At 59.1% G+C, this 57,003-nt stretch carries 55 protein-coding genes (1 of these 55 only partly in view); 21 read left to right on the forward strand and 34 right to left on the reverse strand.

Annotated features, from left to right (window positions below; translation table 11 throughout):
• From AC2FMY_RS01595 to purC, 6 genes are all read right to left on the reverse strand, one after another.
• Positions 1–176 (reverse strand): response regulator (locus AC2FMY_RS01595; protein WP_496806976.1); only part of this gene is annotated, 176 nt, incomplete at its 3' end.
• Between the two features lie 12 nt (positions 177–188).
• The gene (locus AC2FMY_RS01600) at positions 189–1,967 is read right to left on the reverse strand and encodes a sensor histidine kinase (RefSeq protein WP_496743820.1); all 1,779 of its coding nucleotides are present in this window, start codon (positions 1,965–1,967) and stop codon (positions 189–191) included.
• A gap of 36 nt (positions 1,968–2,003) precedes the next feature.
• Positions 2,004–2,672, reverse strand: coding sequence for a phosphoribosylformylglycinamidine synthase subunit PurQ (gene purQ, locus AC2FMY_RS01605; RefSeq protein WP_496743818.1), 669 nt, complete (start codon positions 2,670–2,672; stop codon positions 2,004–2,006).
• 11 nt (positions 2,673–2,683) lie between these two features.
• Positions 2,684–3,727, reverse strand: coding sequence for a zinc-dependent alcohol dehydrogenase family protein (locus tag AC2FMY_RS01610; RefSeq protein WP_496743817.1), 1,044 nt, complete (start codon positions 3,725–3,727; stop codon positions 2,684–2,686).
• A 3-nt stretch (positions 3,728–3,730) separates the two neighbouring features.
• Positions 3,731–3,961, reverse strand: coding sequence for a phosphoribosylformylglycinamidine synthase subunit PurS (gene purS, locus AC2FMY_RS01615; protein ID WP_480748391.1), 231 nt, complete (start codon positions 3,959–3,961; stop codon positions 3,731–3,733).
• A gap of 89 nt (positions 3,962–4,050) precedes the next feature.
• Entirely contained in the window at positions 4,051–4,806 is a 756-nt protein-coding gene (gene purC, locus AC2FMY_RS01620) for a phosphoribosylaminoimidazolesuccinocarboxamide synthase (RefSeq protein ID WP_480748390.1), read from the reverse strand.
• A gap of 161 nt (positions 4,807–4,967) precedes the next feature.
• Here purC and AC2FMY_RS01625 point away from each other — a divergent pair, with 161 nt between their 5' ends.
• Positions 4,968–5,288 carry a DUF1476 domain-containing protein gene (locus tag AC2FMY_RS01625; RefSeq protein ID WP_480748389.1) on the forward strand — a complete coding sequence of 107 codons (321 nt, stop codon included), beginning with the start codon at positions 4,968–4,970 and terminating at the stop codon, positions 5,286–5,288.
• Positions 5,289–5,431: 143 nt separating this feature from the next.
• Entirely contained in the window at positions 5,432–6,448 is a 1,017-nt protein-coding gene (gene bmt, locus AC2FMY_RS01630; protein WP_496743815.1) for a betaine--homocysteine S-methyltransferase, read from the forward strand.
• On the opposite strand, the gene AC2FMY_RS01635 is transcribed toward bmt, so the two are convergent.
• The 11 genes from AC2FMY_RS01635 to AC2FMY_RS01685 form a co-directional block, all read right to left on the reverse strand.
• Complete coding sequence (locus AC2FMY_RS01635) at positions 6,449–8,008, reverse strand: trypsin-like peptidase domain-containing protein (RefSeq protein ID WP_496743813.1); 1,560 nt, start codon at positions 8,006–8,008, stop codon at positions 6,449–6,451.
• 41 nt (positions 8,009–8,049) lie between these two features.
• Entirely contained in the window at positions 8,050–8,826 is a 777-nt protein-coding gene (locus AC2FMY_RS01640; protein ID WP_496743811.1) for an enoyl-CoA hydratase-related protein, read from the reverse strand.
• 75 nt (positions 8,827–8,901) lie between these two features.
• Entirely contained in the window at positions 8,902–9,357 is a 456-nt protein-coding gene (locus tag AC2FMY_RS01645) for a cytochrome c-type biogenesis protein (RefSeq protein ID WP_496743810.1), read from the reverse strand.
• On the reverse strand, positions 9,354–11,318 hold the full coding sequence (locus AC2FMY_RS01650) for a heme lyase CcmF/NrfE family subunit (RefSeq protein ID WP_480748384.1): 1,965 nt from the start codon (positions 11,316–11,318) through the stop codon (positions 9,354–9,356). The genes AC2FMY_RS01645 and AC2FMY_RS01650 overlap by 4 nt, the downstream gene beginning before the upstream one ends.
• Before the next feature lie 75 nt (positions 11,319–11,393).
• Positions 11,394–11,972 carry a holin family protein gene (locus AC2FMY_RS01655; RefSeq protein ID WP_496743809.1) on the reverse strand — a complete coding sequence of 193 codons (579 nt, stop codon included), beginning with the start codon at positions 11,970–11,972 and terminating at the stop codon, positions 11,394–11,396.
• Positions 11,963–12,574, reverse strand: coding sequence for a holin-associated N-acetylmuramidase (locus AC2FMY_RS01660; RefSeq protein ID WP_496743807.1), 612 nt, complete (start codon positions 12,572–12,574; stop codon positions 11,963–11,965). The genes AC2FMY_RS01655 and AC2FMY_RS01660 overlap by 10 nt, the downstream gene beginning before the upstream one ends.
• 120 nt (positions 12,575–12,694) lie before the next feature.
• The gene (gene ccmE / locus AC2FMY_RS01665; RefSeq protein WP_480748381.1) at positions 12,695–13,141 is read right to left on the reverse strand and encodes a cytochrome c maturation protein CcmE; all 447 of its coding nucleotides are present in this window, start codon (positions 13,139–13,141) and stop codon (positions 12,695–12,697) included.
• A gap of 7 nt (positions 13,142–13,148) precedes the next feature.
• Positions 13,149–14,177, reverse strand: coding sequence for an N-acetyl-gamma-glutamyl-phosphate reductase (argC, locus tag AC2FMY_RS01670; RefSeq protein ID WP_496743805.1), 1,029 nt, complete (start codon positions 14,175–14,177; stop codon positions 13,149–13,151).
• A 93-nt stretch (positions 14,178–14,270) separates the two neighbouring features.
• Positions 14,271–15,080: a glutamate racemase gene (locus AC2FMY_RS01675; RefSeq protein ID WP_496806890.1), complete on the reverse strand. Its 810-nt coding sequence runs from the start codon at positions 15,078–15,080 to the stop codon at positions 14,271–14,273.
• Between the two features lie 7 nt (positions 15,081–15,087).
• Complete coding sequence (locus AC2FMY_RS01680) at positions 15,088–15,966, reverse strand: lysophospholipid acyltransferase family protein (protein WP_496743801.1); 879 nt, start codon at positions 15,964–15,966, stop codon at positions 15,088–15,090.
• Between the two features lie 78 nt (positions 15,967–16,044).
• Positions 16,045–19,464: an indolepyruvate ferredoxin oxidoreductase family protein gene (locus AC2FMY_RS01685; RefSeq protein ID WP_496806891.1), complete on the reverse strand. Its 3,420-nt coding sequence runs from the start codon at positions 19,462–19,464 to the stop codon at positions 16,045–16,047.
• A 169-nt stretch (positions 19,465–19,633) separates the two neighbouring features.
• Between AC2FMY_RS01685 and AC2FMY_RS01690 the strand changes: the two genes are divergently transcribed.
• The 7 genes from AC2FMY_RS01690 (at position 19,634) to grxD (ending at position 27,693) form a co-directional block, all read left to right on the forward strand.
• The gene (locus tag AC2FMY_RS01690) at positions 19,634–20,542 is read left to right on the forward strand and encodes a LysR family transcriptional regulator (RefSeq protein WP_480748376.1); all 909 of its coding nucleotides are present in this window, start codon (positions 19,634–19,636) and stop codon (positions 20,540–20,542) included.
• A 272-nt stretch (positions 20,543–20,814) separates the two neighbouring features.
• Positions 20,815–23,091: a mechanosensitive ion channel family protein gene (locus tag AC2FMY_RS01695; protein WP_496806892.1), complete on the forward strand. Its 2,277-nt coding sequence runs from the start codon at positions 20,815–20,817 to the stop codon at positions 23,089–23,091.
• Positions 23,092–23,209: 118 nt separating this feature from the next.
• Positions 23,210–24,247 carry a BamA/TamA family outer membrane protein gene (locus AC2FMY_RS01700; protein WP_496806893.1) on the forward strand — a complete coding sequence of 346 codons (1,038 nt, stop codon included), beginning with the start codon at positions 23,210–23,212 and terminating at the stop codon, positions 24,245–24,247.
• 88 nt (positions 24,248–24,335) lie between these two features.
• Positions 24,336–26,495: a phosphoribosylformylglycinamidine synthase subunit PurL gene (gene purL, locus AC2FMY_RS01705; RefSeq protein WP_496806894.1), complete on the forward strand. Its 2,160-nt coding sequence runs from the start codon at positions 24,336–24,338 to the stop codon at positions 26,493–26,495.
• A 148-nt stretch (positions 26,496–26,643) separates the two neighbouring features.
• Positions 26,644–26,880 carry a BolA/IbaG family iron-sulfur metabolism protein gene (locus AC2FMY_RS01710; RefSeq protein WP_480748372.1) on the forward strand — a complete coding sequence of 79 codons (237 nt, stop codon included), beginning with the start codon at positions 26,644–26,646 and terminating at the stop codon, positions 26,878–26,880.
• A gap of 183 nt (positions 26,881–27,063) precedes the next feature.
• Positions 27,064–27,297 (forward strand): hypothetical protein, encoded by a 234-nt coding sequence (locus tag AC2FMY_RS01715; RefSeq protein ID WP_496744146.1) that lies wholly within the window; start codon positions 27,064–27,066, stop codon positions 27,295–27,297.
• 33 nt (positions 27,298–27,330) lie between these two features.
• Positions 27,331–27,693, forward strand: coding sequence for a Grx4 family monothiol glutaredoxin (grxD, locus tag AC2FMY_RS01720; RefSeq protein WP_480748370.1), 363 nt, complete (start codon positions 27,331–27,333; stop codon positions 27,691–27,693).
• 81 nt (positions 27,694–27,774) lie between these two features.
• On the opposite strand, the gene AC2FMY_RS01725 is transcribed toward grxD, so the two are convergent.
• Genes AC2FMY_RS01725 through AC2FMY_RS01735 form a run of 3 tightly spaced genes read right to left on the reverse strand, consistent with a single transcriptional unit; the run spans position 27,775 to position 29,191 of the window.
• Positions 27,775–28,095: an MliC family protein gene (locus AC2FMY_RS01725; protein WP_496806895.1), complete on the reverse strand. Its 321-nt coding sequence runs from the start codon at positions 28,093–28,095 to the stop codon at positions 27,775–27,777.
• A gap of 26 nt (positions 28,096–28,121) precedes the next feature.
• Positions 28,122–28,517: a cell division protein ZapA gene (locus AC2FMY_RS01730; RefSeq protein ID WP_480748368.1), complete on the reverse strand. Its 396-nt coding sequence runs from the start codon at positions 28,515–28,517 to the stop codon at positions 28,122–28,124.
• Positions 28,517–29,191, reverse strand: coding sequence for a hypothetical protein (locus AC2FMY_RS01735; protein ID WP_480748367.1), 675 nt, complete (start codon positions 29,189–29,191; stop codon positions 28,517–28,519). Before AC2FMY_RS01735 ends, AC2FMY_RS01730 begins: the two co-directional genes overlap by 1 nt.
• 235 nt (positions 29,192–29,426) lie before the next feature.
• On the opposite strand from AC2FMY_RS01735, the gene tkt reads away from it, so the two are divergent.
• The gene (gene tkt, locus AC2FMY_RS01740; protein WP_496744140.1) at positions 29,427–31,448 is read left to right on the forward strand and encodes a transketolase; all 2,022 of its coding nucleotides are present in this window, start codon (positions 29,427–29,429) and stop codon (positions 31,446–31,448) included.
• A gap of 99 nt (positions 31,449–31,547) precedes the next feature.
• On the opposite strand, the gene AC2FMY_RS01745 is transcribed toward tkt, so the two are convergent.
• Positions 31,548–32,135 carry a hypothetical protein gene (locus AC2FMY_RS01745; RefSeq protein ID WP_496744138.1) on the reverse strand — a complete coding sequence of 196 codons (588 nt, stop codon included), beginning with the start codon at positions 32,133–32,135 and terminating at the stop codon, positions 31,548–31,550.
• A 631-nt stretch (positions 32,136–32,766) separates the two neighbouring features.
• Entirely contained in the window at positions 32,767–33,717 is a 951-nt protein-coding gene (locus AC2FMY_RS01750; RefSeq protein WP_496806896.1) for a DUF808 domain-containing protein, read from the reverse strand.
• 183 nt (positions 33,718–33,900) lie between these two features.
• Here AC2FMY_RS01750 and gap (AC2FMY_RS01755) point away from each other — a divergent pair, with 183 nt between their 5' ends.
• From gap (AC2FMY_RS01755) to gap (AC2FMY_RS01765), 3 genes are all read left to right on the forward strand, one after another.
• On the forward strand, positions 33,901–34,902 hold the full coding sequence (gene gap / locus AC2FMY_RS01755) for a type I glyceraldehyde-3-phosphate dehydrogenase (protein WP_496744135.1): 1,002 nt from the start codon (positions 33,901–33,903) through the stop codon (positions 34,900–34,902).
• Between the two features lie 76 nt (positions 34,903–34,978).
• Positions 34,979–35,122, forward strand: coding sequence for a hypothetical protein (locus AC2FMY_RS01760; protein WP_496744133.1), 144 nt, complete (start codon positions 34,979–34,981; stop codon positions 35,120–35,122).
• 82 nt (positions 35,123–35,204) lie between these two features.
• Entirely contained in the window at positions 35,205–36,284 is a 1,080-nt protein-coding gene (gene gap, locus AC2FMY_RS01765; RefSeq protein ID WP_480748361.1) for a type I glyceraldehyde-3-phosphate dehydrogenase, read from the forward strand.
• Here gap (AC2FMY_RS01765) and coaD read toward each other — a convergent pair.
• The 3 genes from coaD to AC2FMY_RS01780 all read right to left on the reverse strand — a co-directional run bounded on the left by coaD (position 36,216) and on the right by AC2FMY_RS01780 (position 38,215).
• Entirely contained in the window at positions 36,216–36,707 is a 492-nt protein-coding gene (coaD, locus tag AC2FMY_RS01770) for a pantetheine-phosphate adenylyltransferase (protein WP_496744131.1), read from the reverse strand. The genes gap (AC2FMY_RS01765) and coaD overlap by 69 nt on opposite strands.
• Before the next feature lie 106 nt (positions 36,708–36,813).
• Positions 36,814–37,251 carry a CBS domain-containing protein gene (locus AC2FMY_RS01775; RefSeq protein WP_496744129.1) on the reverse strand — a complete coding sequence of 146 codons (438 nt, stop codon included), beginning with the start codon at positions 37,249–37,251 and terminating at the stop codon, positions 36,814–36,816.
• 61 nt (positions 37,252–37,312) lie between these two features.
• Positions 37,313–38,215: a LysR family transcriptional regulator gene (locus tag AC2FMY_RS01780; RefSeq protein ID WP_480748358.1), complete on the reverse strand. Its 903-nt coding sequence runs from the start codon at positions 38,213–38,215 to the stop codon at positions 37,313–37,315.
• A 100-nt stretch (positions 38,216–38,315) separates the two neighbouring features.
• Here AC2FMY_RS01780 and AC2FMY_RS01785 point away from each other — a divergent pair, with 100 nt between their 5' ends.
• Both AC2FMY_RS01785 and AC2FMY_RS01790 read left to right on the forward strand, forming a co-directional pair.
• On the forward strand, positions 38,316–39,815 hold the full coding sequence (locus AC2FMY_RS01785) for a CoA-acylating methylmalonate-semialdehyde dehydrogenase (protein ID WP_480748357.1): 1,500 nt from the start codon (positions 38,316–38,318) through the stop codon (positions 39,813–39,815).
• 194 nt (positions 39,816–40,009) lie between these two features.
• Positions 40,010–40,606 carry a L,D-transpeptidase gene (locus AC2FMY_RS01790; protein WP_480748356.1) on the forward strand — a complete coding sequence of 199 codons (597 nt, stop codon included), beginning with the start codon at positions 40,010–40,012 and terminating at the stop codon, positions 40,604–40,606.
• Between the two features lie 56 nt (positions 40,607–40,662).
• Here the strand turns inward: AC2FMY_RS01790 and AC2FMY_RS01795 are convergent, their stop codons facing one another.
• Positions 40,663–41,154 (reverse strand): fasciclin domain-containing protein, encoded by a 492-nt coding sequence (locus tag AC2FMY_RS01795; RefSeq protein WP_480748355.1) that lies wholly within the window; start codon positions 41,152–41,154, stop codon positions 40,663–40,665.
• 71 nt (positions 41,155–41,225) lie between these two features.
• Positions 41,226–42,041 carry a class I SAM-dependent methyltransferase gene (locus AC2FMY_RS01800; RefSeq protein ID WP_496806897.1) on the reverse strand — a complete coding sequence of 272 codons (816 nt, stop codon included), beginning with the start codon at positions 42,039–42,041 and terminating at the stop codon, positions 41,226–41,228.
• A gap of 171 nt (positions 42,042–42,212) precedes the next feature.
• Between AC2FMY_RS01800 and AC2FMY_RS01805 the strand changes: the two genes are divergently transcribed.
• The 5 genes from AC2FMY_RS01805 (at position 42,213) to AC2FMY_RS01825 (ending at position 47,047) form a co-directional block, all read left to right on the forward strand.
• Positions 42,213–43,328, forward strand: coding sequence for a carboxylate-amine ligase (locus AC2FMY_RS01805; protein ID WP_496744123.1), 1,116 nt, complete (start codon positions 42,213–42,215; stop codon positions 43,326–43,328).
• A 122-nt stretch (positions 43,329–43,450) separates the two neighbouring features.
• Positions 43,451–44,593: an acyl-CoA dehydrogenase family protein gene (locus AC2FMY_RS01810; RefSeq protein WP_496806898.1), complete on the forward strand. Its 1,143-nt coding sequence runs from the start codon at positions 43,451–43,453 to the stop codon at positions 44,591–44,593.
• Positions 44,594–44,601: 8 nt separating this feature from the next.
• Positions 44,602–45,642: an enoyl-CoA hydratase/isomerase family protein gene (locus tag AC2FMY_RS01815; RefSeq protein WP_496806899.1), complete on the forward strand. Its 1,041-nt coding sequence runs from the start codon at positions 44,602–44,604 to the stop codon at positions 45,640–45,642.
• 3 nt (positions 45,643–45,645) lie between these two features.
• Positions 45,646–46,518, forward strand: a complete 873-nt coding sequence (gene mmsB / locus AC2FMY_RS01820) for a 3-hydroxyisobutyrate dehydrogenase (RefSeq protein ID WP_496744117.1) — start codon at positions 45,646–45,648, stop codon at positions 46,516–46,518.
• A gap of 103 nt (positions 46,519–46,621) precedes the next feature.
• Entirely contained in the window at positions 46,622–47,047 is a 426-nt protein-coding gene (locus tag AC2FMY_RS01825) for a hypothetical protein (RefSeq protein ID WP_480748349.1), read from the forward strand.
• 2 nt (positions 47,048–47,049) lie between these two features.
• Here AC2FMY_RS01825 and AC2FMY_RS01830 read toward each other — a convergent pair whose 3' ends face one another.
• From AC2FMY_RS01830 to lpdA, 3 genes are all read right to left on the reverse strand, one after another.
• Positions 47,050–47,634, reverse strand: a complete 585-nt coding sequence (locus AC2FMY_RS01830; RefSeq protein WP_480748348.1) for a VOC family protein — start codon at positions 47,632–47,634, stop codon at positions 47,050–47,052.
• Positions 47,635–47,711: 77 nt separating this feature from the next.
• Positions 47,712–50,570, reverse strand: a complete 2,859-nt coding sequence (gene uvrA, locus AC2FMY_RS01835) for an excinuclease ABC subunit UvrA (protein WP_496806900.1) — start codon at positions 50,568–50,570, stop codon at positions 47,712–47,714.
• Between the two features lie 372 nt (positions 50,571–50,942).
• Positions 50,943–52,337: a dihydrolipoyl dehydrogenase gene (gene lpdA / locus AC2FMY_RS01840; protein WP_480748346.1), complete on the reverse strand. Its 1,395-nt coding sequence runs from the start codon at positions 52,335–52,337 to the stop codon at positions 50,943–50,945.
• A gap of 216 nt (positions 52,338–52,553) precedes the next feature.
• Here lpdA and AC2FMY_RS01845 point away from each other — a divergent pair, with 216 nt between their 5' ends.
• Complete coding sequence (locus AC2FMY_RS01845) at positions 52,554–52,988, forward strand: hypothetical protein (protein WP_496744114.1); 435 nt, start codon at positions 52,554–52,556, stop codon at positions 52,986–52,988.
• Here AC2FMY_RS01845 and AC2FMY_RS01850 read toward each other — a convergent pair.
• The 4 genes from AC2FMY_RS01850 to AC2FMY_RS01865 all read right to left on the reverse strand — a co-directional run.
• On the reverse strand, positions 52,985–53,563 hold the full coding sequence (locus AC2FMY_RS01850; RefSeq protein WP_480748344.1) for a DUF924 family protein: 579 nt from the start codon (positions 53,561–53,563) through the stop codon (positions 52,985–52,987). The two genes, AC2FMY_RS01845 and AC2FMY_RS01850, sit on opposite strands and share 4 nt — an antisense overlap.
• Positions 53,564–53,672: 109 nt before the next feature.
• Entirely contained in the window at positions 53,673–54,944 is a 1,272-nt protein-coding gene (locus AC2FMY_RS01855; RefSeq protein WP_496806901.1) for an MFS transporter, read from the reverse strand.
• A gap of 108 nt (positions 54,945–55,052) precedes the next feature.
• Positions 55,053–56,099, reverse strand: coding sequence for a tRNA preQ1(34) S-adenosylmethionine ribosyltransferase-isomerase QueA (gene queA / locus AC2FMY_RS01860; RefSeq protein WP_496806902.1), 1,047 nt, complete (start codon positions 56,097–56,099; stop codon positions 55,053–55,055).
• Positions 56,100–56,143: 44 nt separating this feature from the next.
• A protein-coding gene (locus AC2FMY_RS01865; protein ID WP_496806903.1) for a YhdP family protein crosses the window boundary here: on the reverse strand, positions 56,144–57,003 show its 3' end. It continues 2,440 nt past the right edge of the window; 860 of the gene's 3,300 nt are visible here — the last part of the coding sequence; its start codon lies off the right edge, out of view; it ends in the stop codon at positions 56,144–56,146.

Consider the following 57,003-nt stretch of genomic DNA (forward strand, 5'->3'; position numbering starts at 1 on the left):
GGCATCTTGATATCGGAAATCACGATCCCCGGATAATCCGGCCCCAGCACCTTGAGCGCCTCTTCGGCACTTGCGAATGTTTCCGTGTCGTACCCGGACAACGCCAGCCACTGGCTGATCGATTGGCGCATATCCTGTTCGTCGTCCACGATGGCGATTTTCATGGCCTGTGCCATAGTCATTCCTCGTTATTCAGCGGCCTCCAGGCCGTCCTTGTCCAAAATTGGCAACTGCATCTCGAACACCGCGCCGCCATTCTGCGCATTTCGCGCCGTAAGCCTTCCGCCATGGTCGTTCACGATCCCGGAGGAGATGGCAAGCCCCAGACCGACACCATCCCCCGGTTGCTTGGTCGTATAGAACGGCTCGAACAGGTTTTCGATATTCTCGATTCCATGCCCGTTGTCGCGCACCGTCAGGACGGCCATGTCACCTGCGGCCAGGATGATTTCGACATCCGGCTCGGATACGGATTTGGTGGCGTCCAACGCGTTTCGCAAGAGGTTCACCATGACCTGTTCGATCCGCATCCGATCCCCCATCACAAGAACCGGGTCTTCCGGCAGGATCTGGGTGATCTTGACGTGCCGCTGCCTGAGCTGCGGTTCCATCATCGAGAGGGACGAGGCCAGCGCATCGCCAAGATTTACGGGGGAAAACGCATCCGCGCCCTTGCGCGCATAGGATTTGAGCTGGCGCGTGATCGCGCCCATACGTTCGATCAGGCCGTCGATCCGGCCAAAGCTGGCCAGCGCCTCTTCGGGGCGGTTGCGGCGCAGCAAAAGGCGCGCACCGGCAAGATAGGTCTTCATGGCTGCCAGCGGTTGATTCAACTCGTGACTGACCGCGGCCGACATCTCGCCCAGGGCGGCGAGTTTCGAGCTTTGCGCAAGGGTCTGTTCAGCCACTTCCAGCGTCTTTTCAACCCGTTCACGTTCAGCAATTTCCCGCTGCAGCCTGGCGTTCAGTGCGCGAAGCTCCGCCGACTCGCGCTGGAACAGCGCCATGCGCAACGCGGTTCGCCGGCTGAGGGCATAGAAGGCCAGCGCCAACAGAATCGCGAAGCCCATGATTTCCAGCGCCAAAACGCTGTTCACCCGCTCGCGGATCGAAGCGTAAGTGGTAAAGGACGTCATCTGCCAGCCCCGGAACGGGATGCGGGATTCCATCCGCATCACCGCCTCACCCTGCAGATAGGCATCCGCGGGCAGGCCGCTCCAATCCGTCGTTGCCCGTATCGCGCGCTGAATGGCGGTTTGCGGCGTCTGGCGTTGCAACGCTTCGTTTTCGTTCAGCCCGCGCCAGCGGGGTTCGGTGGACAGGATGATTGTTCCGGTGCTGTCGGTAACCATGACCGCGTCGGAAATTCCCGCCCACGCGCGTTCGAACTTCTGCAAGTCGACCTCGACAGCGATAACGCCAAGAACCTCGGAGCCGCTTTCGATACGCCGGGAATAGAAGAACCTGTAGCCGCCCGCTTCCGTCTGGATGACCGAAAATATCGTTGCATTGGAGCGCAGGGCATCCACGAAATAGGTCATGCCCCGATGAGTTTCCCCCAGACGGTTCCGATCCGTGGCGGCAACCGACCGGCCATCCCGGTCCAGCAACATCAGGGAGGCGGCGCCGATCTCTTCCACGAACGAGATCAGGCGCTGCGTGGACAACGAAAAATCGTTCGACTGCAACGCCGCAATCAAGGTCGGGTCTCGGGCCAGAAGCTGCGGAACGATGGCGTTCCGGCGCAATTCGCTGAGCAGGTTGCCCGAATACAGCGCCAGCCGCAGTTCGGCCCGGTTGCGCGTGCTTTCCGTGAATCGTTGCGTCAGAAGCGTATTGGTGACCCAGACGGTGATGACCGCGAGAAACAGCAAGGACAGAACGACCGTGCGCAAACGCCAGCCCAGCGAACTGGTCTGGACCCACGAAGTGCGGTCCTTGTCGGAAATCTTAGCGTCGGAACTCATTCCCCAAGGCTACGCCGCCTCGCGCGCCATCACAAGTCAAGCTGGCGTCAGGACCCCGGCCAATGCGCGAAAGAGCGCCGTTCCGTCGGTGCCGCCGTGGCCCTGATCAACCGCGCGTTCGGGATGCGGCATCATTCCCAGAACTCTCCGGTTTTCCGAAAGAATTCCGGCAATGTCATCGCGCGAGCCGTTCGGATTCTCGGTATAGGTGAATGCGACCCGGTCCTGATCGCGCAGTGCGGCAAGGGTTTCGTCATCGGCAAAATAATTGCCGTCGTGGTGGGCGATCGGAATGCCGATCACGTCACCGGCGTTGTAGCCTTGCGTGAAGGCGCTGGCGCTGGTCTGGACCTTGAGACCGACGGTGCGGCAGATGTATTTCAGGCCGGCATTGCGCAGCAGCGCACCCGGCAGGACGCCGGTTTCGGTCAGGATCTGAAAGCCATTGCAGACGCCCAGGGCATAGCCGCCGCGATTGGTATGCTCGACCACTGCCTTGCAGATCGGCGACTGCGCGGCAATGGCGCCGCAGCGCAGATAGTCGCCATAGGAAAACCCGCCGGGAACGCCAACGATATCGACGCCAGACGGCAGGGTTGCATCCTTGTGCCAGACCATGTCGACCTGAAAGCCCGCCTGCTCGAAGGCCACGGCGAGATCACGGTCACAGTTCGATCCGGGGAATACGACTACGGCTGCGCGCATGGCAGGTCCTCCTAGGTCACAAATTCGGTGATGACGGCCACACCGGGGGGCGCAGGCCGGTCGAACGCGGCAAGCTCGTCGCTTGCCTGGCTCAGGGCGATGGTTCGGGTCACAAGCGGAGCAAGGTCGACCTGTCCGCCTGCGATCAGGTTCAACAGGGACGGATAGCGCCAGCTGGGCATGCCACGCGTGCCATAGACGGCAAGCTGCCCGGAATAGAGCACATCCATCGGCAGCGACATCTGCGTATGTGCGCCTGCGGGCATGCCGATCTGGACCATCCGGCCCAATTTTCGCAGCGACCGCATGGTGGCCACGGTCGTCGCCTCGATGCCGAGCGCCTCGACCCCGACATGGGCGCCGCCGCCGGTCAGTTCGCGCACCATCTGGGGTGCATCACAGGTCGCGGCGTTCACGACGGCGTCCGCGCCCAGCTTGCGGGCATAATCAAGCTTGTCGTCGCTGATATCGACGACAGCGACACGGGCCCCCAGCGCACGGCCCAGCAGGAGGGCCGAGATGCCGACCCCACCGCCACCAAAAACGGCCAGCCATTCGCCGGGCTGAATCGCGGCGCGACCCACCAGCGCCTGCCAGGCGGTCGTCACGCGGCATCCAAGGGCCGCAGCAATCTCGGGCGCAAGAGTGTCTGGCAGCGCCGTCAGGTTTGCGTCTGCATGGGCCACGGCGACATATTCGGCAAAGGCGCCGTCGCAGGTAAAGCCCGGCACCACCTGATCGGCGCAGATGGTCTGGTTTCCGGCCGAGCAATCGCCGCATTTTCCGCAGGCCAGAATGAACGGGGCAATCACACGGTCGCCGACGCGCAACCGTGTCACGTCTGCGCCGACAGCGACAACCTCGCCGCAGAATTCGTGGCCGGGCGTCATCGGCAACACCACATCCGGGTCAGAACCGGACCAGGCGTGCCAGTCCGACCGGCAGACGCCGCAGGCCAGAACGCGCACGACCACGCCATCGGCATCCGGGGTCGGATCCGGCACGGTCGTCAGCTCCAGCGGCTGTCGGTAGGCAGTCAGACGCGCGGCCCGCATGCGTCAGGCCAGTTCGATCTCGTAACGTTCGATCACGGTGTTGGCGAGAAGCTTTTCGCACATCTCGGCGACATCGGCCTCGGTGGCGCCTTCGGCCAGTTCCAGGTCGATCACCTTACCCTGGCGCACGCCCTCGACCTTGTCGAAGCCCATCGCGCCCAATGCATGACGCACCGCTTCGCCCTGCGGGTCCAGAACCCCGTTCTTAAGCATCACATGCACCCGTGCCTTCATCTTGTCCGTCCCTCGGCTTGCTTGAGAAACCCCTGAGGCTTCATCTTTCCACAAATACTCGAATGCGCCGCCCATCACGGGCGGTGCGGTCAGTTGATCAGGGTTGGCTTGGCCACCTGGCTTTTCGGCAGAACGCCCAGACGGCGCGCCACTTCGGAATAGGCATCGGTCAGGCTGCCCAGATCGCGCCGGAACACGTCCTTGTCCAGTTTCTGGCCGGTCTCGATATCCCACAGGCGGCAGCTGTCGGGGCTGATTTCGTCGGCCACGACAAGCCGCTGGAAATCGCCATCATAGACACGGCCGATTTCGATCTTGAAATCGATCAGGCGGATACCGACGGCCAGCATCAGGCCGCTCATGAAATCGTTGACCCGCAACGCCAGGCTGAGGATATCGTCCATGTCCTGCTGGCTGGCCCAGCCGAAGGCGGCGATATGCTCTTCGGTCACCATCGGATCGCCCAGGGCGTCGTCCTTGTAGCAGTATTCGACGATCGGGCGCGGCAGCTGCGTGCCTTCGGCGATGCCCAGGCGTTTGCTCATGGAACCGGCGGCATAGTTGCGCACGATCACTTCGAGCGGGATGATCTCGCACGAGCGTACCAGCTGTTCGCGCATGTTCAGGCGGCGGATGAAATGCGTCGGCACGCCGATCTGGTTCAATCCGGTCATGAAGAACTCGCTCAGGCGGTTGTTCAACACGCCCTTGCCTTCGATGACGTCCTTCTTTTCGGCATTGAACGCGGTCGCGTCATCCTTGAAATACTGCACGATGGTTCCCGGTTCGGGGCCTTCATACAGGATCTTGGCCTTGCCTTCGTAAATCTTCTTGCGACGCGCCATGTGCGACCCTTCCGGATTGGGGCGAGGACGTGAGTCCCTCTGCGTTTGCGCCCTCTTAAGCCAAGCGCTCTTGTGTCGCAAGCTGGCCGCACCCTCTTGCGGATGCGGCATAGCGGCGTCATACGTAATTTGAGGAAGAAATATTCAAGGGGACGCATCCCATGACCACATTCGACGAACGCGAAGCCGCGTTTGAAGCCAAATTCGCCCATGACGAGCAGATGCAGTTTCTGGCCCGGATGCGCCGCAACCGGTTCATGGCCGTGTGGGCATCGGCCCTGAAGGGCGAAACCGTTGAACATGCCAAGCAATACGGTCAAGAACTGGTTCACACCGACATTCAGCACGTCAGCGAGGACGATGTGGTCAACGCGGTTCTGAGCTATCTCGGCGATCTGACGGACGAGCAGACCGTGCGCCTGAAAATGTCCGAACTGCTGGTCGAAGCCAAGGAACAGGTTCTCACGGAATCGGAAATCTGACCTTTCCGGTCGATAGTTCCGGATATCTGGTACACGCCTCATGATCTTCATGAGATTTATGAGTTTGATTTGACGCCCCGTTCATGAGACACGGGGCGTCTCACATTTTGGTGACTGCAAAATACCACATATGGATCGCGACCATGACCAACGCATTTGCTGACCTTCTAGCAAGTTCGGATGCCCTCCTTGCGGATGGGGCCACCGGCACCAACCTGTTCAATATGGGCCTGCAATCGGGCGATGCGCCGGAGTTGTGGAATGTCGAGGCGCCCGACAAGATCCGGGCGCTTTATCGGGGGTCGGTCGAGGCCGGGAGCGATCTGTTTCTGACAAACACATTCGGCGGCACCGCTGCCCGGCTGAAGCTGCACGATGCGCAGGACCGGGTGCGCGAGTTGAACCGGATCGGGGCCGAACTGGGCCGCGAGGTGGCCGACAAGGCCGGTCGCACGGTGATCGTGGCGGGATCGGTTGGCCCGACGGGCGAGATCATGGAGCCGGTGGGCAGCCTGTCGCATGCCGCAGCGGTCGAGATGTTTCACGAACAGGCCGAGGGCTTGAAGGAAGGCGGCGTTGACGTGCTGTGGCTGGAAACCATCAGCGCGCCCGAGGAGTTTCGCGCCGCGGCCGAGGCCTTTGCCCTGGCCGATATGCCCTGGTGCGGCACCATGAGTTTCGACACTGCCGGGCGCACCATGATGGGCGTGACATCGTCGGATCTGGCGCAGCTGGTGGAAACCCTGCCCAATCCGCCGCTGGCCTTCGGCGCAAACTGCGGCACCGGCGCGTCGGATATCCTGCGCACGGTTCTGGGGTTCGCCGCACAAGGCACCGAGCGCCCGCTGATCTCGAAGGGCAATGCCGGAATTCCCAAATACGTGGATGGTCACATTCACTATGACGGAACGCCCGATTTGATGGGTGACTATGCGGCGATGGCGCGGGATGCCGGGGCGAAGATCATCGGTGGCTGCTGCGGCACCATGCCCGAACACCTGCGCAAGATGCGCGAGGCACTGGATACGCGTCCCCGCGGTGAGCGTCCGACGCTGGATCAGATAACTACGGCCCTTGGGTCGTTCACCTCGGCCTCGGACGGCACCGGCGATGACGCCGCAGGTCCGGAGCGCCGGGCGCGCCGCCGTCGCCGCGCCTGATCACTGGCTTGCACCGGGCGCCTGCAGCAGCGCCCGGACCTGAGCGGCCGGGACACCGAAATTCGATCCACCGAACTCGGGGATGATGGCGGCGTTGACCGCCACCACTTCGCCGTGCAGGTTCAGGACCGGCCCGCCACTGCCGCCATGCGTGGTTTCCGCGTCATAGACGATTGCAGCGGTCGTTGCCTGCCCCACGATGCCGCGGCTGGATAGCGGTGACATCAGGCCTGCTTCGGACAGCCGCGCGGCGACGTCCCAGAACCCGGTTTCGCCACGTTCCCGCAGCGCCTGCACGAATTCTTCGCCCGATTGCGTCAGCAGCGACATCAAGCCGGTCGGATAACCCATGACCAGCACCTCTTGCCCTGGAACCGGCGCGGCATCGGCCAGCGGAATGCCCGGCGGCAGATCGGTTTGCGATACTGGCGCAAGCAACGCCAGGTCCGCCGTTTCGCTGACGGTGCCCGGTGCCAGATCAATCGGCCCGATCCCACCCGGGAAGTACCCCACAAAGCGTGTCATCACCGGTTCCATCACTTCGCCGCCCAAGCGGACACCGGGTTCGTCATCCCAGGGTACGGCCACATGCCGGTTGGTCACGATCACCGGGCGATCCGACAGAACGAAACCGGTTCCGTTGAACTGAACCTCGGCCACCGGACCATTGCCGTCGAGCGACAGCATCGGCTGCCCGTTGGGCAAGCGGATCGGTACGCCGCCTGCATCCACGACCTGCCGCAGCATTTGCCCGCTTTCCCGGTGCCGCAGCCCATAGCCGCCCTGAAGGAACGCCACCGATGCCGCCGCCTGTCCGACAACGCGCATCGCGGCCTGGGACTGTGCCTCGAGCGACTGAAGGCGTTCGGTATTCACGGATAGCCGGTTGCGGAAATCTTCCTCGAGCGCCGCGAGATCACCGGGGTGCAGCGCATCGCGCTGTGCCTCGGACAAGGCTGCGGCGAGGGAATCGACCTGAAACTGGCCGCTTTCCATTTGTGCCCTAAGGGTCCGGTCTTCGCGATATTGCAGCACCACGGCGAGCGTCAGCACGGCCAAGGCAAGCAGGACGCCGGCGCGAAACAGCAAGCTGGTGTCGGTGGCGGTTCTTCGGAGCGTTCCAAGAACCGCGCGGCTCAAGCGTCGGAAGAACGGTTTGCGGCTGCTGCGCAGATAGCACATCGCGTCGTCCAGGATTTCGGCGAATGTCGGCTTGGGGCGGGTCAGGTCGTCGTATATCCGGAGCCGGGACAAGGGGCCGGTTTCCCCAAACTCGATCATGTCGCCCTGTTTCAACTCGGCCTTTTGCACCGCACGCCGGTTGACCCAGATGTCGACACCACCCGATGCCTCGACCGAAAAGGTTTCGCAATCCCTCAGGACGCGGGCGGCGAACGTCCCATCAGGCAGCTGCGCGCCGGGCGGCAAAACACGAAGACCGCCGGACTGATCCAGCCAGATGTCCATCGCATCGGCGGTGATCCAGGAGTAATGGCCGCGGTTCTTGCCGGTCAGATGTTCAAGGACCGCCGCGCAGGGGCTGGGGGTCGGTGCAGTCATATACCGATCATGACGCCCTGCCGCCCCTGTCTGTCAATGGCTTAGCGGCCCTCGAACCTTGGCGGACGCTTTTCCAGAAACGCCACGACGCCTTCGGCGAAATCGCGGGTGCGGCCGCATTCGCCCTGCAGATGCGCCTCGACCGCCAGCTGTTCGGGCAACGTCCGGTCATAGCTGCCACGGATTGCCTTTTTGATCGCGGCGAACCCCGCAGTCGGACCACTGGCCAGATAGGCCGCGCGCTTGCGCCAATGCGCCTCGAAGTCATCGTCGGCGACCGCTTCCCAGATCAGTCCCCAGTCTTCGGCCTGACGCGCGCTGATCTTGTCGGCGAAAAGGGCCGCACCCATCGCCTTGGCGAACCCCATCTGGCGCGGCATGAACCATGTGCCGCCCGCATCCGGCATCAGGCCGATCCGCGCAAAAGCCTGCAGAAAATAGGCGCTCTTGGCAGCGATGACGACGTCCGCACACAAGGCCAGGTTTGCGCCCGCCCCGGCGGCAGGGCCGTTCACGGCGGCAATGGTGGGCACCGGGCAGTCATAGACCGATTGCAGCATCGGTTCGTATTCGTCGCGCAAGGCGCGTTCCAGATCGATCTTGCCGGTGCTGGAGGCATCGCCCAGGTCCTGCCCGGTGCAGAACGCCCCGCCCGCCCCGGTCAGGACAATGGCACGCGCGTGCTTTGCGCCTTCGTGCATTGCATAGGTGATCTCGGCCCGCATCTGGCTTGTCAGCGCGTTCATCTTCTCGGGCCGGTTCAGCGTCAGGACCGCCAGGTTATCGGCAATCTCGAACGTGATGGTGTCATACTGCATGGGATGCCCCTCGCCTGCGTTCCGTTTGAACGCAAACTGGCGCAACCTGACGTTATGGGAAAGCGGAACCGCGCGTCACTCTTCGAGAATTTGGCGCAGCCGTTCCTTTTCCTGATCGCTGAGGGCGGCCTCGGTCGGCACCGTTTTCCTGCTGGATCTGTTGCGAACGAAATTCCAGCCCATGATTGCCGCGACCAGCAACATGATTGGCCCGGCCAGCCACAAAAGCCAGTTCGCGCCACTGGCCGTTGGTTTGAGCAGGACGTATTCGCCATACCGGTCGACGATGAAGTCGATCGCCTCTTCATCCGTGTCGCCCGCCACCAGACGTTCGCGCACCAGAATGCGCAGGTCACGGGCCAGTTCCGCGTTGCTTTCGTCGATGCTTTCATTGCGGCAGACGAGGCAGCGCAAGCCCTGGCTGAGTTCGCGCGCGCGCCCTTCCAGCACCGGGTCATCCAGCACTTCGTCGGGTTGCACGGCCAGAACGGGGCTGGCCAACAGCATCAGGATCAGGATCAGCCGTTTCATTCTGCGGGCACTCCGGCCTGGGGGGATCTGCGCGCGCCGGCGGCGACGCGGAAACGCCGGTCCGTCAGGGACAGCAACCCGCCAAGCGCCATCAGGATCGAGCCGCCCCAGATCCAGTTGGCAAATGGTTTGATATAGGTCCGCATGGTCCAGCTGCCGTCCAGTTGACGATCGCCGATGACCACATAGAGATCGCGCAGGAAGCGGTAGTCGATGGCGGCCTCGGTCGTCGGCATCCGGGACACAGGGTAGTCCCGTTTCTCAGGGTTGAGCATGGTGATGACGCGGCCGTTTTTCTCGATCTTCACTGTGCCCATGGTCGAGACATAGTTCGGCCCGTCAACGCGCCGTACGTCCTGCAGTGTTAGGGTGAAACCGCCGACCTCGAAAGGCTCTCCCATTTGCGCCACGCGAATATCCTCGACCTCCCAGGCCATGAGTCCCGCGATGGCGAACATGGTGATGCCCAGCCCGGAATGTGCGACCGCCTTGCCCCAATCGGCGCGCGGCAGGCGCATCATGCGGCTTAAGCTGCCCTTGCGGCCGGTCCGGCCCCAAAGATCGACGGCGGCCCCAAAGGTGATCCAGGCGCCCAGGAACAGGCCGACCGGCCCAAGGGCGCTGCGCCCCGTCTGCATGACCCAGACCAGCAACGCCAGCGCGACGGCAAGGCCAAACGCGTAGCGCAGCGACCAGGCCGCCTTGCCCAGCTTGCCGCGTTTCCAGGGCAGCATGGAGCCAAGCGGCAGGATGATGCCCAGGGCGACCATGAACGGGGTGAAGGCTGCGTTGAAGAAAGGCGCGCCGACCGACAGTTTGCGGTCAAAGGCCATCTCGGCCACGATCGGCCAGAGAGTGCCAAAGAAGACCACGAAACACGCAACGGCAAGCAGGATGTTGTTCAGCACCAGTGCGCTTTCGCGGCTGACCATGCCGAACACGCCCTTGGCCTCCATCGCCTGCGCGCGCGCCGCGAACAAGGTCAGCGCGCCGCCGATGAAGAATGCCATGATGAACAGGATGAACACGCCACGTTCCGGGTCATTGGCAAAGGCGTGCACCGAGGTCAGCAGACCCGAACGCACGATGAACGTGCCGATCAGCGAGAACCCGAAGGCGATGATCGCCAGCAGGATCGTCCAGCTTTTCAGCGCTTCGCGTTTCTCGACAACGATGGCCGAGTGCAGCAACGCCGCCGCCAGAAGCCACGGCATGAAAGACGCGTTTTCGACCGGGTCCCAGAACCAGAAACCGCCCCAGCCCAGTTCGTAATAAGCCCACCACGACCCCAGCGCGATGCCGATGGTCAGGAAAATCCACGCAGCCAGCGTCCACGGCCTTACCCAGCGGCCCCACGCGGCGTCCACGCGGCCTTCGATCAGGGCGGCCACGGCGAAGCTGAAGGCCATGCTGAGGCCAACATATCCAAGGTAGAGGAACGGCGGGTGGAAGGCCAAACCCGGGTCTTGCAGCAAAGGGTTCAGGTCCTGCCCGTCAAAGGGCGCCACGATCAGGCGTTCGAACGGGTTCGAGGTGAACAGGATGAAGCCGAAGAATGCAACCGCGATGGCCGATTGCACCGCCAGCACGCGCGCTTTCAGAGTGGGCGGCAGGCCGCCGCCGAACCAGGCCGCCATGGCCCCGAACAGGGTCACGATCAGCACCCACAACAGCATCGAGCCTTCGTGGTTCCCCCAGGTGCCGCTGATCTTGTAGATCATCGGCTTGGCCGAGTGACTGTTCTGCACGACGACCCTGAGCGAGAAGTCCGAGGTAACGAAGGCCCAGACCAGTGCGCCAAACGCAAAGGAGGTCAGCAAAAACTGCACCATCGCGGCGGGTTCGGCCATCGCCATCCACCCGGACCAGCGTTTGTGTGCTCCGACGAGCGGGACAACCGATTGCACGATGGCAACCAGAAAGGCGAGGATCAGGGCGAAATGGCCAAGCTCTGTAATCATGGCCCGGTATATACTGCGAGGCCCGGGGAGGTTCCAATCACTTTCGCCCCGCGGACCCGCACAAAGTGTCGCGGCTCAGCCCCTGCGCTGCTTGCGCCAGTCCTCAAGGGCGGGGTTTTCCTGTGCCTCCACCGTGGAAACCGTCAGCGCCGCGTCGCCGTCCGGATCAGCCGCGCCGGGGCTGTCAGCCCGCATCTCGCGAAGTGCGGCGATATTCCGGGTGACCTGCGGGACCCGTTCGACGACCCCGGCGATTTCACGCTGAAAATCCTGTGACTTGGCCTGATGCCGCGCGCCGAAATAGAAAGACACGATCACCCCGAGCAACCACCAAAGGGGTTCGGGCACCAATGCAATGCCCTGCATCCGTTCGGCGAACCACAGCGGATCAACCATTGCGGCAACAAACAGGCCCAGTGTACCGAAGGCCAGCGCGGGGCGTGGCAAGCGGTTCAGCCCATCCACGAACCGGTCGAACCCGCCTTTTCGCGGCACCGAGAATTCGGCGCCGAACTGTCCCATGGCCTGGGTTTGCAGGGTCAGCTGACGCCCGGCCCCTTCCTCGGCATTCTCGCGGAACACTTCGGCAGTTTCGGCGACCAGGTTGCGGCCGTTACCGAACAGGAAACCCAGGATGCCCGAAATCAACCCCATGACGCGATCCTTTCCCGAAAATCCTTTTCATTCAGATGGTAGCGGGGCGAGATGAAAGCCTCGGCCCGTTTGATCCAACCTCCCTTGCCTGCGCTTCTGGTGCGCACGTATTTGCGTGACGCCGGTCGTTGATCGGCAAGGCGGAAGTAGTAGTTGCGGCGCGCGATGCCGTAGGCGTCCCGCAAAATCAGGGCATTCGGGCGCGAAGCCTCGAATGCTGAGCGAACGGATTGTGGCCCGATCAGGCCATCCACGGCCAGATCGAATCCCATGTCGCGCAGCAAGGTTTGCAAGATGCGCACCGCCTGTGATCCTGCATTGACGTACATGTCGAACAAGGGCGCCTGCAATGACTCCGGCATCTCGCCGATCCGGGGTTTTCGGAAGTAGTGCACAAGAAAGACCTCGACGGCCTGTCCGCGCGTCAGTTGCCGGACATCCGAAACACCGATTGCGCCGTCCTTGTCCAGATCCAGCCCCAAGCGGCGCATCGTGTGGATTGTGACCCCATATTTCGTTGCCCCACCCGGATCGTCCGGGTCGTTTACAAAACCACCCTCGCGCGCAACGATTTCTTCGGCGATCTGTCTTACCGTCTGCATGCCAACCCTCCGCAAGTCCGGCCAGACGCTGCGCCACAAAGGGTTTACCCTGCGCAAGCAAACAGGGCGTTGCATGTGCAACGCCCTGATGGGACAGTTCGGAATGAAGCGGTGGCAAGATCAGCTTTCGCCGGGCTCCTTGTAGACGCCTTGATCCTTGAGTGCGTCCATCACCTCTTTCGGCATGTAGGTTTCGTCGTGTTTTGCAAGAATTTCAGTTGCTTCAAAGACACCATTCACGTAACGGCCCGTGCCGATCATGCCCTGATTCTCGGCAAACAAGTCAGGTAGAACGCCGGTAAAGACCACTGGCACGCTTTCGCCGCCATCAGTCACCGAGAACTGCACCGTCTCGCCCTGCCCACGCACCAATGTGCCTTCTTCGACCAGCCCGCCCATCCGGAACACTTCGGTCGGTTCCGGCGGTTCGGCTATGATCTGGCTGGGCGCGCGGAAAAAGTTGATGCCGTCGCGCATCGCGTACCCAATCAAACCGGTCGCCAACGCGAGGGCCACCACGGCCAGCAGAATAACTTGTACGCGGCGTCGTTTCTTGAGCGATTTCATGTCGTCCTCACGGGAATAGCGGGGCCATCATCAGGCCCGTCGTTTCAGGCTCACCTAACATCAGGTTGGCGTTCTGCAAGGCTTGGCCACTGCTACCTTTTGTCAGGTTATCCAGCGCACCGATCACGATGGCGCGCCGTTCGATCCGGTCGGCGGTCACCCCGATATGGCAGAAGTTCGAACCCCTTACGTGATGGGTCGAAGGTGCCTCGCCAAAAGGCAGCATCTGGATAAAGGGTTCGTTTTCATAGGCATCGCACAGGGTTTCATAGACGCTGTGGGGATCACCATGCACGTAAGTGGTGGCCAGAATGCCCCGATTGGCCGGGATCAGATGCGGCGTGAACTGCACATGCACGGTACGACCGGCGATCCTGGAGAATTCCTGATCGAATTCGCCTAAATGCCGGTGGGTGCCGCCGATGGCATAGGCGTTGTAGCCTTCGCTCAGCTCGGCGTGCAGGAGGTTTTCCTTCAACGCCCGCCCTGCCCCGGAAACCGCGCATTTCAGATCGAGAATGATGTCATCCAGATCAATCACCCCTGCTGAAATCAGGGGCCGCAAAACATATTGACCTGTTGCGGCGTTACATCCGGTGCCCGCCACCAGCCGCGCGTCTTTGATTTCGTCGCGGTAGAACTCGGTCAGGCCATAGACGGCCTCGGCCTGGCACTCCAACGCGGCATGCGGATTGCCGTACCACTTCTGGTATTCGGCCGGGTCGCGCAGCCTGAAATCGGCGGAAAGGTCCACGATTTTCAGCGTCTTGGGCAGATCGCGAATGATCTCCTGGCTGGTCTTGTGGGGAAGCGCGCAGAAACACAGGTCGATCTGGTCGAAATCGATCTCGTCGATCCTGCACAACACCGGCAGGTCGAGATGCCGCAGATGCGGAAAGACTTCGGCCATGCTCTGGCCTGCCTTGCGCTCGGCGGCGAGTGCCACGATGTCCATGTTCGGGTGCTCGGCGATCAGCCGCACCAGTTCGGCGCCGGTGTAACCGGATGCGCCCAGAATTGCGATCTTGTGGGTCATGTCAGACCTCTTCTCTTGGGTGTCACATGTGTTGACCGCCGATGTGACGGTCACGGAAATAGGAAATTGGATCAATACCGTCCTTGACCGAAGTCAGGCGGCCTCGAAGGTGATCCGTCGTCGGAGGAACTGCGTCGCCCGGTCGCTGACAAAACCCGGTTTGCCGGTGGTCAGATACCCGCCCGCCCCCTCGCCAAGCATGTTGGGGTGCCGTTCAAGGTAATCGGCCAGACTGTCGGCCACCAGCGTGCCCTGACTGAACACCTTGACGTCCGGCCCCAGCGCTTCCTGGAACGTGGATTCCATCAACGGATAGTGCGTACAACCCAGAATGGCGGCCTGCGGATGCGGCATCTTGCGTCTGAGCGCATCAACGTGGCTGCGCACGAGCGCTTCGGCCAGGATCAGGTCGCCCTCTTCTATGGCGTCGACGACTCCGCCACAGCTTTGCGCCTCGACATCCACGCCGATGGCGCGGAAAGCAAGTTCACGCTGGAAGGCGCGGCTGGCCACAGTCGCAGGGGTTGCGAACAGTGCGACATGCTTGGTTTCCACCTCGCGCGGCGGTGAGTTGTCGCCCCATTGCCGCTCGGTCAGGGCCTCGATCAAGGGAACGAAGACGCCCAGCACACGCTTGCCTTTGGGCACCCCCGCCTCCTGCATCCGCCGCAGAGCGGCGGCGCTGGCGGTGTTGCAGGCCAGAATCACAAGGTTGCAGCCCCGACCCCAGAGGTCATGCACCGCGCTGCGGGTCAGTTGATAGATATCCTCGGCGTCCCGAACGCCATAGGGCGCATGGGCGCTGTCGGCATAGTACAGGAAATCGACGTCCGGCAGACGTTTCTGCGCGGCGTTTAGAACGGTCAGACCGCCCAATCCGGAATCAAAGATACCTACTGCCATTTGACCTTCAGGCGCGATGCCGTTCCTCGAATTCATAGCCGTAGTCATACGATTTCAACGGCTCCGGAGACAGCTCATACGTGGCTTTGCGAAGAAAATCCATCATCTTGCGCGTGTCGCGCGACAACGGGTCCAGAATGTCGCGTCCGATGGGGTTACCGACCGCCACACGCACGGGTGTATCGACCCGTTTCCTGAACTCCTTGATCAGCAGCCCCATGCGCAAAGTGCTGTGCAGGTGGCTGGCGATCTGGAACAGGCGCGAGGTATGGCCGTCGAAGAACAGGGGCACAACGACCGCGTTGGATTTTCCGATCATACGCGCGGTGAACCCGCGCCAACCCGGGTCCATGGGGTGCGAGAACAGCCGGGCAGAGGTGCTGACGGTGCCGCCGGGAAAGATGCCAATCGCCCCACCCTCGCTGAGGTAATCAAGCGACACGCGCCGGGTATCAAGGTTCGTCTTGACCGCCTCCTTGGTGTCATCGAATGACACGGGCAGAACAACCCGATCCAGATCCTCTGCCTTGCGGAATACCCGATTGGCCAAGATCCGGAAATCGCCCCGAGTCTGCGACAGGATGTGCCCCATCATCAGACCGTCGAGAATTCCGTAGGGATGGTTCGCAATCAGAATCAGCGGGCCTTGATTGGGAATATTCGACAGCGAACCGCCCACGACATCCAGCGTCAGCCCGTAACGCTCGACCATGACAGCCCAGAAATCGCGCCCGGCGGCGACCTCGTTTTCGTACCCGTTCGCCCGCTTGATCAGGCGCAGCCGCCCGGTTGTGTTTTCCATCAGCCGGATCACCGCTCGCCCGCCCCGCGTGGCGGCGGAATGCGCGTAGGTGATGTCGCGTGCGATATGACGGTGCGAAGGCATGGCACACTCCGATTCGATGCCCGCTAGATAAGGGCGGACACCGTTTTTGCATAGCCTCTGTAACCGGAGTGTGACGGTTTATTCGGCGGCGTTCCTGACCTCTGGCCCGCCTTGACGGATCACTGCCAGCAGCTCTTCGCGCCGTTTTGCGGCCTTGGCTTCGTATGCCACTTTCACTGGCCCGAAACCCCGGATATCCAAAGGCAGACGCGCCAGCGCAATGATCGCTTCGCGGGATTGCGGCGTCAGCTTGGGCAGGACCTCTTTCATGTCCTTTTCGTATTGCCGGATCAGCGCGCGCTCCATCCTTCGTTCGGCACTGAAGCCGAAGGGGTCAAGCGGCGTCCCACGCAGCGCCTTCATCCGCGACAGGAGCTTGAGCGGCCCCAGCATCCATTCGCCATATTCGCGTTTTTTCGGGCGTCCGTCCGGCCCCATTCCGCCAAAGATCGGCGGAGCAAGGTGGAGCGTCATCTTCAGGTCGCCGTCGAACTCTTCCGCCGCTTTTTCGCGACTGCTCAGCAACATCCGGGCAACTTCGTATTCGTCCTTGTAGGCCAAAAGCTTGTGGTACCCTTCGGCCAGCGCTTCTTTGAGACCGGTGTCGTCAATACCATCCAGCATCTTGCGATAGCGCTTGGCCAACCGTTTGCCCTGATAGTCGACCAGAAGATCGGCGCGGTAGTCGATCTTTTCATCAAGTGTCTTTGGCAGATCGACAACGTTGGGTTGAACTATGTTCGCCACTTCATCGGGATGCAGAACCGCCCAGCGCCCGATTTCGAACGCTCGCTTGTTGCGTTCCACGGCAGCACCGTTCAGGTCGATCGCTTCCAGGATCGCATCATGGCTGATCGGCAACAGGCCCCGCTGCCAGGCAGCGCCAAAGATCATCATGTTGGAATAGATCGAATCCCCCATAACGGCGCGTGCCAGTTCCGAAGCGTCGAACAAGTCGAGCTTGTCCTTCAGCCGCGCCTGCAATGCCAGCGTCAGGCGATCCGCCGGAATCTGGAATTCGGTATTGCGGGTGAAATCACCGGTGATGATCTCGTGGCTGTTGACCACGGCGCCGGTTTTTCCGGTCTGCGTCAGGCCAAGCGTCTTGGCCCCGGCAGATACCACCAGATCGCCACCGATCAGAGTGTGTGCCTCGCCCGTGGCGACACGGATCGCGCTGATATCTTCGGGCTTGTTCGCCAGCCGGCAGTTGATCTGAACCGCACCACCTTTTTGGGCGAGGCCGGCCATCTCCATCATTCCAGCGCCCTTGCCGTCGATCTGCGCGGCTTGCGCCAGTACCGCGCCGATGGTCACGACGCCGGTGCCACCGACACCGGTGATCACGACGTTATGGGTGCCGTCAATTTCCGGCAGCGTCGGCATCGGCAGGTGCGGAATGTCGATTTCGGTCGTTGCCTCTTTGCGGATCCTGGCCCCTTCCACGGTCACGAAGGACGGGCAGAAGCCGTTGAGGCAGGAGAAATCCTTGTTGCAGCTTGACTGATCGATGGCCCGCTTTCGGCCCAGTTCGGTTTCCTTGGGCACGATCGAGACGCAGTTCGATTGCACGCCGCAATCGCCGCAGCCTTCGCAGATGTCGGTATTGATGAACACCCGCTTGTCCGGGTCAGGAAAGCTGCCGCGTTTGCGGCGACGGCGCTTCTCGGCTGCGCAGGTCTGGATATAGACGATAACGGAAACGCCTTCGATGTCGCGGAACGTTTTCTGGACATTCGGCAAATCCGCGCGCTCGAATGTTTTCACGCCAGACGGCAGGGTCTTGAAGTCCACATCCTCTTTTTCGTCGTAGACTACCGCAATGTGCCGAACACCCATTGCATGCACTTCACGCACGATCCGGTCGGCAGTCAGATCGCCTTCGTTGTGCTGGCCGCCGGTCATGGCGACCGCATCATTGAACAGGATCTTGAATGTGATGTTCGTGCCCGCAGCCAGAGCGGCCCGGATCGCCTGAACGCCGGAATGGTTGTAGGTTCCGTCGCCCAGGTTCTGGAACACGTGTTTGGTGGTCGAAAACGGCGCCTCGCCGATCCAGTTCGCACCCTCGCCGCCCATCTGGGTGAAGCCGGTCGTGCTCCGGTCCATCCATTGCACCATGTAGTGGCAACCGATCCCGGCATAGGCCCGGCTGCCGTCCGGCACCTTGGTCGAGGTGTTATGCGGGCAGCCCGAACAGAAATACGGCAGGCGGGATGCGATTTCCTGTGCATTGTCGGCGCGGCGGGCATCGTCAAGTTTGCTCAACCCCGCGCGAATGCCGTCGGTATCGTGCCCCTCTTCGATCAGGATGTGTCCGATCTTTTCGGCAATCATCACCGGATCAAGCGCGCCGCGGGTCGGGAACAGTTCGTCGCGGTGCATGGTTCCTGCCCCACCCTTGTACCAGCCATAGACGCGACGACCACGGCGGTCGTCAAAGATCGCCTCCTTGACCTGCACCTCGATCAGCTTGCGTTTTTCCTCGACGATGATGATCAGATCCAGGCCCTCGGCCCAGTCATGGAATCCCTGCATGTCCAGCGGGAAGGTCTGGCCGATCTTGTATGTGGTGATCCCCAGCCGCTCGGCTTCTTTCTCGTCAATGTGCAGCAGCGACATTGCATGCACGAGATCGAGCCAGTTCTTGCCAGCCGCCGCGATGCCGATCTTGGCGCCGGGTTTGCCCCACATGCGCTTGTCCATCTTGTTCGCATGAGAAAAGGTTTCGGCGGCAAACCGTTTGAAGTCGATGATACGCCCCTCTTGCAGGTGCGGAGTATCCCCCAATCGGATGTTCAGGCCGCCTTCGGGCATGTTGAACTCGGGCACCACCAGGTTCATGCGGTCGGGTCTGCCATCCACGACCGATGTCACTTCGATGGTGTCCTTCATGGTCTTCAGACCGACCCAAACGCCGGCGAACCGGCTGAGTGCAAAGCCGTAGATACCGTAATCGAGGATTTCCTGCACGCCCGCCGGGCTGACCACGGGCATGTACATATCGACCAGCGACCATTCTGATTGGTGCAGCACGGTCGAGCTTTCGCCGGTGTGGTCGTCCCCCATGGCCATCAGCACACCGCCATGCGCGCCGGTTCCGGCCATGTTGGCGTGTCGCATCACGTCGCCTGAGCGATCGACCCCCGGCCCCTTGCCGTACCAAAGGCCGAACACGCCGTCGTATTTGCCATCGCCGCGCAACCCCGCCTGCTGACTGCCCCACAGGGCAGTCGCGGCCAGATCCTCGTTCAAGCCATACTGAAACACGACGTCATTCTGCGCCAATTGCTTTTGCGCGCGGCTCATCTGGAGGTCGACTGCCCCCAGTGGTGACCCGCGATAGCCGGTGACAAGCCCTGCGGTATTCAGGCCCGCCTGACGGTCTCGTTCCTTTTGCATGAGCATCAGGCGCACCAGCGCCTGCGTTCCGTTCAAAAGGACCGGGCTCTTTTCCAGATCGAACCGGTCATTGAGCGAAATCTTTTGCTGACTCATCCGACGTCTCCCCTCGCCAAACAGCGTGCTACACGTTGCCTCAATATTAGGTCATAATTTCTGACCTGTATAGGTAATTTTCTTGTTTCCGTTACAACGTCATCGTTTGAATGTGGAAATTGTTACCTCTTTCATATAGGGCTGCTGGCTCATAACGAAAGTTGCTGCGATGGATTGGGACAAGCTCAGAATATTTCACGCGGTTGCCGATGCGGGCAGCCTGACACATGCCGGGGACAAACTGAATCTGTCGCAATCTGCGGTCAGCCGACAGATCCGAGCACTGGAAGAATCACTCAATTCGACCCTGTTTCATCGCCATGCACGCGGGCTGATTCTCACCGAACAAGGCGAATTGCTGTTTGACGCCACATCCGCCATGTCCAAGCGGCTGGACGCCGCCGCAGCACGTATTCGAGACAGCGAAGACGAGGTATTCGGCGAATTACGCGTCACCACGACCTTTGGGTTCGGAACTCTGTGGCTGGCGCCACGCCTGCCCAAGCTTTATGAGAAATACCCCGATCTGAACATCGATCTGATGCTGGAGGAGCGTGTGCTGGACCTGCCGATGCGCGAAGCAGACGTGGCGATCCGGATGAAAGAGCCCAGTCAGGCTGATCTTGTCAGAAAACGTCTGATGACCGTGCAGATGCAGCTTTACGCCACAAATGGCTATCTCGACAGTCACAACGGAATGCCGCAATCCCTGAGCGACATGGTAAACCACCGCCTGATCTGCCAGAATCCGTCCGCCGCACAGGTCGGTGCCAGCGCGTCACTTGTCCAACATCTGATGACGTACAATCCCGGCTCGTTGTTGACCGTGAACAATTATTTTGGGGTGTTGCAGGGCGTTCTGCACAATCTCGGAATTGGCGTCCTGCCTGACTACGTAACCGAAGATTTCCCGGATCTCGTTCGGGTTCTGCCTGATATCGAAAGCGCGGATGTTCCGGTGTATCTTGCCTATCCCGAAGAACTGAGACATTCACAGCGCATCGCGGCGTTTCGCGATTTCGTGCAGGATGAGATCATCGCGCACCGCAAGCATCTGAGGCAACTCGGAAAACTGTAGCTATGCACGCTGATCATATCGGACATGAGGCGCTTGCACCCTAGTTTCTCTTGAACGGTCGGTAACTCATTACTAAATGACATCTCGAAGGCGGTGATGCTGCAACGCTTACTTCCTTCATACCTCCCTGTTGGACTTTGGCCGAGCTTAGAGCTCGGCCTTTTTTTTGCTTTTTCCCCGACCCGCCGGATTCTATGGATTTCTCTGGAAAATATGTTGCAACAGCATATGATCGCGGAAAACAAACACAATTTCGTTACCGAGGGTCTTATATGTTCCGCTTCTTCCGCTTGGTTGTGGCAGCCTTTCTTTTTGCCATCCTGGGAACTGTGTCGATCGCGCAGGTACCTGGCAGCAATTCGTCGGCCAGTTCCGCAACAACACCCGTCGTTCCCGAAGATCTGACACCAGATCAGGTGGACGATCTTGTGGCGCGAATGTCGGACGACCAGGTCAGGTCGCTCTTGCTGGAACGCCTTGATGCGGTGGCGAAAAAGCAATCTGACTCCGGCAGCCCGAAAAAAGGCCTCGTCACTTCCATCACAGATACCGTCAATGCGATGGCTGCATCCTGGGTAGACGTGATCAGGAAATTGCCATCTCTCTTTTCCAAACAACTTGAAGCGATTACCAATTTTGCCACCACTTTCGGGTCAGGAAGGCTGCTTTCGCTTTTCGGATACACCTTGCTGGCTCTGGCAATCGGATATGCTGCCGAAAAGGCCGTAGGCCTGTGGACAAGGAGATGGACCAGAGCCGTTCCCGGCGATGCGTCCGCCGACCTCCGTGGGGCAGTGACTTTCCTGTTCCGCCGTTTCTGTCGGGAACTTCTGGGCCTGGTCGTGTTCTATTATGTCTTGGTGTTCGTCGGACGGCGGTTGCTTGACGAACAACAGATCGCCCATGTGGCGCCATTCGTCTTTTATCTGATCTGGTTTCCAAGACTTGGTGCTGCGATCTCGCGCTTTGTTCTGGCCCCCGAAAAATCTTCGCTGCGATTGGTCAATGTCAACGATCACTGGGCGAAGTACCTGCACCGCAACCTGATCGGCCTTTTCCTGCTGATCGGTTTCACCTTGTTCATCATCGTATTCAACGTCGAAAATGGTGTATCGATGGCCGAAACCCGGCTTGGGTTCTGGCTGAACACCTCTATTCACATCTATATCGCGCTGATTGCCTGGACCGCCCGCGACGGCCTGAGCGATATGATGCGCGGTACGGATCCGGACCGCACCCAATTCGATGAACGCGTGGCGGAACTTTATCCTTACTTCGCCATCGGCGTATCGGTCGTGATGTGGTTCGTCGTCGAGTACCTGTCGGCAATCCGCAATCCGGAGGTTCTGGCCACTTTGGCGGAAGGCGCCCATTTCACGACCATGTTCTGGCTTTTGATCGTGCCGGCCATCGACACCCTGATCCGCGGGCTGGTGCGCCACCTGCAACCTCCGATGACCGGAGGCGGGCCGATTGCCGAGCGCGCATACAAGTCGACAAAACGCAGCTACATCCGGATCGGGCGCGTTCTTGCCGGGGTTTTTGTTATCCTGATGATCGCAAATGCATGGGATCTGGACTTGCAGGAAATTGCCGGTGTCGGCACGGATGCCGGTGGCAAGGTGATCCAGTTCTTCATCATCGCGGCCATTGGCTATATTCTGAACGAAATCGTCTCTTTGTGGATCAACCGGCGTCTGGCCAGGGAACAGACCGCGTCGGAACAGAGCCCGGACGAAGAAGCCGGCGAAGGCGGCGGTGCGGGCGGTTCAAGACTGGCAACGGTGCTGCCCTTGCTTCGGGTGACGGCTCAGGTCGCGATTGCCGTGATATTCGGCCTCTTGGCTCTTGGTGCACTGGGTCTTGACATTACGCCCTTGCTGGCAGGGGCCGGGATCATGGGATTGGCCATCGGTTTTGGCGCGCAAAAGCTGGTCTCGGACATAGTCGGCGGCATCTTCTTCCTGATCGACGATGCATTCCGCGTCGGTGAATATGTCGATGTTGGTGGCACCACCGGGACCGTTGAAAAAATCTCGATCCGTTCGATGCAATTGCGCCACCATCGCGGCCCGGTTCACACCATCCCGTATGGCGAAATCCAGAAACTGACGAACTACAGCCGCGACTGGGTGATCATGAAGCTCAAGTTCACGGTGCCCTTCGACACTGATCCGAACAAGGTCAAGAAGATCTTCAAGAAAATCGGTGCCGAAATGATGGAAGATCCGCTCCACAAGGAAGGGTTCCTGCAACCCTTCAAGTCGCAGGGTGTGTTCGATTTCGATGACGTGGGCATGATAATCCGGGGCAAGTTCATGGCAAAGCCGGGCAAGCAGTTCACCTTGCGCAAGGAGATTTTCAACAGGGTCAAATCCGCATTCAAGGAAAACGGTATCGACTTTGCCCGCCGCGAAGTTCGCGTCGCGATTCCGGGACTGGAAGAAGCCGAACACCTGACCGACGAACAGAAAGCTGCGGTCGGAGCGGCCGCCGGAGAGGCGGTGAACCAGCAAGTCGCGCAGCAGCAGCAGGAGCAGAAAAAGTGAGGCTTTGGATGCAAGGTGTTCCCGACGAGGAGTAGAATTGGCTCGAAGTGCGGCGAGCATTGTGACGGCGTTACTGCTGCTATTGGCAGGAAGTGTTTCCGCCCAAAATGCGCGCGGCGTGGTCGATACCAATGTCGGCGGCCTGGAACATGTCAGCGAGGATGAGAAATACGGGTTCAGGCGCGGTTCATTCGTGGTGGCCCCTATCCCATTTTCCAACCCTACGATTGGCTCGGGGCTGGTGCTGGGAGCCGGGTATTTGTTTCAACTCGACGAAGGTTCCGACCCGTCCTTCATCGGTGGAGGGGGGCTTCGTTCGGACAATGGCAGCAAGGCAGGCGCCGCGGCAATCAGCCTGAAACTTGATGACAACCGGTGGATCATCAAGGCGCTCTATGGCAAAGCTGACGTTCGATATGATCTGTATACCGGCACGGGGATCATTCCGATCCGGCAAGACGGAACGCTGGGCAAACTGAGCGTATCCTATGGGGTGACGCCGGATCTGTCATTTGGGGCCTCATTCCGCTATCTGGATACAACCATCACCCCCGCCTTTGCGGGGTTGCCGCCAATTCCTCCACCATTCGATCAGTTTCTGAGGGCGGAGATCGGCAATGTCGGCGTTGTATCCGACTGGGACACACGCGACGACACGATCTATCCCACTCGCGGCCACGCGCTGCATTTCGAGGCATTTCGCGGTTATGGCCTCAGCGGGCTGATTCAGGATTACTCCAAATCCTATGTGAACTACACTTTCTATCTCAGCCCCTGGGACCGCTCGGTCATAGCCAGCAGGTTGTCGTTATGCGCGTCATCCTCAGAGACGCCATTCTTTGATCAATGCGGGCTTGGCACCGTGGATGCGTTCCGCGGTTTTTCCGCCACCCAGTTCCTCGATCTGCGTTCGGCTTCGCTTCAGGTCGAGTTTCGTCAGCGCCTTTCCGACCGCATCGGGTTGGTCGCGTTCGGGGGCGTCGGGCAAGTAGGCCCGCACTTTCAGGATCTCGACGCCGACGGAACGCACGCGGCCTTTGGCATCGGCGCGCGCTACAGGGTGTCAAAGAAATTTCCGCTGGACTTTTCCATCGATGCCAGCCGCAACGACCAGCACGAAAACACGCTCTATATATACGTCGGCCAGCGTTTCTGATCCATCTGCGCGTTCTTGGCACTTTCCCCCGGCACGCCCTTGCCCTAAAAGGCCCGCAATATCGGCCAGCTTGGGGACAGGACAGACGATGCAAGAGCCCGCCATCACACCGGAACTGATCGCAGCCCATGGGCTGAAACCCGATGAATACGACATGATCCTTGAAATCATCGGGCGCGAGCCGACCTTTACCGAGCTTGGAATTTTCTCGGCGATGTGGAACGAGCACTGCTCTTACAAATCCTCCAAGAAATGGCTTCGCACGCTGCCCACCTCGGGTCCGCAAGTGATCTGTGGTCCGGGCGAGAACGCGGGCGTCGTCGATATCGGCGATGGTCAGGCGGTGGTGTTCAAGATGGAAAGCCACAACCACCCGTCCTACATCGAGCCGTACCAAGGTGCGGCAACTGGTGTCGGCGGCATCCTGCGCGATGTATTCACCATGGGCGCGCGCCCTATCGCCTCGATGAACGCGCTGAGCTTTGGAGAGCCCGGCCACCACAAGACCCGCCAGCTGGTCAATGGCGTCGTCGAGGGCATCGGCGGCTATGGCAACTGTTTTGGCGTACCTTGCGTTGGTGGTGAAGTCCGGTTCCACCCGGCTTACAACGGAAACTGCCTTGTGAACGCCTTTGCTGCGGGTCTGGCTGACAGCGACAAGATTTTCTATTCTGCCGCCTCGGGCGTCGGCATGCCGGTGGTTTACCTGGGCGCCAAGACCGGTCGCGATGGTGTCGGCGGCGCCACCATGGCCAGCGCCGAATTCGACGACACGATCGAGGAGAAGCGTCCCACCGTTCAGGTCGGCGACCCCTTTACCGAAAAACGCCTGATGGAGGCCTGTCTGGAATTGATGCAGACCGGCGCCGTCATTTCGATTCAGGACATGGGCGCGGCGGGCCTGACCTGTTCGGCGGTGGAAATGGGCGACAAGGGCGGTCTGGGCATCAAGTTGGACCTCGATGCAGTACCGCAACGCGAAGAGAACATGACCGCGTATGAGATGATGCTCAGCGAATCTCAGGAACGCATGCTGATGGTCCTGAAGCCCGAGAAAGAGGCCGAGGCCCGTGCAGTTTTCGAGAAATGGGATCTGGATTTCGCTATTGTCGGGGAAACGATTGCCGAAGACCGCTTCCTGATCGAGCACAATGGCGAGATCAAGGCCGATCTCGTTTTGTCAAAGCTGTCATCCACCGCGCCGGAATATGACCGCCCCTGGGTGCCCACACCTGCGGCGGAACCTGTGGCCGATGTACCGCAGATCGATCCGGTGGACGGCCTGCGCGCCCTGCTCTCTTCGCCCAACTATGCGGCGAAGCAGTGGGTCTATGAGCAATATGACACCATGGTCATGGCCGACAGCAGCCGCACGCCCGGTCTGGGCGCAGGCATGATCCGGGTGCACGGCACCGGCAAGGTGTTGGCCTTTACCAGCGATGTGACCCCCCGATATGTGCGTGCCAACCCCGAAGAAGGCGGCAAACAGGCAGTGGCCGAGGCCTATCGCAATCTGACGGCCGTTGGCGCGAAACCACTGGCGTCCACTGACAACCTGAATTTCGGCAATCCGGAAAAGCCGGAAATCATGGGGCAGTTCGTTGGTGCAATCAAAGGTATCGGCGCGGCCGTGGCCGCACTGGACATGCCGATCGTATCGGGCAACGTGTCCTTGTATAATGAGACAGATGGTCAGGCGATCTTGCCAACCCCGACAATCGGCGCAGTTGGCTTGCTGACCTCGACCGACGAGATCATCGGCAACGAAGTACGCGAGGGTCATGTGGCGCTGGTGATCGGTGAGACCGCAGGCCACCTTGGCCAGTCTGCGCTTTTGGCCGAAGTGTTCCACCGCGAAGACGGCGACGCGCCGCATGTCGATCTTGAGGCCGAAAAGCGCAATGGCGATTTCATCCGAGCCAATCGCGGCATGATCAAAGCCTGCACCGACCTCGGCGACGGCGGCCTTGCACTGGCGGCGTTCGAGTTGGCCGAAGCGGCGGGCGTGGGCGTTCATCTGGATGACGCACCGACCGAATTCCTGTTCGGCGAAGATCAGGCCCGCTATCTGGTTGCCTGCAACTTCGATCAGGCCGAAGCGCTGATGATCGCCGCTGGTCAGGCGGGCGTGCCGCTGGTATCCGTCGGCCGCTTCACCGGCGACAGTGTACGCATCGGTAGTTCCGAAGCCTCGCTGGCGGAGTTGAGCGAGATATTCCGCTCCAGCTTTGCCGCCGCCGTGGCCTGATCGTCCGGCTGTACTTTCTGTCTGAAATAGCGGCAAATCCTGTGCTCTGACAATGGCGCAGGCTTTGCATCTGCGCGCAGCCGTGACGCACTTGCGCCCCTCTGCGCATCGCTCTACATCTTGGGAAAGACCTATTGGAGTTACCTACATGCCGATGAGCGCTTACGAAATCGAAAAGCTGCTGCGCCAAGCCTTTCCGGATGCGGACATTCAGGTCGGTGGCAATGATGGCGTTCACATGTCCGCCATGGTGGTGGATGAAAGCTTTCGCGGCAAGAACCGGGTTCAGCAACAGCGTGCGGTCTATGCGGCCCTAAAAGGCAAGATGGACGGCCCGGACGGAGAGTTGCACGCACTGGCATTGACGACAAAAGCGCCGGAGTAGTGGATGAACCAATCGGATGGGCGTTACTACGGCTCGTTTATCTGATTTTGGATATTGTCAATTTCGTCGCAATACTCTTCTGCGACCTGCCAAAGCTACTGAAACACGGGCCTAGATATTGGCGCGTTACACGAAAAATGAGACGCCGCGCTTACGAACGACGCAAGGGATGAGTATCGATACATGACGTCTTGGCTGATCTGGATCGGTTGCGGAATTGTCGCCTTGGTGGTTGCCGCCGCTGTGATTGAGGCTTATCTCAAACGCAACATCAGACGCCGGTTGTCGGACATGCGCCCTGACCCCGAAACCCTCAAACGCCGCCCGTGGGAGGCCGATGGGGTGTCAAAGGTGCATGACGAGAACCAAAGGTTGGAAAAAGGAAACTGGTGGCTTAGCCGCCGGATGACGAAATGAACCGCCCGTTGGGCAGATACAAGGACACGCAAGATGAGCGATGCAAAAACCCGGATCGACGAAACCGTCAAAGCCAATGATGTCGTGCTCTACATGAAAGGCACCAAGGAGATGCCTCAATGCGGCTTTTCCAGCCGCGTCGCCGGTGTGCTGAACTACATGGGTGTTGATTATACCGACGTCAACGTTCTGGCGGATGACGAAATCCGCCAAGGCATCAAGGACTATTCCGACTGGCCGACCATTCCGCAGCTTTACGTCAAGGGCGAGTTTGTCGGTGGCTGCGACATCATCACCGAGATGACCCTGTCGGGCGAACTGGACTCGATGTTCGACGAGAACGGCGTGAGCTATAACAAGGAAGCCGCCGACAAGATCCGCGAAGCCAACGCTTGATCTGACGGTCAGAGCGGGTGGTCATCGGGCTGCGCGCTCTGGCATTCCAATAGGCCGGCGTCACCGCTTGCCTGTCATGCTCTAGCGACTGGAACAGTTCCTGTACAAGATCCGTTCAGGGGCTGTTGATCCCGTCGCCTGATGAGTGATCGTCGCATCCCAGCCTTTCGAGCGCAGGACATAGGTGCCAACCGCATCAACCGATTCATAGCGGATGCCCGAACCGCTGGGGGCTTGCCGCATCGATACGAGCACCCCGTCAACAACCATGGCCGCCGCCGACGTTCCGTCTGTTGCATTGAAATAGGACACCGGGATCTGAGTACCGCCTTCACAAGTGAAGCTGACAGAAAGAATGTCGATTTCAGCCACGGCACTCGTGGCAAGAACTGACAGTGCCACGCCGTAGGCAAAAAAACGCGCCCCCCTCATTTGCCTGCCTTCTCTTCAATAGCCGCGGCAAGAGACTCGGCCCGCGCCGCCATTTCGGCCAGCGTGTCCGTCACCGAAGGCGGGATGACCGCAACCTCGATCCTTTCGGGTTCCGGCATTGGTGCGTTGCGTAACGCCACCAACTGCGCCTCGCGTTCGGCAAGTTTCGCCTCAACCGCCTTGATCCGGTCCTCGGCTGCCGCGGCCTTGTCTGCAAGCATCAGCCCGGCCATCAGCAGCATGCGGGCTTCGGGCATCCGCCCGATCTGGTCGGACAGAACCTGCGCCTCGTCATCGAGCATCTTGGCGGCTGCGTGCAGATAGGATTCCTCACCCTCCTGACAGGACACGTCGAAACCGCGCCCGCCGATATGAATGGTCACGTCCGGCATTACTCCACCTCTCCTTCTGCCAGGTTGGCATTGGCCAAAAGCGGTTCCAACCGGGCCAGTACCGCGCGCGCTTCGGCGGCATCGGTCGCCCGTACCGCGCGCAAGGCTTCCAGTTCCTGTTCGGCCGCTTCGTTGAGCAGTTCATGATCGGTCAATCCGGCTTCGGCCGCCGCCTTGAGCTTGGCGATCGTGTCGCGCAGCTCGTCATTGGATTTCCGCAAACGTCGAAGATCGCCGTCCAGCCGGACCATCGCCTCTGCGTGGCTGACCCGTTCAGCACGAAGCATTTCCAGTTCCGCACTCAACTCCGCCACACGCTCGGAATTGGCCAGTTCTGCCTTGAGCGCCGCAATCTCGGCCTTGAGCGGACCCACTTCCTCTACCGCGTCCAGGGCGGCTTTGGCCTCGGCCAGTTCAGACCGCAACGCATCGGCCATTTCGCCGCCGCTCAACTCATCTCGCAGCGCCGCAATCTCGGCAGAATGGCGATCTCTCAGCGTATTGAGACGCTCTTCAAGTTGCGCGTTTGCCAGCCGTTCTTCCTGCAAGGCTTCGCTCAGCCCCGGTTCCTGACCGCCGTCAGTCGAGGCCTTTCCTTCCAGTGCGTCGACACCGGCACTGATCCGCTCCATTGCGGACAGGATGCGGTGGTGCAATTGTTCGATCTGGCTCATGCCTGTTTCACCTTTGATCCAAGGTTCATTGTTTTGCCTGCCGCCACGAATCGGAGGGGGCTGGCGATAGCACTAGTCTAACGAAACGGGGCGGAAAATACCCCCCTTTTGCTTTCAACGACTTGCAGGCCACAGTTGAGGTCCCCGCCCCGTTTCGTGCCGGGTTCTGCTTGCACTTTGAGGGTTGGATGCTATTGAGCGCGCAATTCGCCCGTAATTCAAAGGAACAAGTCCCGTGGACCTGACTGCGCTGCGCAATGCCAACCCCGAACACTGGGCCAAGGCCTCGGCCATCCGCTCTCTGACCCTCGACGCTGTGGCCACTGCCAATTCCGGCCATTCCGGCATGCCGATGGGCATGGCCGATGTGGCGACGGTTTTGTTCGAAAAGCATCTGAAGTTCGATGCCGCAAATCCGACATGGCCGGATCGTGACCGGTTCATCCTGTCTGCTGGCCACGGTTCGATGCTGATCTATTCGCTGCTCTATCTGACCGGCAGCGCTGAAATCACGCTGGACGAGATCAAGAACTTCCGCCAGTTGGGCGCCAAAACCGCGGGCCATCCGGAGAATTTCCTGGCAAGCGGCATCGAAACCACCACCGGCCCGCTGGGCCAGGGCATTTCCAATGCCGTGGGCTTTGCCATGGCCGAGGAAATTCAGCGTGCGCACTACGGCGGGAAAGTTGTCGATCACTATACGTACGTGATTGCAGGCGACGGCTGTCTGATGGAAGGCGTCAGCCAGGAAGCGATAGGTTTGGCGGGGCGTCACGAACTGAGCAAGCTGATCGTGTTCTGGGACAACAACAACATCACCATCGATGGCACCGTCGAATTGTCGGACCGCACCGATCAGGTGCGCCGTTTCACCGCCTCGGGCTGGCATGTTATCGAAATCGACGGTCATGACCCCAAAGCCATTGACGCCGCCATCGAGCAGGCCAAGAAATCGAAGAAACCGTCGATGATCGCCTGCAAAACCCATATCGCGCTTGGTCACGCGGCGCAGGACACTTCGAAAGGCCATGGCGCGCTGACGGATGCCGAGCAGCTGAAAGCCGCGAAAGCAGCCTATGGCGCACCGTTGGGCGCCTTCGAGGTTCCTGCCGACGTCAAGGCGGCGTGGGAAGCTATCGGGGCACGTGGCGCGACCGAACGGGCAGCCTGGGAGGAGCGCTTTGCCGCCCTTTCGGACCGCAAGCAGGCCGAGTTCAACCGCGCCTATGCCTTTGAAGCACCCAAAAAGCTGGGCAGCGTCATCCGGGCGCTGAAAAAGCAGGTCTCGGAAGACCAGCCCAAACTGGCAACCCGCGCTGCATCGGAAAAGGTGCTGAGCGTGGTCAACCCGGTGATGACCGAAACGGTGGGCGGCTCGGCCGATCTGACCGGCTCGAACAACACCAAGACCGGCGATCTGGGCGTGTTCGATCCGGAAAACCGCAAGGGCCGGTACATCTATTGGGGCATTCGCGAGCACGGCATGGCGGCAGCGATGAACGGCATGGCGCTGCATGGCGGTATCCGCCCCTATGGCGGAACCTTCATGTGCTTTACCGACTATGCCCGCCCGGCGATGCGTTTGGCCGCGCTTATGAAAATTCCGACGGTATTCGTCATGACCCATGACTCAATCGGATTGGGCGAAGACGGCCCCACCCATCAGCCGGTCGAGCATCTGGCAATTTCTCGCGCGACGCCCAACACCTATGTCTTCCGCCCCGCCGACACGGTGGAGACCGCTGAAAGCTGGGAAATGGCGCTGACGTTCAAGAATAGCCCATCAGTGCTGTCGCTGACCCGTCAGGGCGTTCCGACCGTGCGCACCGATCACAAGACCCGCAACCTGACCTCGCAAGGCGCGTATGTTCTGGCCGAGGCAGAAGGCAAGCGTCAGGCCATCCTGATCGCCACCGGGTCCGAGGTGGCCATTGCGATGGACGCCAAGGCAAAGCTGGAGGCCGAAGGGATCGGAACCCGCGTCGTATCGATGCCTTGCATGGAACTTTTTGCCGAACAGGACGAAGCCTATCGCAAAAAGGTTCTTCCCGCAGGCCCGGTTCGCGTCGGCATCGAGGCTGCCGTGCGGGCGGGCGGCTGGGATCGCTGGCTGCTGGGCGAACGTGGCCGCGAGGCCAAGGCCGCCTTTATCGGCATGTCGAGCTTTGGCGCGTCGGCCCCGGCGGATGAGTTGTACAAACACTTTGGCATCACGGCAGACGCAACTGTTGCCAAGGTGAAAGAGATGCTAACTTAGCCCAAACCGCGATCCAATAAAAAAACGGGAGCCCTCGGGCTCCCTCTTACTTTCGACTATTCACTCAAAGTCATCGGAATTCGAATCTGACCGATGTACCTACTGCAGCAAAACCACAGACACGCCACTGCGCCTGACCAGCTCTTTCATCGAGTATTGCCTGTTCTTTTTTAGCGGAAAAGGAATTCCGCTCATTCCCAATCCAAAGGGATCGCCACGAGTGTATTCCTCTTCAGCCAAGATGTGTTGATTTGCTTTGATGCAATTATACTCTCCACCCCTCTCCCCAGTTACCGGATTAATTGTCTGGGGTCCGTACTTCCAACAGAGCTGCGCATATTTCGATCCACGAACAGGTGCTTTAACAGTCCATTCCCCCACTACCACATCCGTATTTCCTGGATACCACAAAAAGGCTCGACCTTCTGGGTCGAGATATTCAACCTGAGTTCCGTGCTGGACATTGTAGTCCAGATATGTCGCACCTGAATATCGTTCACGCATTCCTGCAACTGAAAAGGTTGCAGAGGGATACCTTTCAATCTCAGCAGACCATCTGGCCTGATCTATCTTAAGCTTTTCTTGAAACTCACTAGGGGTCAAACCACTTGAACAACCACAGATCGAACCAGAAAGGACTACAAGGATAAGGGTTTTCGTCAGCGGCACCAGAGGTTTACGCTCCATCCAAATCTCGAATACTCGGCTGCGGGAATGGATTTTCCGATGGCCCCGGTCGGTACCGGTTGGCCAAGAACGGGAACAGTGCCGGGCGGAACTGAGTATTGTCGTCCAATCGAATTCCTTGTCACCTTCCGCCCCTGACACACCGTTTGAAGCGCAATGTCCTGTCCCATCTTGAAGGCGTTACTCGCGTTCTCATCGGTGCCGTAAGCCGCAGCAAATCTTTCGGCGGTCTCACGATTCAGCGGTGACAAAAAGATGTTGGACTTAGAGTAGGAGGTTCCTTCCGAAACTATGAGTCTAACACTTACTGGATAACCCGCGTGAGGACCGTCGTTTGGTATTTTAGAAACCGAGGCGCTTATGTAGCGCAACTTCTGCTGTTCGGTCGGCATTTTAATAACTACATACGAGCTAACAAGGCTAGGGTCTGAGTAGGTTGGCGCGGGCGTTCTCGTTGTCTGGTGTGAAGCAGAACAAGCCGAAAGAAGAGAGACGGAAACAGCCAGTACGGCGATGGCTCGCTTCGATATGCGATTCAACAGTTTTACTCCTAGAAACAAAAGGTTGTTTAATTGCCTAACCACAGAGGCAGGGTTTCGTTTTGAACGTATGGTCCTTGGCTTATTATACTTCAAGTCTTAAAAAATACTGGCCCCACAACCTTGGTTGCCAGCGGGATCAACAGCAGCCCCAGCGCCACCCCGAACACCCCGTCCATCGCCGCCTTGGCTGTCCACTCAGCAAAGCCGGCCCAGCCGGCGGGCACGGAATGACCGACGGCATAGGCCCAGTCGTGGATCAGATGGCCCAGCCAGCCAAAGCCCAGCACCTCCAGCCCGTGGATGATGATGGAGCCGCCGACCCACAGCATCGCCGCGGTGCCGACCACCGACAGGATCTTCATCAGCACCGGCATGAACTTGACCAGCCCGCGCCCCAGGCCACGGCCCACAGGCGTCGGCGCGTTTTGCGCCAGGAAAAGGCCCACGTCGTCCATTTTCACAATCAGCCCGACCGAGCCATAGACCGCGACAGTCACGCCAACACCGACCACGGCCAGCGTTGCCGCCTGCATCCAGACATTGGGCACCTCGATGGCCGCCAGAGCAATCGTCATGATTTCCGCCGACAGGATGAAATCTGTCTTGATCGCCCCCTTGACCTTCTGCGCTTCCAGGTGGCCGGGATCCTTGATGCTCATGTCCTCGTCGATGGCATGACTGCCATGCGGGAAAAGCACGTGAAAGATCTTTTCCGCGCCTTCGAAACACAAATAGGCGCCGCCAATCATCAGAAGCGGTGTGATCAACCAGGGCGCGAAATTCGCCAGCAACATCGCCACCGGCAAAAGCAGGATCAGCTTGTTGAACAGCGAGCCACGCGCAATTTTCCAGATGATCGGCAGTTCCCGCGCCGGAGCGAAACCCTGCACGTATTTCGGCGTCACCGCCGCATCGTCGATGATCACGCCTGCGGTTTTGGCGCCAGCCTTCCCCGCAGCTGCCGCCACGTCATCGACTGATGCCGCCGCGACCTTGGCAATTCCCGCCACATCATCCAGCAAAGCCAGAAGACCACTCATTCCCGCGTCCTTTCGCTCATCCTGCCGCTTTGGAACCCTACCTGATCCAAGGCTTAGCGCAAGCGTTAGCGCAACCGCTCAAGTTTTGCGCTAACATATTCAATTTACGCCGCTTTTGATCTTTCTGTACAGGTCTGGCGCGTCTATATGGCCTGCAAGTTTCACGTCATTCGGAGTCGCAATATGACCATCAAGGTTGGCATCAACGGTTTTGGCCGCATCGGTCGCTGCACCCTGTCCCACATCGCCGCTTCGGGCCGCGATGATATCGAGGTGATCAAGGTCAACGCGACCGGCCCACTGGAAACCGCCGCCCACCTGATCAAGTATGACAGCGTGCATGGCCGCTTTCCCGGCGATGTGACCATCGGCAACGGCACCATGAACCTGGGTCGTGGCGATATGCAGATGTTCTCGACCTACGACATGAACGAGCTGGACTGGTCGGGCTGCGACGTGGTTCTGGAATGCACCGGCAAGTTCAACGACGGCGAAAAGGCCAAGGCGCATCTGGAACGTGGCGCCAAAAAGGTGCTGCTATCCGCGCCCGGCAAGAACGTCGACAAGACCATCGTCTTTGGCGTCAATGACGACCAGCTGGAAGCCGGCGACAAGATGATCTCGAATGGCTCCTGCACGACCAATTGCCTGGCACCTCTGGCCAAGGTTCTGGACGAAGGCGTCGGTATCGAGCATGGAATCATGACCACCATCCACGCCTATACCGGCGATCAGCCGACGCTGGACCGCCGCCACAAGGATCTGTATCGCGCCCGCGCTGCAGCCATGTCGATGATCCCGACCACGACCGGCGCCGCCAAGGCTTTGGGTGAGGTCCTGCCGCGTCTCAAGGGACGTCTGGACGGCTCGGCCATCCGGGTGCCCACCCCGAACGTGTCGGCCGTGGACCTGACTTTCCGCGCAGGCCGCGACGTGACCGCTGAAGAAATCAACGCATTGGTCAAGGCGGCCGCCGGTGGCCCGATGAAGGGCGTGTTGGGGTATGAACCCGCGCCGCTGGTGTCGACAGACTTCAACCACACCGAAGAAAGCTCGATCTTTGCGCCCGATCAGACCCGCGTAGTCGATGACCGCATGGTGCGCGTGCTGGCCTGGTACGACAACGAGTGGGGTTTCTCGGTTCGAATGGCGGACGTTGCCGTAGCCATGGGAAAACTCGACTGAATTTGACTTAACACCTTGAGATGAAACGCCCGCTCAGGTTATCTGGGCGGGCGTTTTCAATTGCACCGGGGCCCACATGACCAACAGAATCGCCGTCTGGTTTTTGGTTCTGCTGCTGGGAGCCGTCATGCTTGATTACAGCCTGTTCGGCACCGAGCACCTGCTTTTCCTTGGCAAGAAACTTTACGATTTTCTGGATTGGCTCGCCTTTTGGCGATAACGAGCGCCAAGTCTTGACATTTGGCGTCAATTCGTGATGTTAGCGCTAACTTTTCTTGAGGAAGCGAACTTTCGGAGCGAATATGACAATCAACCTTGCCATAAATGGATTTGGCCGCATCGGTCGGGGGATACTTCGTGCGTCCATGGAAAGCGGGCGCAAGGACGTGCAAATCGTCGCGATCAACGACTTGTCTTCGCCACAGATCAATGCGCATCTCTTTGAATTCGACAGCGTCCATGGCCGATATTCGAAGCCCGTGAAACTGACCGACACGCATCTGGATGTTGGGGCCGGGCCGATCCGGTTGACCGGCATTCAAGCTCCTGAAGATCTGAATTGGTCTGACGTGGACGTTGTTCTGGACTGTACCGGAGTATTCCGAACCCACGAAGGCGCCGCGCGCCACCTGAAGAACGGCGCAGGCAAAGTTCTGATTTCCGCACCGGCCCGAGGTGATACTCCGGTCAAAACCGTTGTTTTTGGCGTCAACGATCATGAACTCACCGATGAGCATCGGATCGTGTCAAACGCCTCCTGCACGACGAACTGCCTGGCTCCTGTCGCTGCCGCGTTGGATGCAGGTGTTGGTATCAAGCACGGCTCGATGACGACGGTGCATGCCTATACCGTCAGCCAACCCGTCCACGATACGGCGACCAAGGACCCCTATCGCTCGCGCGCTGCAGCCTTGTCGATGATTCCCAGCACAACTGGCGCCGCTGCGGCGGTCGGTCTTGTCCTGCCGCAATTAGCCGGAAAGCTCAGCGGGCAGGCAATCCGGGTGCCTACCCCGAATGTCTCGGTTGTCGATCTGGTTGTCGAGGTGTCGCGCCCCACCACGGTTGAGGAAGTCAACCGGATGCTGTGCGAGGCTGCTGCCAGAATACCGCAGGTTCTTGCGGCGGAGGACCGTCCCCTCGTTTCGGTCGACTTCAACCACGATCCGCATAGTTCCACAGTGTCCCTGTCCGAAACCACCGTTACCGATGGCACTCTGGTTCGGGTTCTGGCCTGGTATGACAACGAATGGGGCTTTTCAAACCGGATGCTGGATACGGCTGCGGTGATGGGAGCGATTGGTTCGCGATCTTCAGTGAAGCCGGTCCACCAAGGCGTCGCGAACTCGGGGCGTGACGAACTTCGACACGTCCCCGCCTAAGCGGGCAATTTCCTTGACCAGTTTCGAGGCGATGGCCTGGTGCCGCGCCTCGGCCATCAGGAATACGGTTTCGACGGAACTGTCCAATGCCCGGTTCATGCCGACCATCTGGAATTCGTACTCGAAATCCGCGACCGCGCGCAGACCACGAATGATGATTTGCGCGCCTACGTCATTTGCGCAATCGATCAGAAGGTTCTCAAACGGGTGCGCAACGATCTCAGTTCCGGTTTGTTCACTCAACTGCGCGCATTCGGCCTCGATCATCGCCACACGCTCTTTCAGATTGAACAACGGACCCTTGTCCCGGTTGATCGCAACGCCGATCACCAGTTTGTCCACCAATGCTGCGGCACGGCGGATAATGTCTATATGACCCAAGGTAATCGGATCGAAGGTACCGGGATACAATCCAACCCGCATGTCGCTCTCCTGCGCAAGATTGTTTCTGCGGAAGCAAACACAACTTCGCTGCAGGTGCAAGAGGGCACGCCGCCCACGGCGCACCCATGCTTCAACCCGCAGTGAATCAGTGACCCATGATCATGCCTTCCAGGGCATCCTTTTCCATTGCCAGTTCAGCAAGTTGCGCCTTGACCGCGTCACCCAGGGTCACGATGCCGATCAGCTTACCTTCTTCGACCACAGGCATATGGCGGAACCGCCTTTCAGTCATCTGTGAAAGAATATCCTGAACGCTGGCCAGACTGGTGCAGGTTACAAGATCGGATGTCATGTACTCGCTGACGGCCTGTGTCAGGCATCCACTCCCGCTTGCGGCAAGCTCTCGTACGATGTCGCGTTCGGATAGAATCCCGACGGCTGTCTGCCCGTCATCATCCGACACCACGACCGTCCCGATGCGCTTTTCCGCGAGGATTTTCGCAACCTCCGACACAGTCGCGGAGGATCCAACGGTGACCACGCCCGAGGTCGCCTTGGATTTCAGAATGGCCTGTACGAGCATATGCAATACCTCCGAAATATAATTGCCGTATTACAAAGCGTTGCTGCATTGCATGGCCCTGTCAAGATGAAGCTGCCGCCTCCAGCCGCGCTACCTCGTCGCGTATGCCGCGGCTGAGCGCCTCGGCGAACCGGTTCAGACGCTCGTTGCGCTTGTCGCCCAAGTGCCGCACCAGATGAAACCCTCGGGTCAGACTGATCTGATCGGTCAGGATTTTCCTGAGCTGCGGATGGAATGGCAAAGTGAAATCATGGGCCACGCAAACCCCGGTTCCCAGCGTCACCTGACGCAATTGGACAGAGACCGAATTGGACGCGAGTGGAACCCGCTCGATACCAATGTCGTTCAGGTAATCCAGTTCCCGGTCAAAGATCATATCGGGGATGTAACCGATCATGCGATGGCCCTTGAGGTCCTCAACCGAATTTATCCGGGGATGGGAGGCGAGGTAATCTTGCGTGGCAACCAAGTGCAGTTTGTAGTCACTGATCCTCTGCACCAGCAATTGCCCCGCCGTGGGCGCGCTCACTGTCACCGCCATATCCGCCTCGCGGCGAGACAGATTGATGATCCGAGGCAATGCAAGAATCTGGATGTCGAGATCGGGATTCGCGTCGCTGATCCTGGCGCAGACTTGTGGCAACAGATAGTTGGCGCTCCCGTCCGGTGCCCCGATGCGGATCTGGCCTGACAGTTTTTCAGCCGGTCCAGCCATTGCCCCTGCTGCCAGACGCATCGCCTCTTCGGCCTGTTCACCATGTTTCAGCAACCGTTCCCCGGCGGGCGTCAGCACATAGCCCTGTGGCGATTTCGTGAAAAGCGGAGCACCGAGAGCGGTTTCAAGGCGCGATATCCTGCGACCGACAGTTGCCGGGTCCAGTTTAAGCTGCTTTCCGGCACCTGACAGGCTTTCCTCCCGCGCTACGGCAAGAAACACCTTCATGTCATCCCAGTTCGGCTCCATTCCGTACCTACAATTTTGCAAAACTGCTTTGGAATATTGCCTCTGTTCAGTTGATTTATGCAAGCCTATGGTGCGCGCAACGTCACCGGAGGAGTTTCACATGCAAGAACTTTATCACTTCATCAATGGCAAACACGTCGCTGGCACGTCCGGCCGTACTGCCGATGTCTTCAACCCCGCAACTGGCGAAGTGCAATATCAGTGCCCGATGGCCAGCGCAGCCGAAACCACGGCCGCCATCGAACAGGCAGCTGCCGCACAGCCACAATGGGCCGCCTTCAACCCCCAGCGCCGCGCTCGCGTAATGATGGCCATGGTCGGTTTGATGAACCGCGACATGGACAAGCTGGCCGAGGCGCTGAGCCGAGAGCATGGCAAGACCCTGCCCGACGCCAAAGGTGACCTGCAGCGCGGTCTCGAGGTGATCGAATACTGCATCGGCGCGCCGCAGATGCTGAAAGGCGAATTCACCGACAGCGCCGGCCCCGGCATCGACATGTATTCGATGCGCCAGCCGTTGGGCGTGGTGGCCTCGATCATGCCGTTCAACTTTCCCGCCATGATGCCGCTGTGGCACGTGGGCCCTGCACTGGCTTGCGGCAACGCCGTGGTGCTGAAGCCCTCTGAACGCGACCCATCGGTGCCGCTGATGTTGGCGGAACTGTTCGTCGAGGCCGGACTGCCCGAAGGCGTCTTCCAGGTCGTCAACGGCGACAAGGAAGCGGTTGATACCCTTCTCGACAGCGACATCATTCAAGGCGTGTCTTTCGTGGGCTCCACCCCGATCGCGCAGTACATCTATGCCCGCGCCACCGCGAATGGCAAACGGGCCCAGTGTTTCGGCGGCGCCAAAAACCACATGATCGTGATGCCCGATGCCGACATGGATCAGGCGGCAGACGCTCTGGTCGGCGCCGGCTTCGGCGCGGCAGGCGAACGCTGCATGGCCGTATCGGTCGCCGTGCCGGTGGGCGAGGAAACTGCCGATCGTCTGATCGAAAAGCTGGTTCCGCGCATCGAAAAGCTGAAAGTTGGCCCTTACACTGCCGGTGACGACGTCGACATGGGCCCCGTCGTGACTCGTGAGGCAAAAGAACGGATCATGGGCTTGATCCAGTCCGGTGTCGATCAGGGTGCGGAGCTGGTTGTCGATAACCGCAACTTCTCATTGCAGGGTTACGAAGACGGCTTCTTTGTCGGCCCGCACCTGTTTGACCGCGTCACCCCCGACATGGACATCTACAAAACCGAGATTTTCGGCCCGGTCCTGTCCACTGTGCGCGCCGGATCTTACGAAGAAGCCATAGGTTTGGCGATGAGCCACGAATATGGAAACGGCACCGCGATTTATACCCGTGATGGCGACACCGCCCGTGATTTCGCCAGCCGCATCAACATCGGCATGGTCGGTATCAATGTTCCGATCCCGGTTCCGCTGGCCTATCACACCTTTGGCGGCTGGAAGAAATCCATGTTCGGCGACCTGAACCAGCATGGCCCCGACAGCTTCAAGTTCTACACCCGCACCAAGACCGTGACCGCCCGCTGGCCGTCCGGCATCAAGGAAGGCGGCGAGTTCAACTTCAAGGCCATGGATTGATCGACCTGCAATAACCGTCTTGACGACCCCGGCCAAACGGTCGGGGTCTTTTGTTCAGGCAGTTCTTTGCCGGACACAACCTGATTTCGCATCACGCTCACGCAAATTTCGAAAATTCCATCTTTAAAAGTGAACGCGCAGCGCATAATTTCCCGCGCAAATACATATCGAGCAGCGACATTCCGGAGGCAATCTTGTCCCAGCCCAAAATATCACGCCGCAGCATTCTATTGGGTGCCGCCACTACTTTGGCCACCCCTGCCCTCGTTCGCGCGCAGAGCGCTTTTCCGGCAGAGGAACCTCCGATCGAGACGCAGGTGCCCGTACGTCGCAATATCTCGTCTTTCTCGCAACAAAGCTGGCAGGACCATTTTGACCAACTGGGTGTCGGTTGCCTGCTGGCGGACATCACCAGCCGCGCGGTGCACTATTGGGGTGGCGATGGGCAGACGTATCGCCTGTACCCGTCCTCGGTACCGATGAGCGAAGAACTGACAAAGCGCGGCTATACTGAAGTTGTGCGCAAAACCGAGAACCCAAGCTGGACCCCGACGGCGTCGATGCGCGAACGGGACCCGACCCTGCCTGTTCGTATCGATGGCGGCGACCCAGGAAATCCGCTTGGCTCCCGCGCCATGTATCTGACCTGGCCCGCATATCTGGTTCATGGCACGCACGACACCCGAAAGATCGGGCGTCAAAGTTCATCCGGTTGCATTGGCCTTTACAACCGCCACGTCGAGGAACTGTATCAACTGGTGCAGGTCGGCACCCAGGTCCGGTTGGTGTAATAACAAAAAGCCCCGGCCACCAAGGGCCGGGGCAGTCTGCCTGAACACAGGGGTGCTCACTCAGGCAGCAGGACCGTATCTATGACGTGAATCACTCCGTTCGACGCTTCGATATCGGCCTGAACAACCTTGGCTTTGTCTACCTTTACGCCATTGCGAGCGTTTACGCTCAGCCGGTCGCCCTGCACGGTCAGAACTTGCGCGCGTTTACCGGCAATATCACCCGACATGATCTCGGCCGGCACGACGTGATAGGTCAGGATGGCGACCAGTTGATCCTTGTTTTCCGGCTTCAACAGATTTTCCACCGTTCCCTCGGGAAGTGCCGCGAAGGCTTCATCCGTTGGGGCGAATACCGTGAATGGCCCTTTGCTTTTCAGCGTTCCCACAAGGTCCGCAGCCTGAACCGCCGCAACCAGAGTGTTGAAAGAACCTGCTGCGACCGCTGTGTCGACAATGTCCATTTCTGCTTTGGCCTGCAACGGCACCGCGCCCGCGAATGCAACGCTTGCCGCAGCTACGGCTCCCAAAAACCCTCTTCGAAACATATCGGAAATCTCCTCTCCCGCTTGTGATGAAAGGAGATACGCAGCCTTTTTCAGATCGGATCAAAATTAATTTAGGTAATTTTCTGAACCCAGAGGCTTTGGGCCCTGCCAGCCTTGAGAAATGGCAATGCCTCTACTGCATCCGGGCGGGCTTGCTGCAAGTAATAACCGGGCCAAAGCATCTCGAATCCACCGGACTGAAGCAGGGCGTGCAACACGTACTGTTCGGCCCATCCCGGGCAATCATAAAAAAACCGTTTCGGGTATTCATAGGGTAAGAACACGTCATGCACGTGGATGACCACACCAGGCTTCAATTGCGGGATGATGCGGCAGAACAGATGCGCCACGTCGTTGCTCATCCTTACGACATGGCTGGAGTCGATGAACAGGATGTCATCCGCTTCGAGCTCGGCAAACAGCTCCGGCTCCACGTCTTCAAGGCGCTTCTTTTCAAACCGATCCACCACATGCGCGATGTCGGCCCTTGGATACGGGTCGATCGCGGTAATCCGGGTATCCAGCCCGCCGTCGATGCTGGCCTGACGTGTTACCTTGGTAGAATTGCCGCATCCAACCTCGATCACGCGCCTTGGCTGATACCGTCGGACCATTAGGTAAAGCGCGTCCGCATCTGGACTGTCGAAATAGCCGTTTTCAGTGCGGTATCCTGTCTGGTTTTTTGATGGGTCCTTCAACGCTGCAAGCGCATTGGCGTGCGCTTTGTAGTCTTCGACCAGGCTGGTGATATTGAAATCCTGCATCCCCGGCGACAATGTATATGCGGGGCGATTCAGGCCACCTGCCCGTTCAAAGGCTTCAAGCCTCGCGCGCTCGTCCAATTCTCTGGTCTTGTCGATCAGTTTTACCCCGAATGAATCCAGCATCGCGTTTATCCGGGGGAACTTTCTGGGCTTCACCTGAGCGGTCCTTTTTGATTGCGGCTTCGCGCCTCAATACCCGGCCCACAGCGCCTTTCGCAAGAACCTGCGCCCAAACCCTTGGCAAAAAGGGGATTTCCGTATTCACTAGACGAAATTTCGAACGGGAGGCACGACATGCAGCAGGAGTTTACGCTGGGTATCGAGGAAGAATACCTGCTGGTCGACAAGGATTCCCTGCAACTTTCCGAAGCACCTGCGGCATTGATGGAAGCGTGCCAGAGTGATTTCGAAGGTCAGGTCAGTCCGGAGTTCCTGCAATGCCAGATCGAGGTCGGCACCCGCCCCCACGCCACGATTGCCGGCGCACGCGACGACCTCAAGCGTCTGCGGTCCTGCGTGTCCCAACGCGCCGCCGAGCACAATCTGGCGCCGATCGCCGTGTCATGCCATCCCTTCGCCAACTGGAAAGATCAGCATCACACCCGCAAGGAACGCTATGACGCATTGCAGCATGCCCTGGGCGGCGTTGCCCGACGCATGCTGATTTGCGGAATGCACGTTCATGTCGGCATCGAAGACGCATCCCTGCGCGCCGATCTGATGCCCCAGTTGTGCTATTTCCTGCCTCATCTTCTTGCCTTGTCGACCTCGTCACCCTTCTGGAATGGCGAGGACACAGGCCTGTCCTCATATCGCCTGACAGTCTTTGACAACCTGCCGCGAACCGGATTGCCGCCGAGTTTTGGCAGTTGGGCGGAATACCAGCGTACCACCGGTATTCTGGTTGAACTCGGCGTAATCGAGGACACGACAAAAATCTGGTGGGATTTGCGGCCATCGCATCGGTTTCCGACCCTTGAGACCCGGATCATGGATGTTCAGCCGAGATTGGAACATACGCTGTCGCTGGCCGCAATGAACCAGGCGCTTGTGCGCATGCTGTGCCGCCTCAAGGACCGCAACCTGCGGTGGCGCCACTATGATCGTTTCCTGATCGGAGAGAACCGCTGGCGCGCGCAACGCTATGGTGTAGGCGAAGGCCTGATCGACTTCGGTGACCGGTCGATCAAGCCGATGATCGAGTTGATGGACGAATTGATAGGCATGTTGGCCGAGGATGCCGAAGCTCTTGGAACGCTGCCTGAGATTGCTCGTCTGCGCCAGATTGCCAATTCCGGCACCTCCGCGACCCGCCAGCGCCGGGTCCATGCTGAAGCCATTTCCAGAGACGAAGATGGCGGTCAGGCAGTCGTTAGACACCTGATCGAAGAATTCCACGCGGACCTCTAGTCTGTCGACAAGCCAAGTCAGGCCGCATCAAACAGCAATGGCTCTTTCTGTCGTTGAAAAACTTCTGTAAGAATTCGGAAATAAACAGTCGTTCAATTCATCGCGCGCAAGGGAGACAGGCCATGGATTTCGCACTGACCGAGGAACAGACAGCCATTTTTGACATGGCCCACGCCTTTGGGCAGGAAAACATCGCCCCCTTTGCCCGTCAATGGGAGGCCGAGGGCACGATCCCTAAAGAGCTGTGGCCACAGGTTGGCGAACTTGGGTTTGGCGGCCTTTATGTCTCGGAAGAAAGTGGCGGCTCGGGTCTGAGCCGGCTCGACGCGACGCTTGTCTTCGAAGCCCTGTCGATGGCCTGCCCCTCGGTCGCGGCCTTTCTATCGATCCACAATATGTGCGCCAAGATGCTTGACAGCTTCGCCAGCGACGAGCTGAAGGCGCGCATCATGCCGGATGTGTTGAGCCTCAACACCGTGCTCAGCTATTGCCTGACCGAACCCGGCTCGGGGTCGGATGCGGCAGCCCTGAAGACCCGTGCCGAACGCACCAACGAAGGTTACACGCTCAACGGCACCAAGGCGTTCATCTCGGGTGGCGGATACTCCGACGCCTATGTCTGCATGGTGCGCACCGGTGAAGACGGTCCCAGGGGGATTTCAACCGTTTATGTCGAGGATGGCACCCCCGGCCTCAGCTTTGGCGCGCTGGAACAAAAGATGGGCTGGAAAAGCCAGCCGACAGCGCAGGTCCAGTTTGACGATTGCAAGATTCCCTCCGGTAATCTGGTGGGAACCGAAGGCGATGGTTTCAAATACGCGATGATGGGCCTGGATGGCGGGCGCCTGAACATCTCGTCCTGCTCACTTGGGGCCGCGCAGACTGCGATCAACATGACGCTGCAGTACATGTCCGAGCGCAAGGCTTTCGGCAAATCCATCGATCAGTTCCAGGCGCTGCAATTCCGGCTGGCGGATATGGAGATCGAGCTGCAGGCGGCACGCACCTTTCTGCGCCAGGCCGCATGGAAACTGGATCAGGGCACGCCGGATGCCACGAAATTCTGTGCGATGGCCAAGAAGTTTGTAACCGAGACCGGATCGAAAGTCGTGGATCAATGCCTGCAGTTGCACGGCGGATACGGTTATCTTGCTGATTACGGGATTGAAAAACTTGTCCGTGACCTGCGCGTGCATCAGATCCTCGAGGGAACGAACGAGATCATGCGCGTCATCGTGGCCCGACACATGCTTGCCAACCACTGAGGGATTCCATGGCTGACATCGACATCCGAGTGACCGGACGAGCCGGCCGGATCACCCTGACCCGTCCGCATGCGTTGAATGCGATGAGTTATGAGATGTGCATGGCAATCGATACCGCCCTGCGCAATTGGCGCGAGGATGATGATGTCGATCTGGTGATCCTGGATGCCGAAGGCGAAAAGGCTTTTTGCGCCGGCGGTGATATTGCCGAGCTTTATGAAACCGGGATCAAGGGCGATTTCGGCTATGGCCGCACGTTCTGGCGTGACGAATACCGCATGAACGCGATGATTTTCGAGTACCCCAAGCCGGTCGTGAGCTTCATGCAGGGCTTTACCATGGGCGGCGGTGTCGGCATCGGGTGTCATGGCACCCACCGGGTTGTTGGCGAAAGCTCCAAAATCGCCATGCCGGAATGCGGCATTGGCCTGATCCCCGATGTGGGTGGGACGCTGATGCTTTCACTGGCGCCGGGCCGGGTGGGTGAATATCTGGGGTTGACCGCCGGGCGCATGGGGCCGGACGACGCCATTTTTGCGGGCTTCGCAGACCACTATATCCCGCAGGAAAAGTGGGGCGGCCTGATCGAAATGCTCGAAGCCTCGGGCGATGCCGAACACGTCGCAACCCATTCAGAACCCGCGCCCGAAGGTACCCTGCGCCCAGCTCAGACGGACATCGACCGCCACTTTGGCGGCGAGTCATTGGGCGATATCCTGACATCCCTGCGGACCGAAGATACCGATTTTGCCAAAGGCACGCTCAAGGCGCTTGGACGCAACTGTCCGATTTCCATGGCATGCACGGTTGAAATGCTCCATCGGCTTCGCGGCCCGTCCCTGACGATCCGCAAAGCGTTGGAGATGGAATACCGGTTCACCTATCGGTCGGTGGAACACGGCGATTTCCTTGAAGGTATCCGTGCACAGATCATCGACAAGGATCGCAATCCCAAGTGGCAATATGCCGACATGAACGTTCCCGCCGTGGCCGTTTCCAAAATGCTGCAACCACTTGGCGCAGACGCACTGACATTCAAGGAGGAATGAAAGATGAAAATCGGGTTCATTGGTCTGGGCAACATGGGCGCGCCGATGGCCGCCAATCTGGCCAAGGCCGGGCACGAGGTTGTTGGCTTTGATATGGCCGACGTGTCGATCGACGGTGTCCGGATGGCCGACAGTGCGGCAATGGCTGCAACGGATGCCGAAGTGGTCATCACGATGCTCCCCAACGGTCAGATCCTGCGGTCGGTGGCTGGTGAGGTGATCCCCGCCATGTCCAGGGGCGCGGCGCTGGTCGACTGTTCCACCGTGGACGTGGACAGTGCCCGCGCGGTGGCCGAACAGGCAAACGCGGCAGGGTTGCTGTCGGTCGACGCCCCTGTTTCGGGCGGCATCGGCGGCGCGGCAGCCGGGACGCTCACATTCATGGCTGGAGGCTCGGCCGAAGCGTTTGCCAAAGCCGCACCGCTGTTTGAGATCATGGGGCAAAAAGCCGTACATTGTGGCGAAGCCGGAGCCGGACAGGCGGCCAAGATCTGTAACAACATGATCCTCGGCGTCACCATGATCGCCACATGCGAAGCCTTTGCGCTGGCCGACAAGCTGGGCCTGGACCGGCAAAAGATGTTCGACGTGGTTTCAACTTCTTCCGGCTACAGCTGGACCATGAACGCCTATTGTCCCGCTCCGGGCGTCGGTCCGCAAAGCCCTGCGGACAATGACTACAAGCCGGGATTTGCAGCTGAACTGATGCTCAAAGACCTGCGTCTCAGCCAGCAAGCCGCCGAAAGCGCCGATGCGGATACTCCAATGGGCAAGGCCGCCACCGCGCTTTATGAAGCTTTTGTCGAAAACGAAGATGGCAAGGGCATGGATTTCAGCGCCATGCTACCCCGGTTCGAAAAGCGGAGTCGTGACTGACGGCAGGTTTTCGCCCAGTGGTTTGAAAAGCGGGCGCAATTCCCCATCTGATGAGGTAACGCTAGTTCAACAGCCTCAGCGTTACCGCATAGGAGCATGATCGATGAAAATGCTAGCCTTTACCGCCGCGATTCTTGCGCTGGCCCTTAGCCCGGCAGTTGCTATGGCTGGCAATGGGAACGGCAAAGGAAAAGGCAAGGGAAACAACAACAACAACAACCGTGTGAAGATTGAGCGCGTATCGCCAGATTATGGCCGCGATGATCGCCGGTACTACGGTTCTGTCGGTCATTGCCCACCTGGCCTTGCCAAAAAGGCGGTGCCTTGTGTTCCGCCCGGTCAGGTCAAGAATCGCTACTACACCGGGGACTACATCTATCGCGACTACATCCGGATCGACGATCCCTATCGCTATGGTCTGAGGCGCGATGGTTACTATGTCCGCGCTGGCGACTACGTCTACAGCGTCGACCGTGATACCCATAAGGTGTTGAACCTGATCGGCGCGGTTGCCGATATCCTGAACTGACTTCAGCGATACGGGTTCTTTGGCGAGCGGTCCTGTGACAGGCTGTCTTGCCTGCTTTGCACCAAATCTCCGATTGCATCCGCCAAATGGATGCGGTCGATGTTGTAGTCGCCTCTTTCGACCCGCAACCGGTGTGCCCGGATCAGAACATCTGCGTGAGTACAGCCTGTCGGCGGATCGAACCGATAGCTTGCCAGTTCGATCAGCAATCCCAGCGGGTCCTTGAAATAGATCGAATCCATGAACCCCCGATCCTTGGGGCCGGAATGGCCGATCCCCCGTTCCTCAAGCCGCTCGACGGCCTGCCAGAACGTCGCTTGAGACACATTGAAGGCCAGATGGTGCACGCAGCCCGGATCGGTCGGTGTACGTTCGCGACTGCCTTGTCGATTTTCATTGGTGAATACCGTGATCAGCCGCCCGTCACCGGGGTCGAAATACAGATGACCTTCGTCCGGATTATCAAGGTTGGGCTGGTCGAACACAAAGGGCATGCCCAGCACGCCCTCCCAAAAATCAAGGCTGGTTTGCCGGTCCGCTCCGGTTAACGTGATGTGATGCACCCCTTGGGTCTGCAACTTGCGCATCTTCTCTCCTCCCTTGTTACAAAGAGGGTGCCACAGTCTGGCACGCGTTGCAGCCCGGAAATGATTTGGTCGATGCCCTACTCGGCCGCAACCCGTTCGGGATTCAACATCGGCTTCAGATACCGCCCGGTATGGCTGCGTTCGCATTCGGCCACGTCCTCTGGGGTGCCTTCGGCAACGATCCGTCCACCGCCATCACCGCCTTCGGGGCCGATATCGATGATGTGGTCGGCGGTTTTCACCACGTCCAGATTGTGCTCGATCACCACGACAGTATTGCCCTGTTCGACCAATTCATGCAAAACTTCCAACAGCTTGCGCACGTCTTCAAAATGCAGACCTGTGGTGGGTTCATCCAGAATATAAAGAGTGCGACCTGTCGAACGCTTGCTGAGTTCCTTTGACAGCTTCACCCGTTGCGCCTCACCGCCGGAAAGCGTTGTGGCCTGCTGACCGACCTTGATATAGCCCAGACCCACCCGCGCCAAAGCATCCATCTTTTCGCGGATCGACGGCACCGCCTTGAAAAACTCCTGCGCATCCTCGACCGTCATGTCCAGCACATCTGCGATGGATTTGCCCTTGAACTTGATTTCAAGCGTTTCGCGGTTGTAGCGTGCGCCCTTGCAGGTTTCGCAGGTGACATAGACATCGGGCAGAAAGTGCATTTCGATCTTGATGACACCGTCACCCTGACAGGCCTCGCACCGCCCGCCCTTGACGTTAAAGCTGAACCGACCGGGCTTGTAGCCGCGCGCCTTGGCCTCGGGCAGACCGGCAAACCAATCGCGGATCGGGGTGAACGCCCCCGTGTATGTCGCCGGGTTCGACCGCGGTGTGCGCCCGATGGGGCGCTGGTCGATGTCGATGACTTTATCCAGAAACTCAAGCCCCTTGATCGTTTCGCATGGCGCTGGGGTTTGCCGCGCGCCATTCAACCTCATCGAGGCGGTCTTGAACAGCGTTTCAATGGTCAACGTTGACTTGCCCCCACCCGAAACGCCGGTCACACAGACGAATTTTCCGAGTGGGAAAACGGCGGTCACCTCCTTGAGGTTATTTCCGGTGGCCTTTACCACAGTGACCTTCTTGCCGTTGCCGACGCGACGATCCGCCGGAATCGCGATCTCGCGCATGCCAGACAGGTATTGGCCGGTGATCGAAGCAGCGTCCGCCGCGATGTGTTCGGGCGTTCCATGGCTGACCACTTGCCCGCCATGCACCCCAGCGCCTGGGCCGATGTCGAAAACGTAGTCCGCCTCGCGGATCGCTTCTTCGTCATGTTCGACCACAATCACCGTATTGCCCTGATCGCGCAGGTTCTTGAGCGTGCCCAGAAGCCGGTCGTTGTCGCGCTGGTGCAGACCAATCGACGGTTCATCCAGCACATAAAGCACCCCGGTCAGACCCGAACCGATCTGGCTGGCCAGACGGATGCGCTGGCTCTCGCCGCCCGACAAGGTCCCACTTGAACGCGACAACGTAAGATATTCCAATCCCACATTGTTCAGGAACCCCAATCGTTCGCGGATTTCCTTGAGAATGGCGCGCGCGATTTCGTTCTTCTGCATGCTCAGATGGTTCGGCGCGTCCTCGATCCAGGCCAAAGCTTCGCGGATCGACATCTGCACCACGTTACCCACATGCTGGCCCGCGATTTTCACCGCCAGCGCTTCTTCGCGCAGGCGATGGCCACGACATGTTCCGCAGGGTCGGTTGTTTTGATAGCGCTCAAATTCCTCGCGAATCCAATTCGAATCCGTCTCGCGATAGCGGCGCTCCATATTCGGAATTACGCCCTCAAAGGTGCGGGTGGCTTGATAAACCCGCCCACCCTCGTCGTAGCGGAAGGGAATTTCTTCGTCGCCAGAGCCATACAGGAACACTTGCTGCACCTTCTCGGGCAGATCCTTCCAAGGGGTGTTCTTGTCAAACTCGTAGTGTCGCGCAATGGCCTCGATTGTCTGCAGGAAATAAGGAGACTTGCCCTTTCGCCAAGGCGCCAGCGCCCCGTCGTAGACCTTGAGCGTCTGGTCGGGCACCACGAGGCGTTCGTCAAAAAACAGCTCGACCCCCAGACCGTCGCAATCCGGGCAAGCCCCGAATGGCGCGTTGAATGAAAACAGGCGCGGTTCGATCTCAGGGATGGTGAAACCACTGACAGGGCAGGCAAAATTCTCGGAAAACGTGATCCGCTCCGGATCACCGTCGCGCGGTGCGGTCTCCAGAATGGCGATGCCATCGGCCAGATCAAGCGCGGTTCGCAGGCTGTCGGCCAGACGAGTCTCCATCCCTTCACGGACCACCAGACGATCCACCACCACATCGATATCGTGGCGGAATTTCTTGTCCAGCACCGGAGGCTCGTCCAACTCATAGAACTGACCATCGACCTTGACCCGCTGGAAACCCTGCTTGCGCAGCTCCAGAAACTCCTTTTTGTACTCGCCCTTCCGGTCGCGCACGATCGGCGCAAGCAAATAGCCGCGCGTGCCCTCCTCCATCGCCATAATCCGGTCAACCATGTCCTGCACCTGCTGCGCCTCAATGGGCAGGCCGGTGGCCGGGCTGAAGGGAGTGCCTGCGCGGGCAAACAGCAGACGTAGATAATCGTAGATCTCGGTTACCGTGCCAACGGTCGAGCGCGGGTTTTTCGAGGTCGTCTTCTGTTCGATCGAAATCGCGGGGGACAGGCCGCTGATGTGATCCACATCCGGCTTTTCCATCATATCGAGGAACTGGCGCGCGTAGGCCGACAGGCTTTCGACATAGCGCCGCTGCCCTTCGGCATAAATTGTATCGAAGGCCAACGAGGACTTGCCCGAACCCGACAGCCCAGTGATCACTACCAACTGGTCGCGCGGAATATCCACGTCGATTCCCTTGAGATTGTGCTCACGCGCGCCACGCACTTCGATATTCTTCAGTTCCGCCATGACCTACCTCGGCAACAATTCCTAATAGATAGTTGAGACAGCCTGAGTCTCCAACCAAAAAATAAGAACATACAAAGAACATTCATACAGTACCATGGATAGACCAACTGGGGCTCTGCCCCAGACCCCGGGATATTTGAGGCCAGATGAAGTAACGGATCCTTAACCCGTTTTCGGCAGAGTGACCCCGCGGTGCAGGCGGGGACGCCGATGTCCGCGCTAGGTGAAGCGCCCCGACCGGTTCGGGGCGCGGATCCCGTGTTCATCTGGCCTCAAATATCCCCGCCGGAGGCACTGGCTTTCGCCAGAAAGCCCAACAAAAAAAGCCGCGCCAGAGGCGCGACCTTTTGAGAATCCAATTGTTTTTCGGGATCACATGTGGATCACCCGCCCGTAAGCGTCCAGCACGCTTTCATGCATCATTTCGCTGAGCGTGGGATGCGGGAAGACGGTGTTCATCAAATCTTCTTCCGTGGTCTCCAATTGGCGGCCCACCACATAACCTTGTATCATTTCAGTGACCTCGGCACCGATCATGTGTGCACCCAGCAATTCGCCGGTCTTGGCGTCGAACACGGTTTTGACCAGCCCTTCGGGTTCTCCCAGCGCAATCGCCTTGCCGTTACCAATGAAGGGAAAACGGCCCACCTTGACTTCATACCCCAGTTCCTTGGCCTTGGCTTCGGAATACCCCACTGATGCCACCTGCGGGTGGCAATAGGTGCAGCCTGCAATGCTTTCAGGTTTGACCGGGTGCGCGTGCTTGCCCGCGATCAGGTCCGCCACCATGACACCCTCGTGGCTTGCCTTGTGCGCCAACCACGGCGCACCCGCAATATCGCCGATGGCATAAAGCCCCTCGACCCCGGTACGGCAGAATTCATCCGTCACCACATGGGTGCGATCGATCTTGACCCCCAGGGCTTCGAGCCCGAGGCTTTCCACGTTGCCAACAATACCCACGGCGGAAATCACCGTGTCGAACTCGTGCTTTTCGATCTTGCCCTTGACCTCGATATGGGCGGTGACCTTGCCCTTGCCGCGATCAAGTTGCTTGACCATCGCCTTTTCCATGATGGTCATGCCCTGTTTGGTAAAGGCTTTCTTGGCAAAAGCGCTGATTTCGGCATCTTCGACAGGCAAGACACGATCCAGAACTTCGACCACGGTCGTATCTGCGCCCAGAGTATTGTAAAAGCTCGCGAATTCGATGCCGATCGCGCCCGAACCGATGACCAGAAGCTTCTTGGGCATGCGCGGTGGCTGCAGCGCGTGCTTGTAGGTCCAGACCAGATCGCCATCTGCCTCCAGTCCCGGCAATTCCCGGGCGCGTGCACCGGTAGCAAGGATGATGTTATTTGCGGTCAGTTCCTCGGTGCCCTTGTCAGTCTTGACGCTGACCTTGCCCTTGGCGGGGATCGTCGCCTCCCCCATTACAACGGTGACTTTGTTTTTTCTCAACAGGTGGCCGATACCACCCGACAACTGCGCCGCCACCCCGCGCGAACGTTTCACCACCGCATCCAGATCGTAACCGATATTTTCAGCCTTCAACCCGAAATCCTTGGCCCGCTCCATCAAGTGGAACACTTCCGAAGAGCGCAACAGAGCTTTGGTCGGAATGCACCCCCAATTCAAACAGATGCCGCCCAAATGTTCACGTTCGACAACAGCGGTTTTCAGGCCCAGCTGCGCTCCACGAATGGCGGCGACATAGCCGCCGGGGCCTGCGCCGATTACGATCAGATCAAAGGATTGTGCAGCCATGTTTCCCTCTCGGCGCCGGTCGTTTCAAAACTAGTTTACCATTAAACTAATTTTCCAAGCACATCAACAACACTTCCCCGCGACAAATGCGACGCGAGGTCAAACAGTATGTGACAAGCGGTTTCCAGCCTATACGCGACCACACCGTTTGGCTAGAAAAGAAGGCGTACTGATTGGCATAGCACAATTTCACATCCGGGTTCAGAGGGATCAGATATGGCCAGGACACTCAAAGACTTGCTTCTCGCGATGCTCAACGCGACATTGATCCTTTTGGCGTTGTGCCTGTTTCTGGGATGGAAACTGCTGTCGACCCTCGACGGTTTCAAGGAAGATTTCGCCCAAAGGCTCGAGCTGCTACAGCCGCTGCGCACGCAGACACAAGACATCACGGGCGAGCTGAAGGGACTTAGAAATGATCTGAAGGAGCTTGGTGAGAATAACGGGGAGATTTCGCCAGCCGTGGCCCAGAGAATTCTGGGAGTGCTGGCCCGAACAAATGCGATTGAGCAGAGGCTTGAAAAAACTCAGTCTCAATTGGCGGATCTGGCGGATGCCCCAGAGAAACTGATCGATCACGCCATCGACGCGTCCGCTGCGGCCATAGCCAACAGCATAAACGACATCAGAAGTTGCACCCCAGCGTCTTAGATCGCGGCTTGCAGTTCCCGCACGGTCTGACCGTATCCACCACTGCTGACATAATCAGCTTCCTGCGGTGTCATCTCGCGATGGAGAGCTTCGTTGCGATACGGAAAACGCCCGAACTTGCGGATGATCTCGCGATGCGCTTGTGCGTGCAACAGATTGCCGGCACCTGATTGCGGCATACGCTGATGCAGCAGACGAACGCAGCGTTCCTGATCGCACAGGTTTTCCGAATGCATCAACGGCATATAGAAAAACTGCCGTGCCGGCTCATCGATCCTCAGATCCCAGCCCCTGTCGATCGCGCATTTCGCGGCGGACAGAGCCGCGCGGTCTGATGCGAACGCGCGCCCCTCGCCCCGGAACATGTTCCTCGGAAATTGATCCATCAGGATGATGTATGCCAACGTCCCGCTTGGATAGGTCAGCCACAGCGCAAACTTGCCCTGACATGCACCATTCCAGCTTTCGAGAAACTTGTCGCGAACAAGCGCGTCCAGCGCTTCATCCTGCTTGTACCACCCTTCGGGCCCAACTTCATCTAACCAAAAACTCAATACTTCTTCAGGACTTACCATTGCCCTTGCTCCACTAATGTTCCCCCCCAGGGGCACTACTTGTATTAAAATGACTTTTACCAACTTGTTACAATAAAATATTGCAACATTCGCGACACATTTCCAACCACTAAGCTACATCCTGTGCCTCACGCTCTTCCTGCCCGGCTTCGATCGCAACCTCTTGTGCAACCTCCAGCACGACGGGCGATGCTGTCGGATAGAGCGTGGTCATCGCGCTTGTCTCGTCTATCGGGGTCGAGGCACGCTGCGTCATCCGGTAAAGAGCGTAAAGTGTCATCACGAACAGAAGTCCCGAGAAAAACAGGAAAAAACCGGACGGACCAAAGACACTGTCCCCCATCATCCACCCAACGATCACTGGGCCGGCAATTGCGCCGAGACCGTTGATAAAGACCAGCCCACCCGAGGCGGCGGCCATGTCTTCGTGCTCAAGATAGTCGTTCGTATAGGCGATGAGCAGGGAATACAGCGGGTTGGTCATGCCCCCGATCACGAATGCCGCAGTAAGAAGAACATGGAAACTGTTGCCGAAAATCATCGCAATTAGTGCGGTTCCACCGCCAACGGCGGCGGCCAGCATGATCAGAACGCGCCGATCCATGCGATCCGAGAACCACCCCAGCGGATACTGCAATACCACTGCGCCTACATAGAAAGCCGCAACAAAGGTCGAGATTTCCACAAGGCTCAAGCCTGCCCGCGCGCCATAAACCGCAGACATGCCGAACTGTGCGGAAAAGACACCGCCTAGCAGGAACATCCCTACACATCCCAGCGGCGAGATGTTCATCAACTGTTTCAGCGTCATCGGTTTTGTGGTGTCGAACGCAGGTGTCGGCGAGATCGACAGAAGAATCGGACCGAACGAAATCGACACCAGGATCGACGCGATGACAAAGGTCTCATACCCCGCAGGATCGCCAAGCAAAAGCAGGCCCTGGGCGGTAATAATCCCGGCCATCTGTACGATCATGTACAGCGACAGTGCCTGCCCACGGTTTTCATTACTTGCCGCGTTGTTCAGCCAGCTTTCAGCGGTGACATAGACCCCGGAAAAGCAAAACCCGATAATCACGCGACCAAGCGACCATGCGACCGTGTTGGCCAGCATGGGATACATGATCATCACGGCAGAAATGAACGAGGCCAGCGCCGCAAACACACGTACATGGCCAACCCGACGGATCATCTCGGGCGCGAGCCGCGACCCACCAAGAAAGCCCAGGAAATAGGCGGACATGACAAAGGACATCTCAAGGGTCGTAAACCCCTCGATCTCGCCCCGAACGCCCAGCAATGTACCTTGCAGACCATTGCCAACCATCAAAAGGCCCATGCCCAGCAAAAGCGCCCACGCGCTGGAAAGTACCTGAATCATCGGAGCCTCTGTCTATTTCTGCCGCGTTTCGCGTTAGTGTCCACGCAGATATCATTTGTAGGCGCTTTTCGACAACATTTGCCGAAATTGCGCTTTGGAACACGCCATTTAGGGGAACAAAAGCGACGCATCCCCGTAGGAAAAGAACCGGTATTTCGTTTCGATTGCGTGGGCGTAAACACGCTGCATTCGATCACGCCCCATCAGGGCTGAAACCAACATCAGCAAAGTCGATTTGGGCAGGTGAAAATTGGTCATCAGGGCATCTGCGACGTGAAATTCGAATCCAGGGTAGATGAAGATGTCCGTCTCACCTTCCCAGGGTTCGATTTCTCCGCTTCGCGCGGCACTTTCGATGAGTCGCAGCGCGGTTGTGCCAACCGGAATGACCCGACCGCCCGCCGCCTTGGTGGCCCGGATCTCGTCGACCGCCTGCGCACTGACCCGCCCCCATTCCGCGTGCATCCTGTGGGTGGTCACATCCTCGACTTTCACCGGCAAAAAGGTTCCGGCCCCCACATGCAGAGTGACATGAGTGAACGCTATCCCCTTGTTTCTTAGCGCCTGCATCAGCGCATCGTCGAAATGCAGCGAGGCTGTCGGGGCCGCCACCGCTCCGGAATGCCGGGCCCAGATGGTTTGGTAGTCCGTCTTGTCCTGCTCGTCTGCGGGCCGTTTCGCGGCGATATAGGGCGGCAAGGGCATTGCGCCCGCCTCTTCCAACGCGCGGTCAAAGTTTTCTCCCGCGAGGTTGAAGCGCAAAAAAGCCTGCCCCTCGTCTACTCGCTCCAGAATGGCGCTGAGCCTGTCGGAAAAGACTATCTCCTCACCGAGTTTCACTTTCTTCAGTGGCTTAATCAGCGCTGCCCATGTGCCCTCGGCCTGAGGGTCAAGCAACGTCGCCTCTATCGCGGCCGAAACCGGGCCTTGCGAGCTTTGCCTGTGCCGACGCCCGCTGAGCCGAGCCGGGATAACCCGCGTGTCATTCAGCACCAACCGGTCTCCCGGTCGCAACCAGTCCGGCAGATGAATGGCTGTGGAATCCGTGATCCGATCGGCCTCTGCCACCAGCAAACGCGCAGAAGAACGCGGGCTGGCAGGGCGGGTGGCGATCAGGTCTTCGGGCAGGTGGAAATCAAAGTCGCTCAGTTTCATGCGCGCGCTTTATCTTGCCCAAAAGGATTCGACCATCACCCACTTCATCGATCGCTGCCTTGCAAGCGTTTCGTTGGCTTCTCTGCCGCCTCGTTCTCGGGGGTCAGCAGTTCACTCGCGTCATCCGGCAAGGCTGGTGGCGGTGTGCGCAAAAGGTTTCGCAAAAAGACAGGAGCCAGTCCGGACAAGGGATTTACGCCCACTTTCGGATCGGATAGCGGGCCGCTCAGTGTATAGTTGAATGCGAACACACCCTCGCCCTTGCGGGTCAGAACACTGCCGATCGCATTCAGCAGGTAAACCGGCGTCACTGCCCCCTGCAAATCCAGCCAGCGGCGCTCTGTATCCACCTTTCCGTCAAATGAAAGCCCGATGGACGGGCCAACCGCACTACCGCTCAGCACCGTGACCTCGGACGGTGAAATCCGCATCTGACTGTCGATGCCAGTGAAATATATTCCCTGCCCCGTCATTTCATCCAAGAGACCAACCAGGCTGATTGCATTAAGCAAAGCCGCCATAGCCGGGGCGTCCTTGACCCGGGTATCTGTAATTCTCAGTACGGCATCATAGTGTCCAGAGGCCTGAACCGGTTCGAGAGTAAGGCGAAAGTTGCCCCCATGCGCCTGCGTTAGAATTTCCGAAGACCGCATGACCCCGCCGGCATCCGCCGACTGCAGAATGATACTGCTGCGATCTGCGCGGGGCACCAATTGCCCCGAAACCGATGTTCCGCCATTGACTTGCGCTGTGAAAGTTCCGCCAAGCCCTCCAGACGTGCTGAAGCCGCCCTGAAACCCAGTCAAGGCAATCGTGTCGGTAATCTGCAACCTGTCGAGCCGTACTTCCAGATCCGGGCCACTACCGCCCACAGCGGCCGTTCCACCAGTACCACCAGAGCCGA

It is taken from the genome of Ruegeria sp. YKSE079 (genome assembly GCF_059612845.1).

Coding starts and splice junctions, on each gene's coding strand:
- AC2FMY_RS01815 (WP_496806899.1), top strand. CDS start 44,602: ATGGCTGACATCGACATCCGAGTGACCGGACGAGCCGGCCGGATCACC.
- AC2FMY_RS01845 (WP_496744114.1), top strand. CDS start 52,554: ATGGCCAGGACACTCAAAGACTTGCTTCTCGCGATGCTCAACGCGACA.
- AC2FMY_RS01640 (WP_496743811.1), bottom strand. CDS start 8,826: ATGCAGTATGACACCATCACGTTCGAGATTGCCGATAACCTGGCGGTC.
- AC2FMY_RS01730 (WP_480748368.1), bottom strand. CDS start 28,517: ATGCCGGACGTGACCATTCATATCGGCGGGCGCGGTTTCGACGTGTCC.
- AC2FMY_RS01680 (WP_496743801.1), bottom strand. CDS start 15,966: ATGCCTTCGCACCGTCATATCGCACGCGACATCACCTACGCGCATTCC.
- AC2FMY_RS01745 (WP_496744138.1), bottom strand. CDS start 32,135: ATGGAGCGTAAACCTCTGGTGCCGCTGACGAAAACCCTTATCCTTGTA.
- AC2FMY_RS01660 (WP_496743807.1), bottom strand. CDS start 12,574: ATGCAGACGGTAAGACAGATCGCCGAAGAAATCGTTGCGCGCGAGGGT.
- lpdA (WP_480748346.1), bottom strand. CDS start 52,337: ATGGCTGCACAATCCTTTGATCTGATCGTAATCGGCGCAGGCCCCGGC.
- coaD (WP_496744131.1), bottom strand. CDS start 36,707: ATGCGGGTTGGATTGTATCCCGGTACCTTCGATCCGATTACCTTGGGT.
- AC2FMY_RS01855 (WP_496806901.1), bottom strand. CDS start 54,944: ATGATTCAGGTACTTTCCAGCGCGTGGGCGCTTTTGCTGGGCATGGGC.
- AC2FMY_RS01810 (WP_496806898.1), top strand. CDS start 43,451: ATGGATTTCGCACTGACCGAGGAACAGACAGCCATTTTTGACATGGCC.
- AC2FMY_RS01675 (WP_496806890.1), bottom strand. CDS start 15,080: ATGGCAGTAGGTATCTTTGATTCCGGATTGGGCGGTCTGACCGTTCTA.
- AC2FMY_RS01645 (WP_496743810.1), bottom strand. CDS start 9,357: ATGAAACGGCTGATCCTGATCCTGATGCTGTTGGCCAGCCCCGTTCTG.
- AC2FMY_RS01625 (WP_480748389.1), top strand. CDS start 4,968: ATGACCACATTCGACGAACGCGAAGCCGCGTTTGAAGCCAAATTCGCC.
- gap (WP_480748361.1), top strand. CDS start 35,205: ATGACAATCAACCTTGCCATAAATGGATTTGGCCGCATCGGTCGGGGG.
- mmsB (WP_496744117.1), top strand. CDS start 45,646: ATGAAAATCGGGTTCATTGGTCTGGGCAACATGGGCGCGCCGATGGCC.
- AC2FMY_RS01785 (WP_480748357.1), top strand. CDS start 38,316: ATGCAAGAACTTTATCACTTCATCAATGGCAAACACGTCGCTGGCACG.
- purC (WP_480748390.1), bottom strand. CDS start 4,806: ATGGCGCGTCGCAAGAAGATTTACGAAGGCAAGGCCAAGATCCTGTAT.
- uvrA (WP_496806900.1), bottom strand. CDS start 50,570: ATGGCGGAACTGAAGAATATCGAAGTGCGTGGCGCGCGTGAGCACAAT.
- grxD (WP_480748370.1), top strand. CDS start 27,331: ATGAGCGATGCAAAAACCCGGATCGACGAAACCGTCAAAGCCAATGAT.
- argC (WP_496743805.1), bottom strand. CDS start 14,177: ATGACCCACAAGATCGCAATTCTGGGCGCATCCGGTTACACCGGCGCC.
- queA (WP_496806902.1), bottom strand. CDS start 56,099: ATGAAACTGAGCGACTTTGATTTCCACCTGCCCGAAGACCTGATCGCC.
- AC2FMY_RS01735 (WP_480748367.1), bottom strand. CDS start 29,191: ATGAGCCAGATCGAACAATTGCACCACCGCATCCTGTCCGCAATGGAG.
- gap (WP_496744135.1), top strand. CDS start 33,901: ATGACCATCAAGGTTGGCATCAACGGTTTTGGCCGCATCGGTCGCTGC.
- AC2FMY_RS01750 (WP_496806896.1), bottom strand. CDS start 33,717: ATGAGTGGTCTTCTGGCTTTGCTGGATGATGTGGCGGGAATTGCCAAG.
- AC2FMY_RS01825 (WP_480748349.1), top strand. CDS start 46,622: ATGAAAATGCTAGCCTTTACCGCCGCGATTCTTGCGCTGGCCCTTAGC.
- AC2FMY_RS01850 (WP_480748344.1), bottom strand. CDS start 53,563: ATGGTAAGTCCTGAAGAAGTATTGAGTTTTTGGTTAGATGAAGTTGGG.
- AC2FMY_RS01600 (WP_496743820.1), bottom strand. CDS start 1,967: ATGAGTTCCGACGCTAAGATTTCCGACAAGGACCGCACTTCGTGGGTC.
- AC2FMY_RS01710 (WP_480748372.1), top strand. CDS start 26,644: ATGCCGATGAGCGCTTACGAAATCGAAAAGCTGCTGCGCCAAGCCTTT.
- AC2FMY_RS01695 (WP_496806892.1), top strand. CDS start 20,815: ATGTTCCGCTTCTTCCGCTTGGTTGTGGCAGCCTTTCTTTTTGCCATC.
- bmt (WP_496743815.1), top strand. CDS start 5,432: ATGACCAACGCATTTGCTGACCTTCTAGCAAGTTCGGATGCCCTCCTT.
- AC2FMY_RS01760 (WP_496744133.1), top strand. CDS start 34,979: ATGACCAACAGAATCGCCGTCTGGTTTTTGGTTCTGCTGCTGGGAGCC.
- AC2FMY_RS01690 (WP_480748376.1), top strand. CDS start 19,634: ATGGATTGGGACAAGCTCAGAATATTTCACGCGGTTGCCGATGCGGGC.
- AC2FMY_RS01805 (WP_496744123.1), top strand. CDS start 42,213: ATGCAGCAGGAGTTTACGCTGGGTATCGAGGAAGAATACCTGCTGGTC.
- purS (WP_480748391.1), bottom strand. CDS start 3,961: ATGAAGGCACGGGTGCATGTGATGCTTAAGAACGGGGTTCTGGACCCG.
- AC2FMY_RS01685 (WP_496806891.1), bottom strand. CDS start 19,464: ATGAGTCAGCAAAAGATTTCGCTCAATGACCGGTTCGATCTGGAAAAG.
- AC2FMY_RS01655 (WP_496743809.1), bottom strand. CDS start 11,972: ATGGGGTTGATTTCGGGCATCCTGGGTTTCCTGTTCGGTAACGGCCGC.
- AC2FMY_RS01780 (WP_480748358.1), bottom strand. CDS start 38,215: ATGGAGCCGAACTGGGATGACATGAAGGTGTTTCTTGCCGTAGCGCGG.
- AC2FMY_RS01650 (WP_480748384.1), bottom strand. CDS start 11,318: ATGATTACAGAGCTTGGCCATTTCGCCCTGATCCTCGCCTTTCTGGTT.
- AC2FMY_RS01775 (WP_496744129.1), bottom strand. CDS start 37,251: ATGCTCGTACAGGCCATTCTGAAATCCAAGGCGACCTCGGGCGTGGTC.
- AC2FMY_RS01795 (WP_480748355.1), bottom strand. CDS start 41,154: ATGTTTCGAAGAGGGTTTTTGGGAGCCGTAGCTGCGGCAAGCGTTGCA.
- purL (WP_496806894.1), top strand. CDS start 24,336: ATGCAAGAGCCCGCCATCACACCGGAACTGATCGCAGCCCATGGGCTG.
- purQ (WP_496743818.1), bottom strand. CDS start 2,672: ATGCGCGCAGCCGTAGTCGTATTCCCCGGATCGAACTGTGACCGTGAT.
- AC2FMY_RS01715 (WP_496744146.1), top strand. CDS start 27,064: ATGACGTCTTGGCTGATCTGGATCGGTTGCGGAATTGTCGCCTTGGTG.
- AC2FMY_RS01610 (WP_496743817.1), bottom strand. CDS start 3,727: ATGCGGGCCGCGCGTCTGACTGCCTACCGACAGCCGCTGGAGCTGACG.
- AC2FMY_RS01800 (WP_496806897.1), bottom strand. CDS start 42,041: ATGCTGGATTCATTCGGGGTAAAACTGATCGACAAGACCAGAGAATTG.
- AC2FMY_RS01635 (WP_496743813.1), bottom strand. CDS start 8,008: ATGACTGCACCGACCCCCAGCCCCTGCGCGGCGGTCCTTGAACATCTG.
- ccmE (WP_480748381.1), bottom strand. CDS start 13,141: ATGAAATCGCTCAAGAAACGACGCCGCGTACAAGTTATTCTGCTGGCC.
- AC2FMY_RS01830 (WP_480748348.1), bottom strand. CDS start 47,634: ATGCGCAAGTTGCAGACCCAAGGGGTGCATCACATCACGTTAACCGGA.